Annotated in this window: 53 protein-coding genes and 1 pseudogene; 30 read left to right on the forward strand and 24 right to left on the reverse strand. The window is 65.0% G+C overall.

Features of this window, described 5'->3' with window-relative positions; genetic code table 11:
- Positions 1-63: 63 nt before the first annotated feature.
- Entirely contained in the window at positions 64-954 is an 891-nt protein-coding gene (locus ACIBJI_RS03655) for a DMT family transporter (protein WP_364344532.1), read from the reverse strand.
- Between the two features lie 62 nt (positions 955-1,016).
- Here ACIBJI_RS03655 and ACIBJI_RS03660 point away from each other — a divergent pair, with 62 nt between their 5' ends.
- On the forward strand, positions 1,017-1,928 hold the full coding sequence (locus ACIBJI_RS03660; RefSeq protein WP_364344529.1) for an AraC family transcriptional regulator: 912 nt from the start codon (positions 1,017-1,019) through the stop codon (positions 1,926-1,928).
- On the opposite strand, the gene ACIBJI_RS03665 is transcribed toward ACIBJI_RS03660, so the two are convergent.
- A complete protein-coding gene (locus tag ACIBJI_RS03665) occupies positions 1,838-2,458 on the reverse strand; it encodes a hypothetical protein (RefSeq protein WP_364344526.1) in 621 nt (206 codons plus the stop codon). The genes ACIBJI_RS03660 and ACIBJI_RS03665 overlap by 91 nt on opposite strands.
- 43 nt (positions 2,459-2,501) lie before the next feature.
- The gene (locus ACIBJI_RS03670) at positions 2,502-2,984 is read right to left on the reverse strand and encodes a MarR family winged helix-turn-helix transcriptional regulator (RefSeq protein WP_396957216.1); all 483 of its coding nucleotides are present in this window, start codon (positions 2,982-2,984) and stop codon (positions 2,502-2,504) included.
- A gap of 75 nt (positions 2,985-3,059) precedes the next feature.
- Here ACIBJI_RS03670 and ACIBJI_RS03675 point away from each other — a divergent pair, with 75 nt between their 5' ends.
- A complete protein-coding gene (locus tag ACIBJI_RS03675; protein ID WP_364344520.1) occupies positions 3,060-4,517 on the forward strand; it encodes an MFS transporter in 1,458 nt (485 codons plus the stop codon).
- Positions 4,518-4,658: 141 nt separating this feature from the next.
- Here the strand turns inward: ACIBJI_RS03675 and ACIBJI_RS03680 are convergent, their stop codons facing one another.
- Both ACIBJI_RS03680 and ACIBJI_RS03685 read right to left on the reverse strand, forming a co-directional pair.
- Complete coding sequence (locus ACIBJI_RS03680) at positions 4,659-5,387, reverse strand: helix-turn-helix domain-containing protein (RefSeq protein WP_397082906.1); 729 nt, start codon at positions 5,385-5,387, stop codon at positions 4,659-4,661.
- Between the two features lie 106 nt (positions 5,388-5,493).
- On the reverse strand, positions 5,494-6,465 hold the full coding sequence (locus tag ACIBJI_RS03685) for a helix-turn-helix transcriptional regulator (protein WP_397082908.1): 972 nt from the start codon (positions 6,463-6,465) through the stop codon (positions 5,494-5,496).
- A 110-nt stretch (positions 6,466-6,575) separates the two neighbouring features.
- Between ACIBJI_RS03685 and ACIBJI_RS03690 the strand changes: the two genes are divergently transcribed.
- Positions 6,576-7,229 (forward strand): TIGR03086 family metal-binding protein, encoded by a 654-nt coding sequence (locus ACIBJI_RS03690; RefSeq protein ID WP_397082910.1) that lies wholly within the window; start codon positions 6,576-6,578, stop codon positions 7,227-7,229.
- A gap of 43 nt (positions 7,230-7,272) precedes the next feature.
- Here ACIBJI_RS03690 and ACIBJI_RS03695 read toward each other — a convergent pair whose 3' ends face one another.
- Genes ACIBJI_RS03695 through ACIBJI_RS03710 form a run of 4 tightly spaced genes read right to left on the reverse strand, consistent with a single transcriptional unit; the run spans position 7,273 to position 10,847 of the window.
- A complete protein-coding gene (locus tag ACIBJI_RS03695) occupies positions 7,273-8,238 on the reverse strand; it encodes a glycine betaine ABC transporter substrate-binding protein (RefSeq protein ID WP_397082912.1) in 966 nt (321 codons plus the stop codon).
- Positions 8,235-9,014: an ABC transporter permease gene (locus tag ACIBJI_RS03700; protein WP_397082914.1), complete on the reverse strand. Its 780-nt coding sequence runs from the start codon at positions 9,012-9,014 to the stop codon at positions 8,235-8,237. Before ACIBJI_RS03700 ends, ACIBJI_RS03695 begins: the two co-directional genes overlap by 4 nt.
- Positions 9,011-10,204, reverse strand: a complete 1,194-nt coding sequence (locus tag ACIBJI_RS03705) for an ATP-binding cassette domain-containing protein (RefSeq protein ID WP_364344502.1) — start codon at positions 10,202-10,204, stop codon at positions 9,011-9,013. The genes ACIBJI_RS03700 and ACIBJI_RS03705 overlap by 4 nt, the downstream gene beginning before the upstream one ends.
- On the reverse strand, positions 10,197-10,847 hold the full coding sequence (locus ACIBJI_RS03710) for an ABC transporter permease (protein ID WP_364344632.1): 651 nt from the start codon (positions 10,845-10,847) through the stop codon (positions 10,197-10,199). Before ACIBJI_RS03710 ends, ACIBJI_RS03705 begins: the two co-directional genes overlap by 8 nt.
- Before the next feature lie 372 nt (positions 10,848-11,219).
- Between ACIBJI_RS03710 and ACIBJI_RS03715 the strand changes: the two genes are divergently transcribed.
- The 3 genes from ACIBJI_RS03715 to ACIBJI_RS03725 all read left to right on the forward strand — a co-directional run bounded on the left by ACIBJI_RS03715 (position 11,220) and on the right by ACIBJI_RS03725 (position 14,078).
- Positions 11,220-11,825: a CHAP domain-containing protein gene (locus ACIBJI_RS03715; protein ID WP_364344499.1), complete on the forward strand. Its 606-nt coding sequence runs from the start codon at positions 11,220-11,222 to the stop codon at positions 11,823-11,825.
- A 237-nt stretch (positions 11,826-12,062) separates the two neighbouring features.
- A complete protein-coding gene (locus ACIBJI_RS03720; protein WP_397082917.1) occupies positions 12,063-13,190 on the forward strand; it encodes a hypothetical protein in 1,128 nt (375 codons plus the stop codon).
- A 180-nt stretch (positions 13,191-13,370) separates the two neighbouring features.
- Positions 13,371-14,078 carry a DUF1906 domain-containing protein gene (locus ACIBJI_RS03725; protein ID WP_364344493.1) on the forward strand — a complete coding sequence of 236 codons (708 nt, stop codon included), beginning with the start codon at positions 13,371-13,373 and terminating at the stop codon, positions 14,076-14,078.
- A gap of 81 nt (positions 14,079-14,159) precedes the next feature.
- Here ACIBJI_RS03725 and ACIBJI_RS03730 read toward each other — a convergent pair whose 3' ends face one another.
- Positions 14,160-14,537 (reverse strand): hypothetical protein, encoded by a 378-nt coding sequence (locus ACIBJI_RS03730; protein WP_364344490.1) that lies wholly within the window; start codon positions 14,535-14,537, stop codon positions 14,160-14,162.
- 194 nt (positions 14,538-14,731) lie between these two features.
- The gene (locus ACIBJI_RS03735; protein ID WP_397082919.1) at positions 14,732-15,526 is read right to left on the reverse strand and encodes a hypothetical protein; all 795 of its coding nucleotides are present in this window, start codon (positions 15,524-15,526) and stop codon (positions 14,732-14,734) included.
- A gap of 336 nt (positions 15,527-15,862) precedes the next feature.
- Between ACIBJI_RS03735 and ACIBJI_RS03740 the strand changes: the two genes are divergently transcribed.
- Positions 15,863-17,089: a mannosyltransferase gene (locus tag ACIBJI_RS03740; protein ID WP_364344484.1), complete on the forward strand. Its 1,227-nt coding sequence runs from the start codon at positions 15,863-15,865 to the stop codon at positions 17,087-17,089.
- On the opposite strand, the gene ACIBJI_RS03745 is transcribed toward ACIBJI_RS03740, so the two are convergent.
- Entirely contained in the window at positions 17,028-17,324 is a 297-nt protein-coding gene (locus tag ACIBJI_RS03745; RefSeq protein ID WP_364344481.1) for a 4a-hydroxytetrahydrobiopterin dehydratase, read from the reverse strand. The two genes, ACIBJI_RS03740 and ACIBJI_RS03745, sit on opposite strands and share 62 nt — an antisense overlap.
- A gap of 134 nt (positions 17,325-17,458) precedes the next feature.
- Positions 17,459-17,635, reverse strand: coding sequence for a hypothetical protein (locus ACIBJI_RS03750; protein ID WP_085998628.1), 177 nt, complete (start codon positions 17,633-17,635; stop codon positions 17,459-17,461).
- A 154-nt stretch (positions 17,636-17,789) separates the two neighbouring features.
- Between ACIBJI_RS03750 and typA the strand changes: the two genes are divergently transcribed.
- The 6 genes from typA (at position 17,790) to ACIBJI_RS03780 (ending at position 24,495) form a co-directional block, all read left to right on the forward strand.
- Positions 17,790-19,688 (forward strand): translational GTPase TypA, encoded by a 1,899-nt coding sequence (gene typA / locus ACIBJI_RS03755; RefSeq protein WP_364344477.1) that lies wholly within the window; start codon positions 17,790-17,792, stop codon positions 19,686-19,688.
- 46 nt (positions 19,689-19,734) lie between these two features.
- On the forward strand, positions 19,735-21,468 hold the full coding sequence (locus ACIBJI_RS03760; RefSeq protein WP_397083060.1) for an ABC transporter family substrate-binding protein: 1,734 nt from the start codon (positions 19,735-19,737) through the stop codon (positions 21,466-21,468).
- Complete coding sequence (mshB, locus tag ACIBJI_RS03765) at positions 21,465-22,337, forward strand: N-acetyl-1-D-myo-inositol-2-amino-2-deoxy-alpha-D-glucopyranoside deacetylase (protein ID WP_397082921.1); 873 nt, start codon at positions 21,465-21,467, stop codon at positions 22,335-22,337. Before ACIBJI_RS03760 ends, mshB begins: the two co-directional genes overlap by 4 nt.
- Positions 22,338-22,433: 96 nt before the next feature.
- A complete protein-coding gene (locus tag ACIBJI_RS03770; protein WP_364344471.1) occupies positions 22,434-23,900 on the forward strand; it encodes an amino acid permease in 1,467 nt (488 codons plus the stop codon).
- Between the two features lie 20 nt (positions 23,901-23,920).
- Positions 23,921-24,079, forward strand: a complete 159-nt coding sequence (locus ACIBJI_RS03775; protein WP_169338103.1) for a hypothetical protein — start codon at positions 23,921-23,923, stop codon at positions 24,077-24,079.
- Entirely contained in the window at positions 24,076-24,495 is a 420-nt protein-coding gene (locus ACIBJI_RS03780; protein WP_396957208.1) for a hypothetical protein, read from the forward strand. Before ACIBJI_RS03775 ends, ACIBJI_RS03780 begins: the two co-directional genes overlap by 4 nt.
- Before the next feature lie 33 nt (positions 24,496-24,528).
- On the opposite strand, the gene ACIBJI_RS03785 is transcribed toward ACIBJI_RS03780, so the two are convergent.
- The 3 genes from ACIBJI_RS03785 to ACIBJI_RS03795 all read right to left on the reverse strand — a co-directional run bounded on the left by ACIBJI_RS03785 (position 24,529) and on the right by ACIBJI_RS03795 (position 28,636).
- Positions 24,529-26,367: an APC family permease gene (locus tag ACIBJI_RS03785; RefSeq protein WP_397082924.1), complete on the reverse strand. Its 1,839-nt coding sequence runs from the start codon at positions 26,365-26,367 to the stop codon at positions 24,529-24,531.
- A gap of 149 nt (positions 26,368-26,516) precedes the next feature.
- On the reverse strand, positions 26,517-28,070 hold the full coding sequence (locus ACIBJI_RS03790; RefSeq protein WP_397083062.1) for a PH domain-containing protein: 1,554 nt from the start codon (positions 28,068-28,070) through the stop codon (positions 26,517-26,519).
- Between the two features lie 68 nt (positions 28,071-28,138).
- Positions 28,139-28,636 (reverse strand): PH domain-containing protein, encoded by a 498-nt coding sequence (locus tag ACIBJI_RS03795; protein ID WP_364344459.1) that lies wholly within the window; start codon positions 28,634-28,636, stop codon positions 28,139-28,141.
- A 243-nt stretch (positions 28,637-28,879) separates the two neighbouring features.
- On the opposite strand from ACIBJI_RS03795, the gene cofH reads away from it, so the two are divergent.
- From cofH to ACIBJI_RS03820, 5 genes are all read left to right on the forward strand, one after another.
- Positions 28,880-31,558 carry a 5-amino-6-(D-ribitylamino)uracil--L-tyrosine 4-hydroxyphenyl transferase CofH gene (gene cofH, locus ACIBJI_RS03800; protein WP_364344456.1) on the forward strand — a complete coding sequence of 893 codons (2,679 nt, stop codon included), beginning with the start codon at positions 28,880-28,882 and terminating at the stop codon, positions 31,556-31,558.
- A gap of 190 nt (positions 31,559-31,748) precedes the next feature.
- On the forward strand, positions 31,749-32,072 hold the full coding sequence (fdxA, locus tag ACIBJI_RS03805; protein ID WP_040695137.1) for a ferredoxin: 324 nt from the start codon (positions 31,749-31,751) through the stop codon (positions 32,070-32,072).
- A 23-nt stretch (positions 32,073-32,095) separates the two neighbouring features.
- Entirely contained in the window at positions 32,096-33,199 is a 1,104-nt protein-coding gene (gene dapC / locus ACIBJI_RS03810; RefSeq protein ID WP_364344623.1) for a succinyldiaminopimelate transaminase, read from the forward strand.
- A gap of 51 nt (positions 33,200-33,250) precedes the next feature.
- Positions 33,251-34,888 carry an L-glutamate gamma-semialdehyde dehydrogenase gene (gene pruA / locus ACIBJI_RS03815; protein ID WP_364344452.1) on the forward strand — a complete coding sequence of 546 codons (1,638 nt, stop codon included), beginning with the start codon at positions 33,251-33,253 and terminating at the stop codon, positions 34,886-34,888.
- Positions 34,885-35,832, forward strand: a complete 948-nt coding sequence (locus ACIBJI_RS03820; RefSeq protein ID WP_364344449.1) for a proline dehydrogenase family protein — start codon at positions 34,885-34,887, stop codon at positions 35,830-35,832. Before pruA ends, ACIBJI_RS03820 begins: the two co-directional genes overlap by 4 nt.
- Here the strand turns inward: ACIBJI_RS03820 and ACIBJI_RS03825 are convergent.
- Together ACIBJI_RS03825 and ACIBJI_RS03830 are read right to left on the reverse strand one after the other, a co-directional pair.
- Positions 35,829-36,698 carry an oxygenase MpaB family protein gene (locus ACIBJI_RS03825; RefSeq protein ID WP_364344446.1) on the reverse strand — a complete coding sequence of 290 codons (870 nt, stop codon included), beginning with the start codon at positions 36,696-36,698 and terminating at the stop codon, positions 35,829-35,831. The genes ACIBJI_RS03820 and ACIBJI_RS03825 overlap by 4 nt on opposite strands.
- 103 nt (positions 36,699-36,801) lie before the next feature.
- Positions 36,802-37,671, reverse strand: a complete 870-nt coding sequence (locus ACIBJI_RS03830; protein WP_364344443.1) for an oxygenase MpaB family protein — start codon at positions 37,669-37,671, stop codon at positions 36,802-36,804.
- A 186-nt stretch (positions 37,672-37,857) separates the two neighbouring features.
- On the opposite strand from ACIBJI_RS03830, the gene ACIBJI_RS03835 reads away from it, so the two are divergent.
- Positions 37,858-38,487 carry a TetR/AcrR family transcriptional regulator gene (locus ACIBJI_RS03835; protein ID WP_364344440.1) on the forward strand — a complete coding sequence of 210 codons (630 nt, stop codon included), beginning with the start codon at positions 37,858-37,860 and terminating at the stop codon, positions 38,485-38,487.
- A 33-nt stretch (positions 38,488-38,520) separates the two neighbouring features.
- Here ACIBJI_RS03835 and ACIBJI_RS03840 read toward each other — a convergent pair whose 3' ends face one another.
- Positions 38,521-39,372, reverse strand: a complete 852-nt coding sequence (locus tag ACIBJI_RS03840; protein WP_397082926.1) for an oxygenase MpaB family protein — start codon at positions 39,370-39,372, stop codon at positions 38,521-38,523.
- A gap of 131 nt (positions 39,373-39,503) precedes the next feature.
- On the opposite strand from ACIBJI_RS03840, the gene ACIBJI_RS03845 reads away from it, so the two are divergent.
- A complete protein-coding gene (locus tag ACIBJI_RS03845; protein ID WP_397082928.1) occupies positions 39,504-40,934 on the forward strand; it encodes an acyl-CoA synthetase in 1,431 nt (476 codons plus the stop codon).
- Between the two features lie 39 nt (positions 40,935-40,973).
- Entirely contained in the window at positions 40,974-41,363 is a 390-nt protein-coding gene (locus tag ACIBJI_RS03850; RefSeq protein ID WP_364344431.1) for a PPOX class F420-dependent oxidoreductase, read from the forward strand.
- A gap of 202 nt (positions 41,364-41,565) precedes the next feature.
- On the opposite strand, the gene dapD is transcribed toward ACIBJI_RS03850, so the two are convergent.
- Both dapD and ACIBJI_RS03860 read right to left on the reverse strand, forming a co-directional pair.
- Positions 41,566-42,513 carry a 2,3,4,5-tetrahydropyridine-2,6-dicarboxylate N-succinyltransferase gene (dapD, locus tag ACIBJI_RS03855; protein ID WP_364344428.1) on the reverse strand — a complete coding sequence of 316 codons (948 nt, stop codon included), beginning with the start codon at positions 42,511-42,513 and terminating at the stop codon, positions 41,566-41,568.
- A 71-nt stretch (positions 42,514-42,584) separates the two neighbouring features.
- A complete protein-coding gene (locus tag ACIBJI_RS03860; RefSeq protein WP_364344425.1) occupies positions 42,585-43,001 on the reverse strand; it encodes a hypothetical protein in 417 nt (138 codons plus the stop codon).
- A 64-nt stretch (positions 43,002-43,065) separates the two neighbouring features.
- On the opposite strand from ACIBJI_RS03860, the gene dapE reads away from it, so the two are divergent.
- Both dapE and ACIBJI_RS03870 read left to right on the forward strand, forming a co-directional pair.
- Entirely contained in the window at positions 43,066-44,178 is a 1,113-nt protein-coding gene (gene dapE, locus ACIBJI_RS03865) for a succinyl-diaminopimelate desuccinylase (RefSeq protein ID WP_364344422.1), read from the forward strand.
- A 1,197-nt stretch (positions 44,179-45,375) separates the two neighbouring features.
- Positions 45,376-45,945 (forward strand): class F sortase, encoded by a 570-nt coding sequence (locus ACIBJI_RS03870; protein WP_397082931.1) that lies wholly within the window; start codon positions 45,376-45,378, stop codon positions 45,943-45,945.
- A gap of 168 nt (positions 45,946-46,113) precedes the next feature.
- On the opposite strand, the gene ACIBJI_RS03875 is transcribed toward ACIBJI_RS03870, so the two are convergent.
- Both ACIBJI_RS03875 and ACIBJI_RS03880 read right to left on the reverse strand, forming a co-directional pair.
- Positions 46,114-47,169: a hypothetical protein gene (locus ACIBJI_RS03875; protein WP_397083074.1), complete on the reverse strand. Its 1,056-nt coding sequence runs from the start codon at positions 47,167-47,169 to the stop codon at positions 46,114-46,116.
- A gap of 33 nt (positions 47,170-47,202) precedes the next feature.
- Positions 47,203-47,748, reverse strand: a pseudogene (locus ACIBJI_RS03880) (cutinase family protein); the annotation flags it as partial.
- Between the two features lie 971 nt (positions 47,749-48,719).
- On the opposite strand from ACIBJI_RS03880, the gene ACIBJI_RS03885 reads away from it, so the two are divergent.
- The 6 genes from ACIBJI_RS03885 to ACIBJI_RS03910 all read left to right on the forward strand — a co-directional run bounded on the left by ACIBJI_RS03885 (position 48,720) and on the right by ACIBJI_RS03910 (position 55,722).
- On the forward strand, positions 48,720-49,889 hold the full coding sequence (locus ACIBJI_RS03885; protein ID WP_397082933.1) for an ice-binding family protein: 1,170 nt from the start codon (positions 48,720-48,722) through the stop codon (positions 49,887-49,889).
- Positions 49,890-50,422: 533 nt separating this feature from the next.
- A complete protein-coding gene (locus ACIBJI_RS03890) occupies positions 50,423-51,229 on the forward strand; it encodes a TIGR00730 family Rossman fold protein (RefSeq protein ID WP_396957203.1) in 807 nt (268 codons plus the stop codon).
- The gene (locus tag ACIBJI_RS03895; protein WP_364344410.1) at positions 51,223-51,825 is read left to right on the forward strand and encodes a TIGR00730 family Rossman fold protein; all 603 of its coding nucleotides are present in this window, start codon (positions 51,223-51,225) and stop codon (positions 51,823-51,825) included. Before ACIBJI_RS03890 ends, ACIBJI_RS03895 begins: the two co-directional genes overlap by 7 nt.
- A gap of 4 nt (positions 51,826-51,829) precedes the next feature.
- Positions 51,830-53,599, forward strand: coding sequence for a long-chain-acyl-CoA synthetase (locus ACIBJI_RS03900; protein WP_397082935.1), 1,770 nt, complete (start codon positions 51,830-51,832; stop codon positions 53,597-53,599).
- A 300-nt stretch (positions 53,600-53,899) separates the two neighbouring features.
- Positions 53,900-54,784 (forward strand): dihydropteroate synthase, encoded by an 885-nt coding sequence (folP, locus tag ACIBJI_RS03905; protein ID WP_364344404.1) that lies wholly within the window; start codon positions 53,900-53,902, stop codon positions 54,782-54,784.
- Positions 54,781-55,722, forward strand: a complete 942-nt coding sequence (locus tag ACIBJI_RS03910; RefSeq protein WP_364344402.1) for a glucosyl-3-phosphoglycerate synthase — start codon at positions 54,781-54,783, stop codon at positions 55,720-55,722. The genes folP and ACIBJI_RS03910 overlap by 4 nt, the downstream gene beginning before the upstream one ends.
- A gap of 51 nt (positions 55,723-55,773) precedes the next feature.
- Here the strand turns inward: ACIBJI_RS03910 and ACIBJI_RS03915 are convergent, their stop codons facing one another.
- Complete coding sequence (locus ACIBJI_RS03915) at positions 55,774-56,433, reverse strand: SRPBCC family protein (RefSeq protein WP_397082937.1); 660 nt, start codon at positions 56,431-56,433, stop codon at positions 55,774-55,776.
- 124 nt (positions 56,434-56,557) lie between these two features.
- Between ACIBJI_RS03915 and ACIBJI_RS03920 the strand changes: the two genes are divergently transcribed.
- Entirely contained in the window at positions 56,558-57,199 is a 642-nt protein-coding gene (locus ACIBJI_RS03920; RefSeq protein ID WP_364344398.1) for a TetR/AcrR family transcriptional regulator, read from the forward strand.
- Positions 57,200-57,671 lie beyond the last annotated feature (472 nt).

Genomic DNA, 57,671 nt, shown 5'->3' on the forward strand with positions numbered 1-57,671 from the left:
CGATCCTCCTAGCCCAGACGGTCGTGTCGTCCACGTAATGCCTCGCCAGCGGCCATCCAAACCTCAGGAACGCACGTCAACTGGCTCTGGCGCGGGCAGCGGTGCTTCGCTGCGAGTGTTCAGCCAGGCACCGATGAACATGAGCGCGGCGCCGAGCGCCTGCGTCGGCGAGATGGACTCCCCGAGCAACATCCATGCACAGCTGAGGCCGAAGGCGGGCACCAAAAACATGGCCGCGGAGGCGGTCGCCGGACCGATCTGACTCACCGCGCGGTAGTAGAGGACATATGCGAGGGCGGTGGGCAGCGCACCCAGATAGGCCTGATTGAGCCAGAATCCGAGGTCCAGCTCGGACCACCGAACGTCGGAGAGTTCGGGAGCGGCGATGAGTCCGAGCGCGAGTGTGCCCGCGGCGGTGGCGTACACGGTGACGGTCGGGGCGGACAACCGAGACAACAGTGGCGCTCCGAGCATCGTGTAACCAGCCCAGCAGGCCGCCGCCGCGAGGAAGACGAGATCGCCGAGCACTCGATGGGAGCCGGTCTCGGGGATGCCGAGAATGAACACGCCCGCGCCGGCAACGGCCACGGTCAGCCCGACCATTCGGATGCGCGACAACCGAGTGCGGCCGAGCAATGCCGTCACGGCGACCGTGAAAATAGGTGCCGCCATCGGAACAATCACGCTGCCGTCCGCGGCGGGAGCCAGGGCAAGCCCGAGAAAGAACAGAAAGTTGTAGCCGAATACGCCGACCAGCCCGATCCCTGCCGCGCGAGCGGCATCCGGGGCGGGTAGCCGCGGCGCCCGCAGCACGATGAGCAGCACAACCGTGCCGATCAGGAACCGCAGAAATCCGGCGACCGCGTGCGGCACCTCGTTCACCGCAAGTTTCGAGGAGGCGAACGCACTGCCCCACAACGCCATGACCAGTATCAATAGCAATCGGATACGCACAGCTCGATCATCGGCGGGGTTCGCGCCCGAGTATTGAACGCTGGTGCGGCGACAATGGACAGGTGACCGAGCGTGAATGGGTCGACTACCGGCGAATGGCGGACCGCTCGGTTGAGGTCATGCACGCGCATTTCGAACGGCACGTCTACGACCTGCACAGTCACGAGACGTATTCGTTCGGACTGACCGAATTCGGCGCACAGACCTTCGACTGCCGCGGCGCCACGCGCACCAGTGCCGCGGGCATGGTGATGGCATTCAATCCGGACGAGCCACACGACGGCCACAGCACGACCGAACTCGGATTCACCTACTGGATCGCGCATATCGGATCGGAGTTGATCACCGATCTGCTTTCCGACCGTGCGGGCCGCCCGATCGGTCTGCCATTGTTCGCCGACCCGGTGCTCCGCGATCCGGTGCTTTTATCGGCGCTGCGCAAGCTTTGTGCGAGTCTGATCGGCCCCGCGACCGAACTCGCCGCCGACGAGGCATTGGCCGCCTCGGTCGCGGCACTGGTGCAGCGCGGCACCCGAACGCCGACGAGAACCGCTGTGGTGCAGGCCGGTTCGGTAGCCGATATCGCGCGACGGGTCCGCGCCGTGCTGCACGATCGCCATCTCGATCCCATCTCCATGGACGATCTGGCCGAGGCCGCCGAATGCAGCAGATTCGCGCTGTATCGCGCCTTCCGCGCCAATTACGGTCTGGCGCCGAGCGATTACCAACGGCTGCTGCGCCTACGCACGGCTCGCAGATTGATCGTCGCGGGGCGACCGATCAGTCAGGCGGCGATCGAAGCCGGATTCGCCGATCAAGCTCATCTGACCCGCTGGTTCCGGCGCTGCTACGGCATTACCCCCGGCGTGTATTTCGAAGCGGGTCAGGGCTCGACGGGTTCGAGCGTCGCACCGGTGAATGTCACGAAATCCGGTCCCTCGGTGAAACTTTCGGAATCTTCCTCACCGATGTAGAGGTCCAGATGCCGTGGGCCGCCGAGTCCCGGCGTGAATTCGTCGCCGATCGTCCAAGTCGCGGCAGTGAATTTGCCGCATACGCTCTCGGGACCCGCTGCTCCACAACCGGTGAGCCGCAACCGAGTTCCCGGTTCGATGCCATCTGCCGCGGCACTCTCGAAGGGATGCAGCGCCTCGCCTCGGGTGTCCCTCGGTTCGGTGTCGAGCCAGAAACCGACATCGTAGGACCAGTTCAGGTATTGACCCGCGTGCTCGCCGCTGGTGATCCGGCCGGTGCCCTCATCGCGCACCACATCGACGAAATCCTCTGGTAGCGAGCCGATTTCAACACTGGCATCGGTACATTCGAGATCGCTACAGCCGCGCACGGTTTCGAGTGGGCCGGAGTGATAGGACTCGACGGCGGTGTAGTACACCGTCACCGTCCAGCCGTTCCATTCATCGGCCTCGGTATCGAGTCCGCAGCCGACGGCGAGCGGCGACGTCACGAACAGCGACGCCGCGACCACCCCGTACCCGAACCTCACCGCAGCGATATTGCCCGACGTCGCGGGCGCCGCGCCACTCGCCCTAGTGGGCGGCGGGCGGGCGCGGCCACGGGTTCTCTTCGAGATGCTCTATCGACATATTGAACCGGGAGATGAGCCCGCTCATTTGCGTGATGTCGGCGGCGGTCCAGTCGGCGACGACCGCGCCGATGCCCTCCTGACTCTGCTCGCGATCGGCGGCCACCAATTCCAGGCCCTTGGCGCTGGCGCGGATCTTGCGGGCAATACCGCCGTCCGGATCGGGAACGCGCTCGACCAGTCCCTGCTTCAGCATCGCGGCGACCTGCCGGTTGATGGTGGAGATATCGAGCTGGAAGGCCTCCGACAGCTCGCGCAGGCTCAGGGGAGCGTCCATTTCCAGTCTGGTGAGGATCAAATACGCCGATCGGTCGAGCTGGAATCCGGGCCGGCGCAGCAGCGAGGCCGGGAAGTGTCGGGAGAGTAGGGTCAGCTCGAAGACGAGGCGGGTGAGCGCATCGTCATCCTCGGGACCTGATTCGGACATGGCCCACACTATGTCGGCTGAATCACGCCGATTGCAAATTGTGCACGATACATAAGATATGTACCGTACATATTCATGTCTGTTGCCGCCGACGTGTCTTCGACCGTCACCGAGGACGACGCTGCGCGCCGCCCCACATCCGGTCTGCTCATCGCGACCCTCGGCATGGTCGGTGTCGTCGTCTCGCTGATGCAGACGCTGGTCATTCCGATCATTCCCACCCTGCCGACGCTGCTGGACACCTCGGCGTCCAATGCGTCCTGGGTGATCACCGCGACCCTGCTGGCCGGTGCCGTGGCAACCCCGATCAGTGGCCGACTCGGCGATATGTTCGGCAAACGCCGGGTGCTGTTCGCCAATCTGGTGTCGCTGGTCGCCGGCTCGGTGGTGTGCGCGCTGTTCTCCTCGCTGGTTCCCGAAATCATCGGGCGCTCGCTGCAGGGCGCGGCGGTCGGCGCGATCCCGCTCGGCATCAGCATCATGCGTGACGAATTGCCCGCCGAGAAGGTGGGTTCCGCGATGGCGATCATGAGTGCCACGCTCGGTGTCGGTGGTGCGCTCGGTCTGCCGCTGGCGGCGGCGATCGCGCAGAATGCGGACTGGCACATGCTGTTCTGGACCGCGGGCGGGCTCGGTGTCGTCTGTGCCGCACTGGTTTTCGTCTTTGTACCGGAGTCTCCGGTGCGCACGCCCGCTCGTTTCGATTTCGGTGGTGCGGTCGGTCTGTCGATTGCATTGTTGGCCTTGCTGATTCCGATTACCAAGGGCGCGGACTGGGGCTGGGGCAGTGCGAGCACGCTCGGCCTGTTCGCACTGTCGGTAGTGGTATTCCTCATCTGGGGCTTCTTCGAACTGAAGCAGCGCTCGCCGCTGGTCGACCTGCGGGTTTCGGCGCGGCCGCGGGTGCTGTTCACCAACTTCGCTTCCATCGCGGTCGGATTCGCGCTCTACGGCATGTCGCTGACCTTCCCGCAGCTGATGATGGCGCCGGAACAGACCGGATACGGGTTCGGGCTGTCCATGGTCAATGCCGGATTGGCGCTGGCCCCAACGGGATTCGTCATGATTCTGCTGTCGCCGGTCTCGGCGCGGCTGTCGGCGGCCCGCGGCCCGAAGGTCACGCTGGCGCTCGGTTCGGCGGTGATCGCGGTCGGTTATCTGTGTGCCGTGGTGTTGATGAACAGCGTCTGGGAGCTCATGATCGCGGCGATGATCGTCGCGGGTGGTGTCGGTCTGGCCTATGCCGCGATGCCCGCGCTGATCATGGGCGCGGTGCCGCTCACCGAGACCGCCGCGGCCAACGGCCTCAATTCGCTGATGCGCTCGATCGGCACCTCGACCTCGGCGGCGGTGATGAGCGTCGTGCTCGCCCATATGACGATGCAACTCGGCCCGCACGTGCTGCCCTCGCGCGACGGCTTCCACACCACATTCCTGATCGCCACGGCCGCGGCCCTGGTCGCCATCGTGCTCACGCTGGTGATTCCGATGCGCAAGGCAGCCGATGCCGCCGACAAGGCCGGGCACGCCTGATCATTCGAACGACGACGGGGCCGATCCGCAATGGCGAGGATCGGCCCCGTCGTCGTTCGATGGCCGGATCGAGCACCTGACCGGCCACGCATTCGGGCCGTTGAATGGCCACCTGGGTGACGAGCCGGCCGCCGAGGCGGATCAGTCGATCGGCACCAGCGTGTACATCCACCACGGCCGCCGCGGGAATTCGGACATGAAGACGTTCAAGATCATTCGGCGCGGTTCGCGGCGTGCCGGATCGCGCACGTGGATCCATGTCCGGGCGATATCAGCCGGTGCCACATCGGTGAGCCACAGTTGCTCCCACTCCGGCGCCGACCGGCAGGCAGAGATGATCTTGTCCAACCGCTCCTGCGGCACCAGGCCCGGTGCCATCATCCGCAGCGCGTACACCATCAGATGCGCTTCCTTGTGCCACTCGTGCACGGCTTGTCTGGCGTCCGGATTCAGCATCGTCCACTCGAGGATATTGTCGCCGGGCTCGAGCCCGGGAAATAGCCGCAGATAAGCGGAGTTCGCCGCGACCAGATCGAAGGTAGGCACGATCTGGAACCAGGCGGGCTGGGCGATGCTGCGCAAAGTGCGCAGATCGGTGGGCAGCGGCACACTCGGCACGGGACCGTAGGTATCCGGAAACTGGCTCGCCTGCGTGAGGCTCACGATGTGGTCGCGGAAGAACACCGGTACACCCAGCGCATCGAACAACCGGCCCAGCGTTGCCGAGGTGGGCGCGACCACGCCCTGTTCGAAATCCTCGATCACCGACTGCGGGAATCCGGTGGCCACGGCCATCGCGGCGTGCGTGAGCCCGGCTGCTGCACGGCGCTCGCGCAGATAGCGGGCGATCGAAGGGCGGGTGTCCGCCATGGTGATATGCCTCCTGATTCCCTCGGGATCAAGAGCTGATCCACCGTTCACGTACCCGCTACAACCTAACTTCGACCGAAAAGCCTTGCCGCGACGTTGGATAACGCTAAGGTGCCAGTTCGACCGACTCGGTATAACGCCGTGCGAGGGTGCGCAGGTGCGCAACCAGTTCCGGCGGGCCCTCGACCCGGAAGTCCATCATGAGCATGCTCAGGTAGATGGCAATGGTCTCGAGGGCATCCGCGCCGGTCAGCAGGGTGCAGGTATCGGCGTCGACGGCCTCGACCACGCCGACAGCCGGGTTTACCCGGGCGATTACTGTCTCGGCGGGTGCCAGGACCGTCACCCGGGCGTGCACTTTCCAACCCGTGCTGGCGATATCGCGCATGACGAAGGCCACCAGGTCGTCATCGGGCAGCGACCGTGCGGCGAATCGGCGTGCCCCCGCGACGGCGCGCAGTATCTGGGCGACAGGAATCGCACGCCAGGAATGGGTTTCGAGGTCATAGGCGACCAGATACCAGCGGCGCTGCCAGTTGACCAGCCGGTAGGGCTCGATTTCGTTGTCCGCGTCGGCATCCAGGCCGATCTGCACGGTGGCGCCATCGCGGATGGCGCTCGCGAGCGTGGTCAGTATCGCGGCGGGGACCGGGGCATCCGGTTCGCGGGAGCCGGTGGTCGCCGGTCCGATGGCGGTCGCGTTGCGCAGCGCTGTCACCTTGCGCTGCAGGCGTTTCGGCAGGATCTGTTCGAGTTTGGCCAGTGCGCGGGCGGCATTCCCGGTGATATCGGCAATACCGGTTGAGCCGTCCTCGGTCAGGCCGATGGCCACGGCCACCGCGACGGCCTCATCGTCGTCGAGCAGTAGCGGCGGCATGGTGCTGCCGCGGCCGAGCCGGTAGCCGCCGATCGCACCCCGCTCGGCGTGCACCGGATAGCCGAGTTCGCGCAGCCGTTGGATGTCCTTGCGTAGCGTTCGGTCCGTGATGTCGAGCCGTTCGGCCAGCTCACGGCCGGTATGCGCGCGGTCCTGCAGCAGCGAGAGCAGGCGCAGAACTCGCGTTGTGGTGGCCGCCACCGTCGCCTCCGAAAATCTTTTTGGATTAAGCCGATGTATTAGGAACGAAACTAGCCTAATAGCTGCATAGGCTTGGTGACATCAGCAAGAAGGAAAAAGAAAGGCCAGTCATGAACATCACCACTGCCGCCGACGCCACCGCGACCCTGCGCCCCGTCTGGCGTGATGTCCTCGCCACCTGTTACCGCGCGCTGACCGATGTGGTCGCCGGTATCGGCGACGACCAGTGGCAGTTGCCGACCCCGTGCTCGGAATGGGATGTCACGCAGGTGATTCAGCACGCCGCAGGCGATCAGCTCGCCTTTGCCGAAGCGCTCGGTATCGGAATCGGCCCGGCCTACAACCCCTTCGACCCGTCCGGCGCCATCGAGGGCACCGCCGCCGAGTTGGTGCGCGATGCGGTCGAGCAGACCGAGACCGCTTGGGCTACCGTCACCGACGAGACCGAGACGGTGCCCACCCCGCTGCCGCACGGCGCGCTGCCGACCCCGGTCGCCGCCGTCATGTGCGCACTGGACGCGGCGGTGCACGCCTGGGATATCGCGATCGCTACCGGACAGTCGTCACCGTTGAACGACGAACTCGCCGAATACCTGCTCACTGCCGCGCGGACCACGAACCCAGCGCCCGGCGGCGGTCCGGAGGCGGAAATCGTTGAGCCGCTGCGTCAGTGGGGTGCGTACGCCGCAATCGTCGACGGTGCGCAGGACGACACGGCGGTCGCCGAGTTGCTGCGCTACCTGGGCCGCGATCCCCAGGCCTGATTCAAATGGGTCCGAGTGTGCAAAGTGCGCGCTCGGACCCATTTCAGCGAGGCGTGACGAACCCTTCCGCCACCATCCAATCCCGCGCTACTTCAGCGGGTTCGCGGCCATCCACGTCTACCTGGCGATTCAATTCGGTGATCGCCTCATTGGTCAGCTTCTTCGATATCGGTGCCATGATGTCGGCGACCTGTGGATGCGCATCGGCGAAAGACTTCCGCATCACCAGTGCCGCATTGTATTTCGGGAAGAAGCCCAGATCGTCCTTCAGCAAGACGAGCCCGAGCGCCGGAATCCGGCCGTCGGTGGCGGCGACCGAACCGAACCGGCACTGCTTGGCATCTGCGGTCGCCTGATAGACCACCGCATCCTGCACGATCTGCTTGTGCACCTTGCCGGTATCGATCCCGTACTTGCGCGCCATCCCGGGATAACCATCTTGGCGCACATTGAATTCGGTGCCGACGCAGGTCGCGGCGGCGGCCGGATCAGTGGCGATCAGCCGGGCGTAGTCGGACAATGTGACAACACCGGTCTCCTTCGCGGTGTTGGCGCTCATCACCAGCGCGTAGGTGTTGTTCATCGGGGCCATATCCGTCCACACGATGCCGTGCGCGGCCAGATCCGCGTCGCGAACCGCCTCGAACTGCCCGACCTCATCCGGAACCGGTGTCTCGTTGCCGAGATAGTTGATCCACCCGGTACCGGTGTATTCGTAGGAGATGTCGATCTGCCCGTGCAGTTGGGCATCGCGAACACTGTTGGAGCCCTGGATATTCGTCAGATCGCGGACCTGCGCGCCCGCCGCCGAGAGCGCGAATTCGATGAGATATCCGAGGATGTTCTGCTCGGTGAAATCCTTGGAGCCCACCGTAATCGACACCCCGTCGAGCTCCGGTACCGGACGAATACTGCCGGGACCCACCCGCAGCGGCACCGCGCTTCCGGACTGTAATCCGCAGGCGCTCAACACGAATACGGCCGCAACACCCAGTACCCACGCCCTCACTTCAACCCCCTCGGCCCCAAGTACTGTTCGGCCAACGCGCCCAGCCAATCGACGAGCAGCGCTAGCGCGACCGCGAGTACGGCACCGACCACCAGCGTGACATTATCGCGCAGCTTGTACCCGGTATCGATCAGAATGCCGAGGCCACCCGCGCTCACCAGGAACGACAGCGTCGCGGTGCCCACGGCGAGCACCAGCGAGGTGCGCAGCCCGGCCAGGATATAGGGGATGGCGAGCGGAAATTCGATGCGGCGCAATACCGTCAGCGCCGACATGCCCTGGCCACGTCCGGCATCGATTACCGCCGGATCCACCTGCTGGTAGCCCAGGATCGTATTGCGCAGCACCGGAAGTAGCGAATAGAACGCGATCGGCGCGACGCCGATCCAGAAGCCGGTGGTGCGGGTGGCGAGGTAGAACAGCACGATCAGACCGATCGCAGGAGCTGCGGCGCCGATATTGGCGATCCCGACGAAAAGCGGTGCCAGGCGGCGGTATCCGGGCCGCGTGAGCAGTGTTCCCAGCGGCACCGCCACCGCGACGACGATCACCACCACTGTCGCTGTGATCAACACATGCTGCCAGGTGACGGTCGCGATATTGGATACGCTGATGCTGGCCTGCTGGGTGGCGGTGAGATCGCGCCGGAAGGCCCACCCCAGCACACCCGCCGTCAGTACGAGCACGAGCGCCGGTTGGACCAGCAGCCGAATGCGTTCGGCCCGCCGCAGTGTCGTCGGCGATGCCGTGGCCGGTGCGGTGGTCGCCGTGGTCATGTCGTCGCATCCGTCTCCGCGCCCGCATGCGTGGCGCGCATGGCCGACAGATGGCTGACGAGCGTATCGATCGTGATCAATCCGGCGTATTCACCGCGTCGGCCGGTGACGACCGCGGTCGCGGTCTGCTCGGCCAGCAAGGCCTCCAACGCATCCTGCAGTGTCGACTGCAGCGATAACTGCTCACCGACCGGAGATCCGATATCACGCAACGAATTCGCGTGTGCGAGTTGTTCACTCGAAATCCAGCGCAGCGGCCGCTGCTGGGCGTCGAGAATCAGCGCCCACGGCCAATCTCGTCCGGCCAGCGCGGCACGCAGGCTGTCGACCGAATCGGACTCCGGGGCCGTCGGGCAGCCGCCGAGTTCGACATCGCGGACCCGGGTGAGGGTGAGTTGCTTGAGCGAGGCATCCGCGCCGACGAAACCGGCCACGGTCTCATCCGCGGGATCGGCCAGGATCGCCGCCGGGGTGTCGTACTGCAGAATACGAGATTGGCTGCCCAGCACCGCGATTCGATCGCCGAGCTTCACCGCCTCATTGAAATCGTGGGTGACGAACACAATGGTCTTGCCCAGTTCGGATTGCAGACGTAGCAGCTCGTCCTGCAACAGGCCGCGGGTGATCGGATCGACCGCGCCGAACGGCTCGTCCATCAACAGCACCGGCGGATCGGCCGCCAACGCGCGGGCCACCCCGACGCGCTGCTGCTGACCGCCAGAAAGCTGCCTTGGATAACGATGGCGATAGGTGTCGGGATCCAGGCCGACCAGCCCGAGCATTTCGTCGGTCCGCGCGGCGACCTTCTTGCGGTCCCAGCCGATCAGGCCGGGCACTGTCGCAACGTTTTTCGCGACCGTCAGATGCGGAAACAACCCGGCCTGCTGGATGGAATAGCCGATGCCCCTGCGTAATTGGTCCGGATTCACGCCGGTGACATCGTGTCCGCCGATCGTGATGGTGCCCGAGGTCGGTTCGATGAGGCGGTTGATCATCCGCATGGTGGTCGTCTTACCGCAGCCGGACGGCCCGACGAGGACGACGATTTCGCCCGCTGGAATGGTCAGCGAAACTCGGTCGACAGCCGGATCACGTTGGCCCGGATAATGTTTGGTGACCTCGTCGAGCACGATCTCGACGCCGGATACCGTCGATGCCGTACTGTCGCCGCGGATTTCGGTATCAGTCACGTATTCCCCTCGAGGTGGTGAGTCGCCCGACGATGACGAAGATCCCATCGAGGATCAGCGCGAGTACGACGATCAGGATCGTGCCGACAAGCGCCTGCGGCACCGCATTCGGACTACCGAGCCGGGCCAGGCCGGAGAAGATCAGATTGCCGAGTCCAGGTCCCTTGGCATAGGCGGCAATGGCCAGAATGCCCATGATCATCTGGGTGCTGACCCGCATCCCGGTCAGTATCGATGGCCAGGCCAGCGGCAATTCGATGCGCGCGAGCACGCGCAGTCGATTCATGCCGACTCCGCGCGCGGCATCCACAATCGCCGGGTCTACCGAGGCCAACCCGATTATGGTGTTGCGCAGAATCGGCAGCAGGGCATAGAGCACCAGCGCGGTAATCGTCGGCCCGACACCGAGTCCGAGGAACGGAATCAGCAGTCCGAGCAGCGCGAACGACGGGACGGTGAGTATGGCACTGGCCAGCGCCGTCGCCACCGAGGAACCGAACGGGCTGCGGTAGACCAGCACTCCGATCAGCACGGCCACGATCGTCGCGAGCAGTATCGACTGCACCACCGCCGAGACATGCAAATACGAATCGGTGACCAGCTGTGCGCGCCGATGCACTACGAACGTCCACAATGTGTCCAGGGCCGTACCTCCGTTCGTGAAACGTGTCAAAAGGTGCGGCACGCTTGCACGACCTGACGAATTACTCCACCAGGGTTGGCCTGCAACCGAAGTCGCAGGTCTGCTCGTGGCAATACCGCCGCCCGGCAACGCCAGGTCTTACATGGTCTCCATCGAGCTTCAACGTCCGACGCAACTCGCCTAGACAACCTACAAAACGATTGCCCGACATGCGGTTTGGTTTTCACCGCATCCCAAGTCCACCGCAGATTATCACTGAATGTCATGCGCTGACAGGAATTCGGAACAGTCGCCGACCTCGACCACATCCGCGGGAACCGCGGAGCGATCTCGTTCGTCCTAATGATCAAGATTTGAATCCTGGAGGGGAGCATGTCGGTGCATGAGGTGGCCGAGCGGCGACGGTATGTGTGGCCGGTGCTCGGCCTGCTTGTGGTTGCGCTGGTCGCGGCGGGTGTGGTCGGGGTGCGCTGGTGGCAGGACCGCGCGCAACCCGCGATCGCCGGTGATCGCTTGACCGCATTTCCCGCGATCGACAGGTCCGGGCTGGACCCCGTCCAGGGGCGGATCGTCGCGGTCCTCGAACGGGAATTCAAGGCACCGGGTGAGGGCTCGAAGTACGCCGAGGGGTCCGACGAACCGTGGTGCGCCGACTTCGTGAGCTGGGTGCTGCGGGAGGCGGGTGCGCCGCTGGCCAATCCGAATTCCGGATCGTGGCGGATTCCGGGCGTGTACACGCTGCAGGAGTACTACCAGGGCGCGAATCGCTTCGCGCCGCTCGGTTCGGGATATCAGCCGCGCACCGGTGACGTGCTGCTATACGCCGAGGGCAGCCCCTTCAGCCAGCACACGAATTTCGTGCTCACGGCCGCGAACGGGACCGTGACGACCATGGGCGGCAATGAATTGGGCGAGGTCGCGATCCATCGTTTCGCGCTGACGGAGGTTCCGGGGGTGGTGGGATTCGGCCGTTTGTGAATAGTGTTGGTACTTAGCCGGTCTTCCTAGTGGCTACGCATTGTCGGCGGTCCTCCGCTAGCACTTACCATTGACTAGGCGGCGCCCGGCAGCGCCGTCTTTCGGTCCCTGTCCTGCTACCCCCTCATCAGCAGGACAGGGACCCCTGGGTGGGGACATGTCGGCCCGACCTCGCCGAAATCTGCGTCGCGTACCGTGTCGGTTGTCCGTTGAGAGGTGAGGGTTTCGGAAACTCTGATGCTGCCAATCGAGGAAAAGATCGATGATCCGGTGTGGATCGACTACGCCGCCTTCGGGGAACGGTTCGTCACCCACGCGGTGACAGCCGAACGAATCGAAGCCGCGGTCTCCGCGATGACCGATCACGGCGTCGCCATCGGCCCGTTCTCCCTCGGACCAGTGGGTTTGGCCGGATTCATGGCCGAGGGCAAGGTGGGCAAGCCGGTTATTCTGCGCAACGGACCGCATGTCACCTTCGAGCTGACCGTGCCACTGACGATGTCGGTGAAGGTGCTGCTCGGCGGCCGGAAAATGCGGCTGGAGGCGGTCGCCGAAATCGATCTGACGCTGCATGCGCGCACCGCGGACCCGCTGCTCATCGTCATCGATATCCCGCCGATCACCGCGCGTGACGTCAGCTTCGTGCTGCGTGCACAGGCCATCGACTCGGCCTGGGAATGGTTGCTCGATCCGATCGCCGGGGTGGTGCAGCGCGAGGTCGCTAATCGAGTGAATGCGATGCTCGCCGAACCACAGGCCCGGCGCGGCCGGGTCTTCGACGTCGAGGCCATCATCAATGGCGTCCGTTCCGAGCACGTCGACCAGACCGGATTCGACTGGATCGGCTATGACGAATTCGGACATCAGTTCTTCTCCCGCATTGTCACCCGCGATCGGGTCTTCGAATTCGTGGAGCGGATGGCGGGCCGCCCGATCGAGGTCGGGCCGCTACGCACCGGACCGCGCGACTCCGCCACCGTCACGGTGCAGGGCAATATTCGAACGCCGCAGTTGACGGATCGCTCGGACGAGCCGGTGTCGTTCGATCTGACACTGCCGGTGAGCCTGGATATCACCGTCGATGTGCTCAAGGCCAACCAATACCGCGCCGATGTCGAGATTCCACTGGTGCTCACAGCGCGGGCGGCCGATCCGCTGCTCATCGTCGTCGATGTGCCACCGCCCGCACCCGATGACCTGCGGCTCGAGTTCAAGGCACGTGGAATGCGGGCGGCGACGCTTGGTGCGCTGGCCGGTATCAAAAAGCAGGTCATCGCGCAGGTCGCCGGGGTGGTGCGCGACGAGCTCAGCGACAGTGCGGGTCGCACGATCGATGTCGCGGCGCGGCTCGACAGCATCGCCTAGAACCAGCCCTTTACCAGTGTGGCAAGTGTGAAGTCCTGTTTCCAGTGGGTCTAGCGGTTCCAATGTGAATATGGTGAAATGAGTGCACGTTCGAGGCTCCCGGCGCGTGAGTGAACCTTGGGGAAGGTGCGCCGGGCACGCTACCTGTCCATGGTCGAGGTTGCGCGAAGGAGTCCTGCGATGCGTTCCATTTCTGTGTCTCGCCGCCAGCTGTTCGCCTACACCGCCGCGGCCGCCGCCGTCGGAATCGCCGCGCCCCGCGCTTCGGCCGCCGGTGTGCTCGGCACTCTGATCGACTACGCGGGTGGCGTTCCGTCCGCGGACGCGATCCTCGATGACGGTCACCTCGGCGTCATCCGTTACGTCTCCGATCGTCGTCCCGGCGCCGAATGGATGGAGGGGAAGCCATTGCGCGCCAAGGAGGTCGATCAACTGCACGCCGCCGGGCTGACGATCGTGTCGAACTACCAGTTCGGCAAGGGCTCGACAGCCGACTGGCGCGGTGGCCTGGAGGCGGGCAAGAAGCATGCCGATCGCGGCCTGGAACTGCATCTGGCCGCGGGCGGTCCGGAGGACCGGCCGATCTACGCTTCCATCGACGACAACCCGACCCCGACTGATTTCGCGACCATGATCGCGCCGTACATCCTCGGCTGGGAGTCGGTGCTCGGCAAACAGAACGTCGGCATCTACGCCAATGCGCCGACCATCGAACTGGCACGGTCCGCGGGCCTGGGTTCCTGGTACTGGCAGCACAATTGGGGCACACCCAAGGGTTTCGTACACCCCGCCGCGCACCTGCACCAGATCGAGATCGACAAACGCGCCATCGACGGCATCGGCGTAGACGTCAACAACATCCTCGCCGCCGAATACGGCCAGTGGTGAACTAGTTGATCAAGATCAAGTGGAACTTTGGCGGAGGCTTCTCGGCCGATGCCACCTCGGATTCCACCTGGTCTTGATCCGTCAAGTCTGGCAGTGGCAGGTGGGGGCGAGGCGAAGTTCGGGTTCGTCATCGGGGACGACGCGGAGGGTGGGGCGGTTGTCGGGGGCTTCGTGGTCGCCGCGCCAGGAGAAGAGGGACCAGCGGGAGATGCCGGAGAAGGCGGAGCCGAGGCTGCCGATGGAGAAGGACGAGATCGCCGAGCCGAAGGATCCGACGGCCCCGATGGACAGCACCGAGCCGACGCTGCCGATCGAGAGGATCGAGTAGGCCGAGCCGATGGACAGGATCGAGCCTTCGGAGCGGAAGGACAGAATCGATCGGCGCGATCGTCTGCTCCGGATCGAATGAGCCGAGCGGATCGTGGGACGGGACCGAAGCGAATTATCGACAGTCGCCATGTGTTCGGTCTACCACAGTTCAGGGCGCTACGCAGTTACCGAACGATTCGACGGTGTGTATCGAAACGTTTCGCTACAACAGATTTCGTAAGGACACGGGTAACTTGCCGGGCACGGGCTGACCGCATACGTCTTGCCGCCGGCCGGTTACCTTCACGCACCTGAATTCGGCGCCTGAAGGTAACCGGAGGAGCCTAGGCGACGGTGAAGAAGCCGAGCGTCGGCAGGAACGAGCAGGTCCGCGGGTCGGCGTCATCGGCCTTGGTGGTCAGCGAACCGCCGACGACCGCGACGACCCGGCCCGAGCCGGTGTTGACGATCGCCGAAAGCGTAGCCGGACCATCCGGGTTGATATGCGCCTCGTCGGTCAGCTGCTGGACGCCGGACTGACGGGTGTCGAGATTCAGCCACTGGACCGTCATCGGCGGATTCTGCTCCGGCGTCGGCAACTTGGTGCCGAGTGCGGTGAATACGAATCCGGTCTGACCGGCCTGCGGTCCCGGCGGCGGCAGCTCGGCCGGGCCGGGCACAGCCAGTGCGGTGCCGATCGAATCGGCGCCGGGGCCGATGCAGCCCTTGCCGATGGTCGGGTAGAGGAACTGGGCGATGGCCGGGCCGCCCTGCGGGACCTCCGGGCCGCCGCCACCGCTGCCGTCCAGGAAGGTGATGATCCGTTCCAGCGTGGACTTGATCTGCGGCGGCAGGTTCAGCGCATTGAGCAGCGCCCGGACCTGGTCGAGGATGGCGTTCTTCGGGGCATCCGCGATGGGCTTGGCATCGGCAGGCCCGGCGATGGCGCCGACGATGGCCGGGGCCAACGAGGCGAGCGTATCGATCGGGACGCCCTCGGGAACCATCGGAATGGTGTTCCTCGGTGCAACGGGCGCGGGGGCCGGTGCCGCGACTGCCGTCGACGGCGCAACGAGCGACGCGCTCGCTGCGATGGCGAGCGCGGACAAGACAATCCGCGATCCTCGGGTGCGAAGCACTGGTCTAGCCGTCCTTAACCTCGGGTACATCAGGAGCGATGCAAAAAGCCATCGTTTCGGGGTCACTCTAGGGACATGACCGCCGTGTTGTACAGCGGCCGTGCCCCTATTTCTGTTGTGGACGATCAGTGTTATCAGACGCTAGCGCTTTCCCGCTGTTGCCAGAGTGAAAGTTGATGCAAATGTTATCAGTGATAATCGGCGGTCGCGGTACGCAAGTTACCCCCTCCGGACTCGGAGGCGCACATCGGGTCGGTCCAGGGGATTGATGGGATCTCTCGCGGCGGCGGTTAGGCTAGTCGCAGCCTTCCCGGAACCGACTCGAAAGCCTGCGAATTGAACCGAAGTCTCCGATTGGCTGTGCCGGTGCTCGGTCTGTCTGTGTTGGCCAGGCTGCTGTGGATGCTGCTGACGAAGAACGGGATGAATCTCGTCGATCTGCACGTCTATGTCGACGGTTCGGCGGCCCTGCTCACCGACCGCCTCTACGACTTCACCTACGCCGAGAAGACCCCGGACTTCCCGCTGCCGTTCACCTATCCGCCGTTCGCGGCGCTGGTCTTCTTCCCGCTGCACTACTTTCCGTTCACCATGATCGCGGTGCTCTGGCTGCTGGCCATTGTCGTCGCGCTGTATGTAGTGGTGCGGATCGCCTTCGAATTGATCCTCGGTGCGGAGCGGATGAGCGAGCCGCGGTGGCGCACCGCCACGGTCTGGTGGACCGCGATCGGCATCTGGATGGAGCCGGTGCGGACCACCATCGACTACGGCCAGGTCAACGTTTTCCTGGTGCTCGGGGCCATGCTCGCGGTGCGCAGTTCACGATGGTGGCTGTCCGGCGGCCTGATCGGGGTGATCGCGGGAATCAAACTGACACCGGCGATTTCGGGGCTGTACTTCGTGGCGCGGCGGCGGTGGGGGACCGCCGTGTGGTCGGCGCTGGTGTTCGGTGCGACGGTCGGGGTCAGCTTCCTGATCAACCACAAGGAGGCCAAGCGGTACTTCGGCACGCTGCTCGGTGACGCGGATCGGATCGGTCCGGTTGGGTCGGTCTGGAATCAGTCGCTACGCGGTGCGTTGAGTCGTCTGCTCGGCCATGACGTCCAATCCGGACCATGGTGGCTGGCAGCCGTCGTGGTCGTGGCCGTACTGGCCTTCTTCGCTTGGCGCGCACTGGGTCCCGACGATCGGTTGGGGACCCTGATCATCGTGCAGCTGTTCGGGCTGATGGTTTCGCCCATCTCGTGGTCGCATCACTTCGTGTGGCTGCTGCCCACGGTGATGTGGTTGGTGTACGGGCCGCTGCGGCAGGCGTCCGGCGCTCGGATACTCGCCGGGTATTGGTTGGTCACCACCCTCATCGGCGTGCCGTGGGTGCTCTCGTTCGCCCAGCCGTCGATCTGGACTATCTCGCGGCCGGGGGTGCTGTCCTGGCTCGGCGCCGTCGACGTGCTCGGTGTGCTTGTGCTCTACGGCTGGATGATCTGGTCCGGGCGCATGGTCAATCGGTTTGCGCCGCAAACCGATCTATCTCGCGAGCCAGCGACACGTCCAGCGCGGTGAGTCCGCCCGAGTCGTGGGTCGAGAGAGTAAAGGTCACCCGACGCCAGCGGATATCGATATCCGGATGGTGGTTCGCGTTCTCGGCGACTTCGGCGACCTGACGCACCAGTTCGATGCCCGCCGGAAAGGTCTTCGCCTCGATCGTGCGGGTGATGGCATCGCCGGACCGGGTCCAGTCCGACAGTTCGGTCAAAGCTTCGGTGAGTTCTGCCTCGGTTAGTTTCGGTTCGCTCATGCCTGCACCTCGCTGGCGCTCGGCTCCGGCATGACCGCTCGGGCGGCTGTGTTGTCTGTTCGCTCACTGCGTTCGCTCATATGCGAGTTGTACCCCCAGCGCGGCGGACCCATCAGGAAATCCGAATTCGTCGATCAGGCGGCGCGGGCCTTCTTGAGGCCCTTCTTGAGTTCTTTACCGCAGCAACCAGCCGCTTCCAGGCGTTTCATCCGCATGATGACGACGGGGCACTTCAAGCAGCGCGTCTTCTTGCGACAGCACTTCTTCTTCGGTTTGAGGCTAGAAACCTTCTTCGCCTTGACCTTGCCCATGGTTGGTTAGCATACCCTTAGCGGAGTGCCTGGTCTGCGAGCCATTCGAATGCCGGTACTGTGTAACTGGCCGCAATGCCCTGGTGAGTATCGATTCTCCACCTGTTTGCAAAGGGTCGGCCGGCATCTATACCAACAGCAGGAGGATTGAGGCGTGTCGTCTGCACGCGATTTTCGCAACGTCGCCATCGTGGCCCACGTCGACCACGGTAAGACGACGCTGGTCGACGCCATGCTGCGCCAGTCCGGCGCTTTCGCCGAACGCGCCGAGCTCGTCGATCGTGTGATGGACTCCGGTGACCTGGAGCGCGAGAAGGGCATCACCATTCTCGCCAAGAACACCGCAGTGCATCGGCACCACCCGGACGGTTCGGTCACCGTGATCAACGTGATCGACACCCCCGGCCACGCCGACTTCGGCGGTGAGGTCGAGCGCGGTCTGTCCATGGTCGACGGTGTCGTATTGCTGGTCGACGCGTCCGAGGGGCCGCTGCCGCAGACCCGCTTCGTGCTGCGCAAGGCGTTGGCCGCGAAGTTGCCGGTCATCCTGGTGGTGAACAAGACCGACCGCCCCGACGCCCGTATCGAAGAGGTCGTCGAGGAGAGCCACGATCTGCTGCTCGACCTCGCCTCCGATCTGGACGACGAGGCCGCCGAGGCCGCCGAACTCGCGCTGGACCTGCCGGTCCTCTACGCCTCCGGCCGTGAGGGCAAGGCCTCCAAGGAACGTCCCGAGAACGGCAGCGCGCCGGCCGCGGACAACCTGGACGCCCTGTTCGACGTGCTGCTGGAGAACATCCCGGCGCCCAAGGGCGATCCGACCGCACCGCTGCAGGCGCACGTCACCAACCTCGATGCCTCGGCCTTCCTGGGTCGCCTCGCGTTGGTCCGCATCTACAGCGGTGAGTTGCGCAAGGGCCAGAACGTCGCGTGGATGCACGGCGACGGCATCAAGCAGGTCAAGATCACCGAACTGCTGCAGACCATCGGCGTCGAGCGTCAGCCAGGCGAGGTCGCCGAGGCCGGTGACATCGTGGCCATCGCGGGCATCCCGGAGATCATGATCGGCGACACCCTTGCCGATGTCGACAATCCCGTCGCGCTGCCGCGTATCACCGTTGATGAGCCGGCCATCTCGGTCACCATCGGCACCAACACCTCACCGATGGTCGGCCGGGTGCAGGGCCACAAGCTGACCGCGCGCATGGTGAAGTCGCGGCTGGACTCCGAACTGGTCGGCAATGTCTCGCTGCGCGTTCTCGATATCGGCCGCCCGGATGCCTGGGAGGTGCAGGGCCGCGGTGAGCTGGCGCTGGCCATTCTGGTCGAGCAGATGCGTCGCGAGGGCTTCGAGTTGACCGTCGGCAAGCCGCAGGTGGTCACCAAGCAGGTCGACGGCAAGGTGCACGAGCCCTACGAAGAGCTGACCATCGACTGCCCCGACGAGTACCTCGGCGCGATCACGCAGCTGCTCGCCGCCCGCAAGGGCAAGATGGTCCAGATGAACAACCACGCCGCGGGCTGGGTGCGGATGGAGTTCATCGTTCCATCGCGCGGCCTGATCGGCTTCCGCACCGACTTCCTCACCGAAACCCGCGGCACCGGCATCGCCAACGCGGTCTCGCACGGCTATGCGCCGTGGGCCGGTGAGATCCGCGCCCGCCACACCGGTTCGCTGGTTTCCGACCGCGCGGGCTCGGTGACCCCGTTCGCCATGATCCAGCTGGCCGATCGCGGTCAGTTCTTCGTGGAGCCGGGCGCGGACACCTACGAGGGGCATGTCGTCGGCATCAACCCGCGCGCCGAGGATCTCGATATCAATGTCACCCGCGAGAAGAAGCTGACCAATATGCGCAGCTCGACCGCCGATGTGATGGAGACGCTCGCCAAGCCGCTGCAGCTCGACCTGGAGGCGGCCATGGAGTTCTGTGCCGCCGACGAATGCGTCGAGGTCACACCGGAGATCGTGCGGGTGCGCAAGGTCATCCTCGGTGCCACCGAACGCGGTCGCGAACTGTCGCGCCGGAAGGCTCGGGACCGGGCTGCGCTGTAAGGCAAGTAGAGTGCGCCACGTGAGCTCGGGGGCTATACGACGCGCGATGCTGATCATGATGGCGGCCTCCTCTGTGGTGCTCGCCGGCTGCACCGCGAATCCGCCACCGCCGATCGAGAGCACCGACAGCCCGAAGACGACACCGGCGAAGCCCGGTAAGAACACCGTCGTGGTGGCCATCGATGACATCGGCATCGGGTTCAATCCGCACCTGCGTTCCGATCAGTCGCCGGCCACCGCCGCGGTGAGTTCGATGGTGTTGCCGAGCCCGTTCCGGCCGGTGCCGAATCCGGCGGTGCCCGGCGCCACCGAGTGGGTGCCGGATACCGCGCTGGTGGTCTCGGCCGAGGTGACCGCGCAGGAACCGTTCACCATCACCTATACGCTGCGCAACCAGGCGAACTGGTCCGATGGTGCGCCGATCGCGGCGGAGGACTTCCGGTTCCTGTGGCAGCAGATGATCACCCAGCCGGGTGTCGTCGATCCGGCGGGTTATCGGCACATTGCCGATATCAGCTCCTCCGGCGGCGGTAAGACGGTCACCGTCACGATGACCGAGGCGTATCCGGCTTGGCGTGAGCTGTTCACGAATCTGTTGCCCTCGCATCTGATCAAGGATCAGCCCGGTGGTTTCGCCACCGGGCTGGTCGAGGGAGTTCAGGTCTCGGGCGGCAACTTCCGCATCAAATCGACCGACCGGGGACGCGACGAGATCCTGCTCGAACGCAACGATCGGTACTGGGGCACCCCGGCCGCGCCGGATCAGATTCTGTTGCGCCGCGGCGGAACTCCCGCGCAGCTGGCCGATTCGCTGCGCACAGGCGATGCGCAGATGGCGTTGGTGCACGGTGGTGTCGCGACCCAGGCGCAGCTGGCGGCGATCCCGTCGGTGCGCACCGTTATCATGCCGCAGTCGCGTGAGCTGCAATTCGCAATCAATGGGCGTAGTGGCGATCTCAGCGATCCGCGGGTGCGGCGCGGGGTGACCGCGCTGATCGATCCGACGCTGCTGGCCACCGTCGCCGGGCAGACCGGTGGCTGGGTCGAGCCGGTGCGCGCGCAGATTCTGACACCGTCGGATCCCGGGTACACACCGACCGCGCCGCCGCGGCCGTCCGCGGAGGAGGCGTTCGCGCTGCTCGCCGAGGCCGGTTATGGTCGAGCTCCCGAGACGCCGCCGGTGCAGTCGCCGACCTCGCCCGCACCGCAGCCCCGTTCGGTGGCGAAAAACGGTAAGGCACTGGCGATTCGGATCGGCGCGGTAACCGGTGACGCCACCGCGCTCGCCGTCGCCAATACCGCTGCGGACCAATTGCGCAGTGCCGGAATAGATGCCAGCGTGCGCAGTCTCGCGGCCGATACCCTCTACGGCAAGGAACTCACCGACAGCGGCGTGGACGCCATCGTCGGCTGGGAGGTCGCCGGTTCGGATCCGGCCACCGTGCTCGCCTCGCGCTACGGCTGCCCGCCGGTGGATACCGGTGCCGGCAACGGAGATTCGCAGACCGCCATCGAGGCGGCCAAGAAGGCGCCGAGCAATCTGTCCGGCATCTGCGATCCCGGCCTGCAGCCCTCGATCGACGAATCGTTGCGCGGTGTCGAGGTCGGCCGGGCGCTGGCCGAGGCCGAGCCGCGGCTGTGGGCTCTGGCGACAGTGCTACCGATCGTGCAGGACAATGTGGTCGCCGCATCCGGACCGCGGGTCGACGGTGCGTCGTTGAGCGGTGCCATTCAGGTCGGCATCTTCGGTGATGCGGCGATGTGGCGCAGGATCCCATGACCGGTGGACTGCTGCTGGTGCACGCCCACCCGGACGACGAGTCCATCACCACCGGGGGCACCATCGCGCACTACCGCCGCCGCGGCGTACCGGTGACGGTGGTGACCTGCACCCTCGGTGAAGAGGGGGAGGTCATCGGCGAGGAGTGGGCGTTGCTGACCGCCGATCACGCCGATCAATTGGGCGGCTACCGGATCGCGGAGCTGACCAACGCGCTGGCCGCGCTGAAGGCTGGACCGCCGCGCTTCCTCGGCGGTGCGGGCCGCTGGCGCGACTCCGGTATGGCGGGTACCCCTGCCGCGGAGCATCCGCGGGCCTTCGTGCATTCGGGTGCCGCGGCGGTGGAGGCGCTGACCACGATCGTGCTCGAACTACGGCCCCAGGTGGTCATCGGCTACGACCCGCGCGGCGGCTACGGGCATCCGGACCATATTCGGGCGCACTGGGTCACTTCGGCGGCGGTGACCGCGGCGGCCGAACAAGGGTGGGACACCCCGAAGTTCTATTGGACCGTCACCGATGCGGACATGTTGCGACTGCACACCGAGGCGCTGGCCCGGCGGACCGTCGAGGGGTTGCCCGGCGCATTGCCGCGCGGTTGGCGGTTGCCCGCCGCGGGGGAACTCGCGAGCGTGCCGAGTCATACCGTGACGGCCACCATCGATGTGTCCGATTCGCTGGCCGCGAAGCGAGCGGCGCTGCAGGCACATGCCACACAGGTGACGGTCGCGCCGTCGGGGCGCGAGTTCGCACTGTCCAATAATGTTGCGCAGCCGGTACTTCCGGAGGAGCACTTCATTTTGGTCCGTGGTACGCGCGGTCCGGTGGGGGCGGATGGGCGTGAACACGATTTGTTCGCGGGGCTTTAGTTTAAAAGTATTGCTCGAGGGTTGCTGTCGCGGCCGTGTTAGACGGCGAGTACGGTCTTTGTGATTTCGGACATCGATGTGGAGGCATAGCGGTTCATGACAGCGGTCGGTGACAAAGCTCACCTCAGCATCGAGGATCACGGGTACCACAAGAGTCTGAAACCACGTCAGCTGCAGATGATCGCCATCGGCGGCGCGATCGGCACCGGTCTGTTCCTCGGTGCCGGCGGTCGGCTCGCGAGTGCGGGACCAGGGCTGTTCCTGGTCTACGCGGTCTGCGGTGTCTTCGTATTCTTCATTCTGCGCGCGCTCGGTGAGCTGGTGCTGCACCGTCCGTCGTCCGGTTCGTTCGTTTCCTATGCCCGCGAATTCTTCGGTGAGAAGGCCGCATTCATTGCCGGTTGGATGTACTTCCTGAACTGGTCGATGACCGGTATCGCCGATACCACCGCGATTGCCCAATATTTTCACTACTGGGCCGGATTCACTCATGTTCCACAGTGGGTGCTCGCGCTCATCGCGCTGGTGCTGGTGCTGGCGGTCAATCTGGTCTCGGTCAAGTGGTTCGGTGAGATGGAATTCTGGGCCGCGCTGGTCAAGGTGGCCGCGCTGAGTGCGTTCCTGATCGTCGGCACGGTATTCCTGATCGGCCGATTCACCGTCAAGGGCGCGGCGACCGGTCCGAGTGTCGTCACCGCTCATGGTGGACTGTTCCCGACCGGGATCCTGCCGCTGGTCGTGGTCACCTCCGGTGTCGTATTCGCTTATGCCGCTGTGGAATTGGTCGGCACGGCGGCGGGGGAGACGGAGAATCCGGCGAAGATCATGCCGCGCGCGATCAATTCGGTGATCCTGCGGATCGCGGTCTTCTACGTCGGCTCGCTCGTGCTGCTGGGACTGCTGCTGCCCTACACCAGCTACAAGTCCGGTGAGAGCCCGTTCGTCACCTTCTTCACCATGCTCGGGGTGCCCGGCATCGGCAGCATCATGAACGTCGTCGTGCTCACCGCCGCCTTCTCCAGCCTGAATGCGGGCCTGTACTCCACCGGACGCATTCTGCGGTCGATGTCGATGAACGGCAGCGCGCCCGAGTTCACCGGGGTGATGGGCAGCAACGGTGTGCCCTACGGCGGCATCCTGTTGACCAGCCTGATCGCGCTCTGCGGTATCGCGCTCAATGGACTCGTGCCCGAGCGCGCCTTCGAGATCGTGCTGAATATGGCCTCGCTCGGGATCATCGCATCCTGGGCCACCATCGTCCTGTGCCAACTGCAGCTGTGGCGCTGGTGGAAACAGGGCAAACTCCAGCGGCCGCAGTTCCGCATGTGGGGTGCGCCGTGGACCGGCCTGATCACGCTGGTATTCCTGTTCTTCGTGGTGGTGCTCACCGGCGTCGACTATCCGGTCGGCACGTGGACCGTCGCCTCGCTCGTTGTACTCATCCCGGCGTTGATCATCGGCTGGTTCGCCGCCCGCAAGCGGGTGCTCGCGATCGCCCAGATGCGTAAGGGCTACACCGGAGAGTTCCCGGTCGTCGCCAACATCCCCATTGAAGGCGACTGATTTCGGCTTAGACTCCGATCATGTACAACTGGGATCTGCAGAACGCCATCGCTGCCTTCGTGGACAGCCTGCGCCCTGGGGCGCAGCAACAGCACGACCTCTACATGTCGGTGCTGTACGCGTTCGTCGATATGCAGAGCCACCTGCTCACCCTCCTCGGTTTCCCGCCGGTCGCGTGAGGGTCACTTTCGCCAAGGCACCGAACCACACCTCCGGCGCCCATGAGAACCTGCCCCTGGGCCCGGTGATCATCGCCGTCCTGGTACTGGACGGCCTGATCACCCTCGCCCTGGAGGTCCTCTACCTCCCCACCTACATCAACACTGTGGCCTTCCCCCTGTCCGCAGTGCTGGCCGGCGTAATCAACGTGCTACTGGTGATGGGAGTTCGCTCCATAACCCACCGCGTAAGCGCAATGATGCTCCCCCTCGCCGCCTGGACCCTCGGCTTCCTGACCTGCTCCGTCACCGGCCCCGGCGGCGACATCATGCTGGGCAGCGACTGGCGCACCCTGCTGCTGCTGTTCTGTGGACTGGTCCCGCCGCTGCTCTACATCTACATCCGAAGCAACGCCGGTCTATTCAGCAGTCACTGACGTCGCGGCAACGCATACGGACGCAACGAACCTTCAGTCGAGGCGAATGGCCAGGCTCGCGATTACGGCATCGGTGCGGGCGCGCAGGGCCGCGGCCAGCACGGGGCCGCGCGGGTTGTGCAGGGGACGGTGATACCAGTGGGCGGCTTCTACCTGGGCCAGCAGAACGGTCACTTGGCGTCCGGTTCGGGTTCGGCCGCGGACGTAGCCGACGAGGGTGGTAATGAGATTGCGGTGTGGACTCGGGAGGACCGTGAGGGGGACGCCCGGATCCCACTGCTTCCACTGGGCGCTTAGTCGACGGGTGGCAGCGGGGTCGATTTCGGCTGCGACGGCGACGATTTCGCCGTCCAAGGCTTGCGCGATGCGCAAGGCACGCGCGGTGACTTCGCTGACCGCGACCACTGGAACCACGATGAGCATCGGCTCCTGATCCGGGGATTGCGGTGGCAGAACGGGGATTCGGCCGAGGCTGAGTTGATCGGCCACACTGCGGTAGTAGTTCTCGGTGCGCGCAAACAGAGTTATCAACGCGGGCACAATGATCAGCAGCAGCCACGCACCCTCGTCGAACTTCTCGATGAGCAGAACCACGGCGGCCACGGCAGTTAGCAGCGCGCCGAAACCGTTGAGAATGGCGCGCCGAATCCAGCCGGACCCACGCTGCTCGCGCCAGTGTCGCACCAGCCCGGTCTGGCTGATGGTGAACCCGATGAAAACGCCGACCGCATAAACCGGTAGCACACGGTGGGTTTCGGCATGTACGACCAACAGTACGGTGGCGGCAAGAAAGGCAAGGGCCGCAACGCCATAGCGGAATACCGGGCGCTCGGAGCGCAACGCGAACAGATGCGCGACCCGATGGTCTTTCGCCAGCAGCGACAGTAATACCGGCAGTCCGCCGAAACTGGTATTCGCGGCCAGACACAGCGCCAGCGTGACGGCCAGACTGGTCGCGTAGAACGGCCACCCGGTTCCGAAGGCCGCCGCGGACAATTGCGCGAGCAGGGTGACATCGCCGCGCGGCACCGCGTGATGGCGACGGATCAGCAGCGCCAAACCGAGCAGCATCGTGCACAGCAGCACGCCGAGCGCGACCTCGGTGTGCTGAGCCCGCCGCACTGCGGGTGCGCGGAACGACGGCACGGCATTGGCAATCGCCTCGACACCGGTCAGCGCCGAACATCCTGCCGAAAATGCCTTGAGCAGCAACAGTATTCCGACGGTGTCGTATGGCACGAACGGCCCCAGATCGGTACCGATCACCGCGACCGGTGTCGAGCGGAGTAGTCCGACCACGATCACCGCGAGAATCGCGAGGATGAACAGAAGTGTCGGTCCCATCAGCACTTTCGCCGATTCGGCCACCCCGATGAGATTGATCACGGTGAGTCCCGCGAGCCCGCTCAGCGTGATCAGCAGCAGATGATCGGCCAGCACCGGAAATGCGCTCGCCAAACTGGCAGCACCGGCCGCGAGACTCACCGCGACGGTCAGCACATAGTCCACCACCAGACTCGCCGCCGCGAGCAGACTGGCACCGCGACCGAGATCCTTCTTCGCCACCGCATAGGACCCGCCGCCATCCGGATGTACGGCGATAACCTGCCGATACGACAGCACCAATACCAGCAACAGCACAGCGATCGTCAGTGAAACCGGCAGAGTCCACGACACCGCCGCCGCACCCGCCGCGACAAGTACCAGCACGATCGCCTCGGGCCCGTATGCCACGCTGGACAGCGCATCCAGCGATAACGCCGCCAAACCGCCGATCGCTGTCAGTCGATATTTGTCACCGCGCTGCATCCGCCGCACGCGACGATCGGCAATGGGTAACTCCCGCGTCCGTGATATCGGGGTCTCGACCACGCTGACCATTGAACTCGGCGCGGTACTGGCAACTGGTCAGCGACACCGCGCGAGTTGGATCGGCCACATTCTCGGAGCGAACGGTCTCAGACACCTGGATCAGGAGCGATGATGGAACGGCGCATGGTCGGGGAATTCGTCTCGGTGGGTCAGCGTCGACCGAGGCGGCCGGGGGTTGCCGATTCGATGAGCTCCCAGGCCTGATCGAGCGGAATGTCGACGACAAGGTAACGCTTCTTACCGGCCGCGGTGGCGGCGACCACGGTGGCGATGCCGGAGCGGCGCTGCCAAAAGGATTGGCGGACAGTCCAACCGATGATGCCGGGGGCCTCCAGACAGTCGCGGTCGCGGTCCAGCGAGCCGGATCGGGTGATGAGCCAGGCCGGACTGTCGTCGGTGGCGGGCAGAACGGCGTGGCCGAGGCCTCGGTAACGGTCGGCGGCCAGCGCGGTCGCGATCAGAGCCGTGAAAGTGGGGAGCAGCCACCACCAAGGTGAAAAGTCTTCTCCGGCAAGGGAATTGATCAGCATTACGACCGCGAGTATCGCGATCGGGCTGAGCGCGCGGAGATACCGACGGCGGCGCGCGACCGGGCCGTGCGCGATCAACGCCGCGGTGCTCACCGTGGCGCGCGGCGCGCGGCCTGCGGTCGGCTCTTGTTGCGGCGCTCGGTCCACCGAATCCGCGGCCCTCGAGAGTTCGTTCGTGGCACCCGGGCGTCGGACCGCTCGAGGCGCGAGCAGTTCCGCCAGGGTGCGTTCGATCGCGGAGCGCGGTGCCTGGGGCAGGATCTTCTGACGCGGGCTCTGGCCGGTCATGATGGCTTCGAGCTCGGCGGCACCGGCCATGCGCAGCAGCAGCGGCTCGTTGACGGTCGCGCCACGGAAACGGGCCAGATCCAGGGTGATCTGTCTGGTCGTGAACAGTCCGTGACGAAGATGCAGCGTGCGGTCGTTATCGAGCACTCGCAGCTTGAAATACGTTGTCAGATAACGCGCACAGGCCGCGAGACTGACAATCACCACGATCGCGACAACCAGCACCGCGATGGCGACGCCGATGAGAACCCCGCTACCGTCCTCGATACTGTGCACCGCGTCGGAACTGAACACGATCTGGTCGAACCCGTACTGAAATGCCAAACCGACAATGGGTGCGATGATCGCGAAACCGGTCAGCGACAGCGGCGCGTAACGCACCCAGCTCGCACGCCAATGTCCGATCTCCCGGGCGTTCCCGGACACCGGCAGGTCTTTCCGGAGGCTTGGAACCTGTTGTTCAACAGTAGATTCCGGCGAACCGGCGGTATGGGCGAGCAACACCGCCCGCAACCGCGGCACCACACCCGCATCCAACGCATCGAGTTTGAACTTCTCACCCGAATCCGCGTGCTGCCCAGTCCCTATGGCCAACACCGCGAGCCCGAGAATCCGGTGCAACAGATCGGCCTCGATGTCCACCGACCTGATCCGTGACCGCGGCACCGACAGTTTCTTGCGCTGAATCAACCCGGTCCGCAACTCGACATGTGTCGTCCCGACCCGATAGGCGGTGGTGAACCAGCGCGTCAGCGCGAACCCGACGATCGCCACCAACGCGATGAGTCCCCACAGCGGGTTACCGGTATTGGTGCCGAGGAGCACCGACCCGATCAGCACCGGAATGAACCGCACGACCTCGTTGACGGGGTGGACCAACAACATTCGTTTATCCAGCCGCAACCACGGCTGCTGGATCTCCGGCGCGAGATCGGTTTCCGGTAGGTACGAACTCACGTCGCATCCCCACGGTGCAATGCGGCGATCTCGGTCAGCCGCGTGACGGTCTGTTCGGCCACCGGCAGATCGAGTTCGGAGATCCGCACCGCACCGGCCGAGGACGCCGTCGTCACGGTCACCGTCGCCAGCCCGAGCAATCGCTCCAGCGGCCCGCGCTCGGTGTCGACGGTCTGCACCCGGGAGATGGGCGCCACCCGGCTCTCCACCGTCAACCAGCCGACCCGGGTGTACACCGCGTCATCGGTCACCTCCCACCGATGCACGGCATACCGCCACAGCGGCATCACCCCGATGCTCACCGCCGCGAGCACGAGCGCCACCGCGAACACCGCCAGCTGCGCACCACGATGCTCGGAGTCGACGACAACCCACAAGATCAGTGCCACGAAGGGAATCATCCACCCGATCGCGGCCTGAATGGTCCACAAGAGCTTGGCCTTGGTGCTCGGACGCCAGGCCGGACCGGCCAGGATCGTGCGCGGCTGCGACATGCTTGCCATGGTTGCACGTCAAGGCGCGACCGTCTCCGTCCTCTGCTACAACCCACCTACCTGCAGGGGAATAATTCGACCCGACATACCGGAATACTGCGTGAGACCGCATAGTTATCACCGCTCACAACGGTGCCTCGCTTGCGCTCGGCCCCGTTGCGAGCGTGGCGCTGCTGTGTTATTGGTTCGCTCGCTTCGCTCACTCAAAAGCACTGGAGGGAGACAGCCCAGGATGTGTAGCGCATGATCGAGGGCGTGACCGAGCTAGCGACCCCGAGCGTCCCGCCCGCACCGCCAACGCCGTCGGCCGTGCGCCGTGCGCTGCGGCGGGCCCGCGACGGTGTGACATTGAATGTGGACGAGGCGGCCGTACTGCTGCACGCACGCGGCGACGACCTCGTCGACCTGTGTCGCAGCGCCGCCCGGGTGCGCGATGCCGGACTGGAATCGGCGGGTCGGCCGAAGACCATCAGCTATTCGCGCAATGTCTTCATCCCGTTGACCAAGCTCTGCCGGGACAAATGCCACTACTGCACCTTCGTCACGGTGCCGGGCAAGTTGCGCGCCGAAGGCAAGGGCATGTTCCTGGAGCCCGACGAGGTGCTGGAGATCGCGCGTCGCGGTGCCGAGCTCGGCTGTAAGGAAGCCCTGTTCACTCTCGGTGACCGTCCCGAGGACCGCTGGCCGGAGGCCGCGCAGTGGCTCGACGAACGTGGCTACGACTCCACGCTGGACTACCTGCGCGCCGTCTCGATCATGGTGCTCGAGGAGACCGGTCTGCTGCCGCATCTGAATCCGGGCGTGCTGAGCTGGGAGGAGATCTCGCGGCTCAAGCCGGTGGCGCAGTCCATGGGCATGATGCTCGAGACCACCGCCACCCGCCTGTTCACCGAAAAGGGCAACTGCCACTACGGAAGTCCGGATAAGGATCCGGCGGTGCGCCTGCGCGCGATTACCGACGCCGGTCGGCTTTCGGTGCCCTACACCACCGGCATTCTGGTCGGCATCGGCGAAACGCTGACCGAGCGCGCCGAGTCGATCATGGCGATTCGCAAGCAGCACAAGGCATTCGGGCATATCCAGGAAGTGATCATCCAGAACTTCCGGGCCAAGGACGACACCGCCATGCGCGATGTTCCCGACGCCGGTTTGGAGGAGTTCCGGGCCACCATCGCCGTCACCCGGCTGCTGCTCGGCCCCGACGTTCCGGTGCAGGCGCCGCCGAATCTGGTGTCGCACGAGGAATGCCAGGCCCTGATCGATGCGGGCATCGATGACTGGGGCGGCGTCTCGCCGGTCACCCCCGATCACGTGAATCCGGAACGGCCCTGGCCGAACCTCGATACGTTGCGCGAAATCACCGAGGCCGCGGGCTACCAACTCGTCGAGCGCACTTCGGCGCACCCGAAATACGTGCGCGCGGGCAACCCATGGGTCGATCCGCGCATCGGCGCACACGTCGCCGCGCTCACCGATCCGGAAACCGGTCTGGCGAATCCGGATGCGATTCCGGCCGGCCTGCCCTGGCAGGAACCAGACGAGTCGTGGGAATCCGCGGGCCGCATCGATCTCAATACCTCGATCGATACCGAGGGCCGAAATACCGAGAGCCGAAGCGATTCCGCACTCGGCGGAGCAGGGAGCGACGGGCACGGAGGCGGCAGCTTGCGTGACCACGAAGGGACCCGCGAGGGCCGCCAATCAGATACCGATGTCGTCGGGGCCTTCGGCGACTGGGACACCATCCGCGAACAGGCTCGTGACCTCGCCGTCGCGGCCCCCGAGCGGCTGGATTCCGATGTGCTCGCCGCGCTACGTGCCGCCGAAAACGATCCGGCCGGGCTCACCGACGCCGAATACCTCGCGTTGGCAACGGCCGACGGACCGGCACTGGATGCGGTTGCCGCACTCGCCGACCAGCTGCGCCGCGACGTCAACGGCGACGATGTCACCTACGTGGTGAATCGGAATATCAACTTCACCAATATCTGCTACACCGGCTGCCGCTTCTGCGCGTTCGCCCAGCGCAAGGGCGATGCCGACGCCTTCACCCTGAGCATGGACGAGGTCGCCGACCGCGCCTGGGAGGCGCATGTCGACGGCGCGACCGAAATCTGCATGCAGGGCGGCATCGATCCGGATCTCCCGGTCACCGGGTATGCCGATCTGGTGCGCGCGATCAAACAGCGGGTGCCATCGATGCATGTGCACGCGTTCAGCCCGATGGAGATCGTGAACGGTGCCTCTCGCGGCGGCCAGAGCATCCGTGATTGGCTGGTCGCGCTGCAGGAAGCCGGGTTGGACACCATTCCCGGCACCGCCGCGGAAATCCTCGACGACGAGGTGCGCTGGGTGCTCACCAAAGGCAAACTGCCGACCTCCGCATGGGTCGAGGTGATCACCACCGCCCATCGGGTCGGCGTGCGTTCGAGTTCCACGATGATGTACGGCCACGTCGACAATCCGAAGCATTGGGTCGGACATCTGCGGGTGCTGCGCGGAATCCAGGACGAGACGGGTGGTTTCACCGAATTCGTGCTGTTGCCGTTCGTGCACCAGAGTGCACCGCTTTACCTGGCCGGTGCCGCGCGACCGGGACCGACCATCCGGGACAACCGCGCGGCGCATGCCCTCGCGCGGATCATGTTGCACGGCCGCATCGATAACATCCAGACCAGCTGGGTGAAACTCGGCACAGCGGGCACCCGGATGATGCTCAACGGCGGTGCCAACGATCTGGGCGGTACCTTGATGGAGGAGACCATCTCCCGCATGGCCGGATCGCAACACGGTTCCGCCAAGACCGTCGCGGAACTCGCCGAGATCGCCGAGGGTATCGGCCGTCCGGTGCGCGAACGCACCACGACTTATGGGGTACCACCACGGAAGATCTCCGCGGCGCTGCCACTGACAGTGGGCTAGGCGATACCGGATTCCCGGTCGTCGCACTCGGATGATTCGCAAAGGCGCGGATGTCGGTGGTGTTTCATATCCAGCGAGTGGCATTCGGGACGAAGTTAGTTAGGGCAGGCTGACCCGGGGTAACCTGGGCTGCCGGGCTAGTGTGACGCTGGGCGGACTATCCCCGTGAGGACAGACTAGGAGAGCGGCAGTGCCGTACATCATCGCTGAACCGTGCGTTGACGTGAAGGACAAGGCATGCATCGAAGAATGCCCCGTGGACTGCATCTACGAGGGTGGTCGCATGCTGTACATCCATCCCGACGAGTGCGTGGACTGTGGTGCATGTGAGCCGGTGTGCCCGGTGGAGGCGATCTTCTACGAAGACGACACCCCGGACCAGTGGAGCGGATACGTGAACGCCAATGTCGACTTCTTCGACGAGCTGGGTTCGCCCGGCGGTGCGACGAAGGTCGGCAAGGTGGACTACGACCCGCCGTTCATCAAAGAGCTGCCGCCGATGGCGACCGAATGAGTAATAGGTACTGAGTGAGTTCTGTGTCACCGCGTCGCCGGGTCAGCGCTCTGCTGCCCGATTTTCCCTGGGACACCATTGCGGCGGTGAAGGCGAAGGCCGCCGCGCATCCGGACGGGCTCGTCGATCTATCGGTCGGCACCCCGGTCGATCCGGTGGACCCGCTGATCCGTGCGGCATTGAGTTCGGTCGCCGACGTGCCGGGTTATCCGACCACGCACGGCACGCCCGAACTGCGGATCGCGGCAGTCGATGCGCTGAAGCGGCGCTACGGGATCACCGGACTCGACCCGGCCGCGGTGCTGCCGGTGATCGGCACCAAGGAGTTGATCGCCGGACTGCCGCGGCTGCTCGGCCTCGGCGCGGACGATCTGGTCGTCATCCCGGAGGTCGCCTACCCGACCTACGAGGTGGGTGCGCTGCTCGCCGGTACCAAAGTGGCGCGCGCGGACGGGCTGACCCAGTTGGGTCCGCAATCGCCTGCCCTTATCTATGTGAACTCCCCATCGAACCCGACGGGGAAGGTGCTCGGTGTCGAGCATCTGCGCAAGGTGGTGCAGTTCGCGCGGGAGCGCGGCGCGGTCGTGGCCTCCGACGAGTGCTACCTGGGCTTGGCCTGGGAGGGGCGAGCCGTCTCCATCCTCGATCCGGAGGTATGCGACGGCGACCATACCGGTTTGATCGCGGTGCACTCGCTGTCGAAGACCTCCAACCTGGCAAGTTACCGCGCCGGATTCGTGGCGGGCGATGCGGAACTCGTCGCCGAACTACTCGAGGTGCGCAAGCACTCCGGCATGATGGTGCCGTTCCCGATCCAGGCGGCCATGGCCGCTGCGCTCGGTGACGACGCCCACGAGTCGGTGCAACGTGAGCGCTACCGTGCGCGTCGTGAGGTGTTGCGAAAGGCCTTGCAGCAAGCCGGTTTCCGGATCGATCACTCCGAAGCGGGCCTGTATCTGTGGTCCACCAGGGGCGAGCCGTGCCGCGCCACCCTGGACTGGCTGGCCGAGCGCGGCATCCTCGCCGCACCGGGCGACTTCTACGGACCAGGCGCGGGGCAGCACGTGCGCATCGCACTGACCGCCTCCGATGAACGTATCGAGACCGCGGCGCAACGCCTGGCCTGACACGTCCCGCAGTCGTGCCCGATGACCCCGCAACGGCGATAGCCTTGGGGTATGGACGCTGTCACGGTAGTCCCTGTTCCCAGCAACGAGCCGGTGCATTCCTATGCGCCGGGCAGCCCTGAGCGGGAACTGCTGATCACCAAGCTCACCGAAATCGCCGCCGAATCCATGGATATTCCGTTGGTCATCGGCGGCAAACACCGGCCGGGCATCGGAGCTCGGCACGATATCGTCGCCCCGCACCGACATCGGCATGTACTCGGCACCTACACCGACACCACGCATTCGGAAGCCCACGGCGCCATCGAGTCCGCGCTCGCGGCGGCCCCCGGCTGGCGCACCACGCCCTTCGATGAGCGGGCGGCAGTCTTCCTGCGCGCGGCGGATCTGTTGGCCGGGCCGTGGCGGGAGACGGTCGCCGCGGCGACCATGCTCGGTCAATCCAAGACGGTCCAGCAGGCCGAAATCGACGCGCCGTGCGAATTGGTCGACTTCTGGCGCTTCAATGTGGCCTTCGCGCGCCAGATTCTGCAGCAGCAGCCGCAGTCGAGCGCCGGTGTGTGGAATCAGATGGACTACCGCCCGCTGGAGGGGTTCGTCTACGCCATCACACCGTTCAACTTCACCGCCATCGCGGGCAATCTGCCCACTGCGCCCGCGTTGATGGGCAATACCGTGGTGTGGAAGCCCTCGCCGACGCAGACACTCGCGGCCTTCTGCACGATGCGGCTGCTGGAGACGGCCGGACTGCCGCCGGGTGTCATCAATATGGTGACCGGTGACGGTGTCGAACTGTCGGAGGTCGCGCTCGTCGATCCACGGCTGGCGGGCATCCATTTCACCGGCTCCACCAAGACATTTCAGTTCCTGTGGTCCCAGGTCGGCGCGAATATCGGTCGCTACCACGGCTATCCACGCTTGGTGGGCGAGACCGGCGGTAAAGACTTCATCGTCGCGCACCCGTCGGCAGATCCGGATGCGTTGCGTACCGCGCTGATTCGCGGTGCCTACGAATATCAGGGCCAGAAATGTTCGGCGGCTTCGCGCGCCTATATCGCACGTTCGGTGTGGCGGACGATCGGTGACGACTTCCTGCAACTGACCCGCGAGCTCAGCTACGGCGATGTCGCGGATCTGACGAATTTCGGTGGGGCACTGATCGATCGGCGTGCCTACGACAAGAATGTGGCCGCCATCGAACGCGCCAGGTCAGCTGGTATCGCCATTCCGGCGGGCGGCGAATACGACGACAGCGAGGGCTGGTTCGTCCGGCCCACGGTGCTGGTGGTGGATGATCCGCGCGACGACGCCTTCGCCACCGAATATTTCGGTCCCATCCTAGCGGTGCACGTCTACGACGATGCCGAACCCGGTTCCTACGCGGCGATATTGGCCGAGGTAGAGAGGGCGGCGCCCTACGCATTGACCGGTGCGGTCTTCGCCCAGGACCGCAAGGCCGTCGAACAAGCCTCGGCCGCACTGCGATTCGCCGCGGGCAACTTCTATATCAATGACAAGCCGACCGGCGCGGTCGTCGGTCAGCAGCCCTTCGGCGGTGCGCGCGCCTCGGGCACCGACGATAAGGCGGGTTCGCCGCTGAACCTGCTGCGCTGGGTCGCGCCTCGCACGATCAAGGAGACCTTCGTGCCGCCGGGTGACTACCGGTATCCGCACATGAGGTCGGAATGAATCCATTGCGGCCGGTCATACTCGCGGCCTCTGCCTCACCGCGGATGAAGCGCATCCTGACCCGGACGCCGGTCACAGCCGACATCGTCCGGCGCTTCGTGGCCGGTGAGGGCCGTGACGAGTTGATTCCGGTGGTGCGGGAGCTGCTGGCCAGCCGCCGGCTGATCAGCGTCGACTTCCTCGGAGAGAACACCACCGACCGGGCACAGGCCGATGCCACTGTGACCGAATACCTTTCGCTGATCAACGATTTGGCGGCATTGAACGGATTCCGAGATACCGCGGCGCGCACCGAGGTATCGGTGAAACTCTCCGCACTCGGGCAGGCACTTCCCGCCGACGGCCCAGCCATCGCCACCGAGAACCTGCGCATTCTGTGCACCAAGGCGGTCGAGGCCGGTGTGTGGGTCACCGTCGACGCGGAGGAACACAACACCATCGAGGCCACACTGGCGACGGTTCGTGAATTGCGCACCGAATTCCCTTGGCTCGGAGCGGTATTGCAGGCCTATCTGCATCGCACCGAGGCGGACTGTCGTGAGCTGTCCGGTCCCGGATCGCGAATTCGCCTCTGCAAGGGCGCATACCGGGAACCGCATACCGTCGCTTATCAGCGCGCCGCCGAGGTGACCGATTCCTACCTGCGCTGTCTGGAGATCCTGATGGGCGGCGACGGCTACCCGATGCTGGCCACCCACGATCCGGTGCTGATCCGCGCGGTTGAACAGTTGGCCGCCGAAACCGGCCGTGGCCCAGAACGGCTCGAGCACCAAATGCTCTACGGCATCCGCGGTCCCGAGCAGTTGCGGCTGGCCGCCGCGGGCAATGCCATGCGGGTCTATGTGCCATATGGCAGCCAGTGGTACGGCTATCTGACCCGCCGCCTCGCCGAACGTCCGGCCAACCTCGCGTTCTTTCTGCGCGCGCTGTTCGGCAAGTCTTAGACGAGCGGCTTGCCGAGGCGATGCCGCCTGCGCATATCCCACAGGCACAGGTTCATCGGAAAGAGCCTGGCGGGCTTGGGAAGTATGCGGTGCACGGCGCCGATCGCACGCAGCAATCGGTTCGCGAAGCGCTCCTGGCGTTCACTCCAATCCATGCGCATCTCGGCGCGCAGATGCGGCGGAAGCAGACTGGTCACCAGGAACCGCTGCAGCGGTGCGAATATACGCAACGGCCAGGCGACCATCTTCAGATCGATGAGATCGTTGAAGTACGCGCGGGTGCGGGCATCGACGGTCTTGGTCGCGAGAGTGGCATTCCAGTACTCCTGGAAGGCCGTTCGGTCGCGGGGCCACATTTCCGGTCGCATCTGCAGGGTGGTGCCGAGTCGAGCGGCGTACTGGTAGAGCACATCCGCGGTGTCCTCGTCCATCGGCCCGTGCAGCCGCTCCTCCAGATCGACCAGGCCCCAATACAAACAGGCTGCTACCCACAGTTGCAGTTTCGGGTCGAAGGCGTTGTATTTGACCGCGGCGCCCGGCTCGGAATGCACCGCGCGATGTGAACCGTTGACGGCTTCGCGGTAGTTCGCACGATCCTCTTCGGTGCCCATCAGCGCCACCGCGAGATAGGTCAGCGTTGTGCGGGTGCGCTTCCATGGGTGCACATCGATGCGGCCGGATTCGACCGTGCTCTCCATGACGCCGTAGGCGACCGGCCGCAGGCTGAGCTGCATGATGACATTGGCCGTCCCGCCGAGGAAGGCCGCGACACCGCTCCAGAATTCGTCCATCGCGAAGTTGTCGACGGTGCCGTAGCGGCAGGTCGGACCGGGATCGGGCGGCTCCACGGGTAGCGGCAAGGTCATCGTTGGCCTCGTCTTTCAGGGGGTGATCAGCGGCAATCGAAAGGTGATGAGAAGAATTGGTACTTACCTTCTCATTACCTCGATAGCGTGTCAAACGGTCCCCTTATACGAGCGGTTTACCCAGTCGGATGCGTCGGCGAACGTCGAACATATAGGTGTTCAACGGGAACATTCGCACCGGCTTCGGCAGCCGGGTTTGCACCGCCGAAATCCTTCGCAGCAGCCGATCGAAGCGGCGCTGATCGCGCTGGGACCAGGTCATCCGCATCTCATTGCGCAGATGCTGTGGCAGCAGGCCGGTTACGACGAAGCGCTGGAGCCGAGCGAAAACGAATTGCACGGGGCGCGGCATCATCTTCAGATCGATGAGGTCGTCGAAGTAGTCGCGCAGGGCGGGTTCGATACCGCGCTTTGGCAGGTTCTCATCCCAATACCGTTGGAACTCGGCACGATTGGCGGGCCACATCTCCGGTCGCATCTGCAAGGTGGTGCCGAGCCGAGCGCAATAGTGGTAAAAGTCCTCTGCCACATCGGGATTCATCGGTCCGTGCATGCGGGTGTAGAGGTCGTCGATGCCCCAGTAGAGGCAGGCGGCCACCCAGAGTTGCAGTGTGGGATCGAAGGCGTTGTATTTCACCGGGCTCGCCGAGGTCGAGCGGACCGGTCGATGCGATGCGTTGACTGCTTCCCGATATAGCGCGCGCTCGGCATCGGAGCCCATCAGTGCGACCGCGAGATAGCTCAGGGTGGTGCGCAGCCGTTTGATCGGGTGCAGTGTGACCTTGCCGCTGTCGACGGTGCTCTCCAGCACGCCGCGGCCGACGGGGCGCAGGCTCAGCTGCATGATCACATTCGCCGCGCCGCCCAGGAAAGCCGCGACTCCCTCGACGTACTCCTCGACGGTTTCTGGAGTGATGGGGCCGACGCGGTCGGGAATCGGCAGGTAATCGGCACTGCGGAGTGGTTCGGTCATCGTTGACCTCGCCTTTCTGTGGCCGTCCGCGACAGGAGCGGATGGTGAGAAGATAGTATATAAACCCTCTCATTGCCTCGCGGCGGTGTCAATCACGCTTTCGGGGCGTTCGTGGGCAGTGTGGGCTGATGGCATGCGATGCTAGCGGTGTCATCGTGTCATCGGAGCGGAAAAAGGGTGGGTGTTATGGCGACGCTGACCAGACTCCTGGCGCTGGTGCGCAGCACCGGACCAGAGGATCGCAACCAGACGCGGGTGCTGGATGCGGCTCTGCTGGCGTTCCTGGACTTCGGAATCAAACGAACCAGCATGGTGGAGGTCGCGCGACGGTGCGGGCTCTCGCTAGCCACGCTCTATCGGCGCTTCGCGAGCAAATCCGATCTGATCCAGGCCGTCGGTATGCGGCAGGCGCGGCAGTTCGTCGAGCAGGTGGATGTGGCGCAGCAGCGGCAGGTCGATCGCGACGCCGGTGCCGAGGAACAGATCGTGGAGCTGTTCGTTGCGTTCCTGAACGGACTGCGCGGCAATAAGCTGCTCGACCGATTGTTGAAGACCGAGCCGGAGATCGTGCTGCCGTATCTCACTGTCAAGGGCGCGCCGGTGCTCGAACTCGGCCGCGACTATCTGGCCGAATTCATTACCCGGTTGCAGGGGGAGGGCAAGTTGCCCGGATACGATCCGGAGCCGGTCGCCGAGATGATCGCACGGACGGCGCTGTCCTTGGCGCTGACGCCGCAGACGGTCCTGCCACTCGACGACGACGCCGCGATCCGCAAATTCGCGCGCGACCATGTGGTCGTTTCGTTCCGCCTGTAGCTGACCGACCCCTGTCGACTGCCGTCCCCTGAGTCACACCATCCGCAGGCCGAACCGCCTGCGGATGCGCATGTCCCACAGGTAGGCATTGATCGGAAACAGCCTGGCCTGCTTCGGCATTCGGGCGGTGATCGAGCCGGTGGTGTGCAGGATTCTGGCGAGTTTCCGATCGTCGTCCGTGGTCCAGGTCATGCCCATCTGGTCGCGCAGATGCTCGGGCAGCAGGCCGGTGACCACGAAGCGGTGGAAGCGGGCGAATGGTAAGCGGGCGGGGCGCGGGAGCATTTTCAGATCGATCAGATCGTTGAAGTAGTCGCGGATCGGGGGATCGATGGTGGTCTTCGCTAGGTGTTCGGTCCAGTACTCGTCGAAGGCGACGCGATTGGCGGGCCACATTTTCGGATGCATTTGTAGTGTGGTGCCGAGTCGAGCGCCGTAGCGGTAGAAGGCTTCCGCGTCGGGGTCGTTCATCGGGCCGTGCATGCGCTCGTAGAGATCGCGGGCACCCCAATAGAGACAGGCGGCGACCCAGAGTTGCAGTGCGGGATCGAAGGCGTTGTACTGCACCGGACTCGCCGCGGTCGATTTGACCGAGCGATGCGACAGATTCACGGCATCGCGGTAGGCGTCGCGTTCATCATCGGTGCCGAGCATTGCGACCGACAGATAGGTGAGGGTGGTGCGCAGCCGTTTGATCGGATGCAGCATGACCTTGCCGCTGTCGACGGTGCTCTCCAACACGCCGTAGCCGACCGGCAGCGTGCTGAGCTGCATGATCACGTTCGCCGTTCCACCCAAGAATGCGGCGACACCGTCGAGGTGCCGCTCGATATCGAAGCTGTCCTCGGCGGGTGTAGGCGCGGGTTTGCGAAACGGGCTGGTCATCAGGGACACCGGTCTCATGGTTGAGAAGGAATTGCTTAGACGTTTTCACCGTCTCATGGGTGTGTCAAGCGCCACGTTGTCCTCGAGGGGGAGCGTGGTGGTGCGGTGTGCTGCCGAAGTAGCGTGAGCGAATGTCATTCGGTCCGCCGCCGCTGCTGCTTCGTTCGCTCAACCCGCTCGCTGTCGCCGGGGGAGCGGATATTCCGGATGCCGTCACCATCGACGGGGTGACCCTGTCGCGCAGTGATTTGCTCGGTGCGGCAACCTCGGTGGCCGAGCGCATCGCGCGCGCCGATCGGGTCGCGGTGCTGGCGCGGCCGACCGTAACGACGGTGCTCGCGGTGGTCGGCTGCCTCATCGCCGGCGTGACGGTGGTGCCGGTGCCGCCGGATTCGGGGACCGCGGAGTTGGCGCATATCCTCAGCGACTCCGGTGCGCAGGCGTGGTTGGGTGAGGCGCCGGAGGGGACGGATCTCCCGGTGGTTCCGGTGCGTGTGCACGCGCGCTCGTGGCATAGCTACCCCGAACCCGACGCTGCCACACCGGCATTCGTGCTGTACACCTCGGGGACCACCGGTCTGCCCAAGGGGGTCGTGCTGAATCGCGGTGCCATTGCTACCGGGCTCGACGCGCTCGCGGACGCATGGTCATGGACACCGAATGACGTTCTGGTGCACGGTCTTCCGCTGTTTCACGTACACGGATTGATCCTCGGCGTACTCGGACCGCTGCGGGTGGGCAGTCCGCTGATCCACACCGGTAGACCGACGCCGCAGGCATATGCGGACGCGCGTGGCACGCTGTACTTCGGAGTGCCGACGGTGTGGTCGCGAGTTGTCGAAAATCCCGATGCGGCAAAGAAATTGGCCGATGCGCGGCTGCTGGTCTCGGGTAGTGCCCCGCTGCCGGTGCCGGTGTTCGAGCGGCTGCGCGAACTCACCGGGCACGCGCCCATCGAGCGGTACGGAATGAGCGAAACGATGATCACGCTGTCCACTCGCTTCGATGGGGAACGTCGTCCCGGATGGGTCGGCACGCCCGTCGCAGGTGTCGAGACTCGGCTGCGGGACGAGGCCGGTGCGGATGTCCCGCATGACGGTGAGAGCATCGGTGGCCTGCAGGTTCGCGGGCCGATGCTGTTCGACGGCTACCGCAACCGGGCCGAGGCGACCGCCGAATGCTGGACCGAGGACGGCTGGTTCAAGACCGGCGATGTCGCGGCCATCGATGCCGGTGGTTTCCATCGCATTGTCGGCCGGGAATCGGTCGATCTCATCAAGTCCGGTGGCTACCGGATCGGCGCGGGCGAAGTCGAGACCGTATTGCTCGGACATCCGGATGTGGCCGAGGTTGCGGTAGTGGGACTTCCCGACGCCGATCTGGGACAACGGATTGTCGCGTATGTCGTATTGCGCGGTGCCGCACCGGATTCCATCGAGAAGGCGCTCATCGAGCATGTGGCCGAACAGCTTTCGGTGCACAAGCGCCCGCGCGAGGTCCGCGTGGTGGACTCCTTGCCGCGCAATGCGATGGGGAAGGTGCAGAAGAAGCTGCTCGGCTGACTTGACCTCTACTTCGGTTCAGGTTCTACGGTCCCCGGTATGAGCGCAGCACTGACACCCGAACAGATCGACTACCTGGCCACCCAGCGCCTGGGCCGACTGGCGACCGTCCGCCCCGACGGCTCACCCCAGAACAGCCCGGTCGGCTTCCGCTACAACGCCGAACTCGGCACCATCGATATCGCGGGCTGGAATATGGGCAAGTCCTGGAAATTCCGCAATATCGCCACCAACAACCGCATCGCCTTCGTCGTCGACGACGTCGCCTCGATCCAGCCCTGGCGCGTCCGCTGCCTCGAAATCCGCGGCACCGCAGAACAATTGACGGATGTGGAGCCCTATATCTCGGGCGTCTCACGAGAGATGATCCGTATCCACCCGACCCGGGTGATCGCCTTCGGCCTCGCGGCTGGCGTCACCCACGGGTAGGGCCTGTCGCAGACCTGGAGCAACACGACAACTGATTTCGTGCGCATGTGGGTGAGTCGCCGGAAGAGCTAACTTACCGCCGCCAACGTCACAGTTGTCGCGATTTGGTCTGGCCGGTCGTGCGGCGTCATCGCTGATGTCGACTGCGCCGTCGGCGATGACGCCACCGTGACAGCCCCGGAAGATCCGGGGCCGCACGAGCCTAGTCGTTGGCGTGCAGGTCCGCGTTGAGTTCGATGCCGGTGCCCTTGCGGTGCACGACCTCGACGGCGCCGGTGGTGGAGTTGCGGCGGAACAACAGGTTGTTCTGACCGCTGAGCTCGGCGGCCTTGACCACGGTGCCGTCGGGGGTGGTGACCTTGGTGCCCGCGGTGAGGTAGAGACCGGCCTCGAGGACGCAGTCGTCGCCGAACGGGATGCCGAGGCCGGAGTTGGCGCCGAGTAGGGAGCGCTCGCCGATGGAGATGATGGTGGTACCGCCGCCGGACAGGGTGCCCATGGTGGAGGCGCCGCCGCCGATATCGGAGCCGTCGCCGACCACGACGCCCGCGGAGATGCGGCCCTCGACCATGGAGGCGCCGAGGGTGCCCGCGTTGAAGTTCACGAAGCCCTCGTGCATGACGGTGGTGCCGGAGGCCAGATGCGCGCCGAGGCGGACCCGGTCGGCGTCACCGATGCGCACCCCCGACGGCACGACGTAGTCGACCATCCGCGGGAACTTGTCGATGCTGTACACGGTGACCGGCCCGCGGACACGCAGCTTGGCGCGTGTCGCCTCGAAACCCTCCACCGCTGCCGGACCGTGGTTGGTCCACACCACATTGCTGAGCAGTCCGAATTGTCCGTCCAGGCTCACCTCGTGCGGCTTGACCAGCCGATGCGAGAGCAGATGCAGCCGCAGGTACACATCGTGCGCGTCCACGGGCGCCGCCGACAGATCGGCGATCGTCGTCCGCACCGCGATCACATCGACCCCGCGCGCCTCGTCGAATCCGAGCAGCGCCGCGTATTCCGCGGGCGCCTCGTCCAGGCGCTTCGTACCGGTGTCACCGAACGCGCCCAACTCCGGATGCGGGTACCACGTATCCAATACGGTCCCGTCCGCGGTCACATTGGCGATACCGACTGCTGCTGCTCCCTGAATGCTCACGTCAACAGAGGTTACCCACCCATCCGCACTCGTGGTGAGCCACGTCGACCGCTACCTGCCACCTCGACTTATCACAATTCCGCAAGGCTGATCGTGGACCGCCCGAAGGCTTTGGTCAGCACCGAACGTTGGTGCGGAGTGAGCTCGTTGATGACTACCACGGCGTCCGCGGCGAGTTCCGCACAGGCCGCGGCGATCTCGCCGACTTTTCCGGTGCTGAACAGCGTGCGGGGTGAAAGCGGCCGCGCCATCACGCCGACACCGCCGGCCGAGACGCCACGACGCTGGGTGAACATCGCGACGACCTGACCGCCGAGGGTGGCGACCACGTTCGCGGCGTCGTCCATGCGCGTCACGTAGTCCGGTTCCCTAGCGGAGAAGAAGCCGACTATGACGATGTCGGCCCCGGCGACGGAAACCGCCGGTGTATCGAGTCGCCGTCGCCGATTGCGGCGCGGTAACCGATTGCGTCGATGAGTCGGGTGCATAGTGGAGACCGTATCGGCGCCGCGATGGCGTCGGGTGCGACCGGAGAACCGTAGGCTGGGGCGCGTGACCATCGACTTGCGCGCCGACCCCATCGCACTGACCGCAGCTCTCGTCGACATCCCCAGCGTCTCGCGCGACGAGACGGTCATTGCCGACCTGGTCGAGCGGGCGCTGCGTGAGCAGACCAGCGGATTCGAGGTGCTGCGGCACGGGAATGTGGTGCTCGCGCGCACGGATCTGGGGCGGCCGACTCGGGTCATTCTCGCCGGTCATTTGGATACCGTGCCCATCGCCGACAATGTGCCGAGCACGTTCGTGGACGAGGCGGGGGAGCGCCAGCTCTACGGCTGCGGCACCGTTGATATGAAATCCGGTGACGCGGTCTTCCTGCATCTGGCCGCGACCGTCGCGGAACCGGTGCACGATCTGACGCTGATCTTCTACGACTGCGAGGAGATCTCCGCGAAGTACAACGGTCTCAACCACATCGAACGCGACCTCCCGGATTGGCTCGTCGGCGATCTGGCCATCCTCGGCGAACCGTCCGGCGGTGTCATCGAGGCGGGGTGCCAGGGCACCCTGCGCGCCCGGCTCGCGACCAAGGGCGTGCGGGCACATTCGGCGCGGTCGTGGAAGGGCGACAATGCGATTCACCACTTGGCCCCGGTGCTGCAGCGGCTCGCCGACTATAAGGCCCGCGAGGTCGATATCGACGGCTGCGTCTATCGCGAGGGCCTGTCCGCGGTCCGTATCGGCGGTGGCGTTGCGGGCAATGTGATTCCGGACGAGGCCGAGGTCGACGTGAACTTCCGCTTCGCGCCCGACCGTACCGTCGCCCAAGCCACCGAGCATGTGCGCGAGGTATTCGCCGGACTCGACCTCGATTTCGAGCTCACCGACGCCGCCGCGGGCGCACTGCCGGGCCTGTCCGCACCCGCCGCCAAGGATCTGATCAGCGTGGTCGGCGCCGACAGTGTGCGCGCCAAATACGGCTGGACCGATGTCGCGCGCTTCGCCGCCCGCGGCATCCCGGCGGTGAACTTCGGTCCCGGCGACCCCAATCTCGCCCACAAGCGCGACGAACACGTCCCGGTCGCCCAGATCACCTCGGTCGCCGCGACACTGCGCAACTACCTGACCGAACGAGTCACCAACGCTGCCGAACTGTCCCGCTGATTCCGGCCGGGGTGCGGGGCACGCACGGTCAGCTTTCTCACGTCTGGCTCCGGCATGAGGGGCGTGTCTCCTCTCAGGACGGTCGCGTTGTGACGCCGCGGCGGAACGGGACCCGCACCGGGGCATCGCAGGTCAGGAAGCGACCTTTGGGGTCGTGCCACAGTTCGATCTGTCGTGTGCTGTAAACATCGGCAGATTCCACATTCCGGTGAACAGCAACTCGGGGTGGATGCCTGCGGCGCTGTGTGGGTTGTCGGGGTCGTTGATCGAGGTGAATTCATCTGGATTCTGTGGGACGAGCCAGGCGTTGTTGCAGATCGGTAAACAAGAAGATTGCGTGCGACATCGCCGCCTTCATCGGGGTAGACGAAGGCGATATCGCAACGAGCACACCAGCGAGTCTGTCTCCGGTCGAACTCGAGGGACTACCCGATGATATCGACCGTACTCACCTCCTGGAACCAACCGGTCACCTGGACTAATGCGATTCTGGCAGAGAGGGCCCCGCCAATTTCTCCCGATTCCCACCCATGGCTACTACGGCAGTCTAATAGAGGCATCACATTTAGTCTCGGCACTACTACCCGAACCCAAAGTTTAATTAGACCCTGCGGCCTTGAAGCGTAATATCGCACTAACACGTGTCGAGTGCCATAAGCACTTCGCTGGTTGCCGAGGCGATAGAAGTGATCCGGTCGCATTCACAATTGCAAGTGAGGCTCAGGGATAAATTCTATCTGTCGAGGAGTTCGTATGAGCTCGTCATTTCGTGCTGTATCGGTCATTCCAGGGTTGCCCCGCGGTCCCAGCCCACCGATTCGGGAACTCCCACCGCAAGGCCTCAGCGGTCCAGGTGGATCCGGTGGTGAACGTGGTCAGGGCGACCGCGATACGCCCGAGACAGCACCGCCTGTGACGCCCGGCCCTGGAGTTCCACCAAAGGGTGCTCCAGGTACCGGCGAAGACGGCAGCGCCGATGACCCGGACCCGGTTGATGACCTTGGGTGGGCTGGCGGTACCTGGACTCGGCCTCCTGCTCGAGCAGACCACTCGCCGACGTCAGGGGCCCACCACACCCCGGCTGGAACCGGAATGACCGAAGCGCGAGCCCACACTCCGCGCAGTCCAGGACGCAGTTCGCCGACGTCGTCGAGGCACCTGCGAATAGCGGCCAGCATTCTGCTACTTCTTGCGGCAATGAGTCCGATCGCTCGATTGTGCCCAGGTGGGAATCTGGTCCCGGCCCCCCATGCCGCCGTGACCACATTCGGTACCGTGGCCCCGGCCGCGCTCCCAGAATCGCTCCCTGTGGAACTACACATCCCAGCTATTGCCGTGGATGGACCACTCTCCGAGCTCGGCCTCAATCCTGATCGCACGGTAGAACTTCCGACGGACTTTCAGATAGCGGGCTGGTACCGATACGGCCCCCCGCCGGGGGACATGGGCTCCGCGGTCATCCTGGGACACGTAGACTCCTACACCGGACCCGCGGTCTTCTACCGACTATCGTCACTGCGGCCCGGGGACGAGGTCCACGTGACAAGAGCGGACCGATCGGTTGCTCACTTCCTCGTCCAGAGGGTAGCCACTTATCTCAAGTCGGAGTTCCCAAGCCATGAGGTCTACGACTCGCAGGGATACAGCGCGCTGCAACTGGTGACGTGTGGCGGCGAATTCGACCACACCATAAGAAGCTATCAGTCCAATGTGGTGGTCTACACCGCGCTCGTTGGCATCACTCCGCCGCCCGCTGGCCCACCATGACAGACCCGCCCCCCAGCATCGACCTTGGTCGACGAGGGCGGCTTGACCGCGAATACTGCGCGCCAGGCTGTCGCGGGAGCGGGAGACGGTGTTGATCTTCTGATGGTGGGCCACTCTGCGCCGTGGCCGACCCGCAGCCACTGCAAAGTGGTGATTTGTCGGTATTCCCTACAGGAGCTCACGCACCGACACCGCGATAACCGACATGGCTCCGACTGCTGTGGCTATCGGCGGCGCGCTCCGATACCAGCTGGCGCTGTTCGAGGCTGAGTTCGTGGACCCGGCAAGAAAGTCGGATCGGACACCCGCGTCATCGCGAGCGGCGAGCCGATATCGAAGCAGGCGCCACGAAACCGGGAACATCAGGAGCATCCACAGGCAATACCACATTGCGATATCGGGGTCAGCGGTAACGGATGCTGACATGTCTTTCCGTGGTGCGCGATGTAGAAGCGTGGATTTGGCCGTAGCTGATTCGGCGGCCTGTATCGCCGGTGGAGCTGCATCGCCTGGTGCTACGGCCTGATGTGGATCCATAGGTTGACTGGGAACACTCGGTGCAGCGGAAGCCTTGGCATTGGTGACGGAGCCTGTCCGAGTGGAGAGACTGCGTGCCAGCGCTGAAAACCAGTCCGCGACGAATTGGGTGGGCGTCTGGCCGGTTTCGGTGACGGATTCCCATGCATAGGCGCCGTGGCGTGCGACAACATCCTGATATCTCGCCCACGTTGCGGGTTCGAGTAGCGCGGCGTTGTCTGCGACGGCAAAGGCGACCGCGTCGAACGCTTGTGTCACCAGGTTCCCGGTGGGTTCGATCGGCACCGAAGGGAATCGCGGGCCGGTAACTTTTTCCGTAAGGAGGGCAATGCCGTCCAAAGGTTGATTCTCGCCGACGCTGAGAATTTCGGCGACTTCGCTCGGTTCGAGTGTCACGCCTACTACGGCGAGCAAAATATTGAGCGCGACTGTACCCACTTTGAGCAACGCTGCCTGCGCGTCGGGACCATAAACCGGCACCCGCGGGTCCGAGGCTTCCGAAAGGCGCTGACTGAGCGTTCTTTCCGACGTCAGCGTCAGTGTTTCGACCGTGTTGCCGTCCAAGTCATTGCTTGCCACGGCGGCGGCGGTCTTCACGGTTGTCGCGACAACAGCTTGAAGGATCGAGGACAGTGCGGTGAATGGGTCGAGCGGGGATAGCAGTGCCTGGCCGATGATGTTCGTCAACGCGTGCAGTATCGGTGCGCCGGTGGGTGCGTCGCAGGCGAGGTCTTCTGCAATGCACACCGAGGCCACGCGTCCGGAGAGAGCGCCGAAGTCTGCGGCAATGTCTTGTTGCGGTCCGATGCCACCGCCAGCGGGCATCGTCTGTGCGACTGGCGGCAACCCCGCCAATGCTGTTCGGTCGGTGCCGGGCGCGGGGGCGGGTGTGCGCTGTCCCGGCGCGCCGGGGAACACCGGTGCCCCCGGGTCACGGGTCGGGTCGCCGAAGAGTGCGGCGCCGGCTATCTTGTCCGGTTCCACCACACCGTATCCGAGCCCTACCTCCCGCAGGAACAACGAAACAACGTGCGCCCCTTGTGAATATCCCAGCAAAGCCAGGCGAGTGTTCTCGCATCTATTGCTGATTCCGCGGGCCATGCTCCGCAGCTCGTCGAGCCCGGCGGAGACGGATTGCGCGTACGACGACGAGGTAGCGCCGGGCACGATCCCGCCGAATGCCGCGGGATAGGGAACGTATGCGCGATCGACCGCTCCGGGCTTCGAGATGCTGGCCAGCATTGGTGTGAAAACGCCCGACAGCATGCCGGTGTCGACGGTGGGCGATGCGCTGAGAGAGGACTGCCCTGTGCCCTGAACACCGAGGGTGTACAGGGCCGGGCAGTCGGTCGGATCGAATTCCGGAGCAGCGGTAGCGGGTTCGGCGACGACGGCGCCGGTCGCTGCGGCGACTGCACACACGCCGGTTACGGCGAGTGCTCGAGCTATCTTCCTCGACACTACGATCCGACCTCTCACAGACTCGGGCTTCTACTTGGACGTGCCGTACTTCACGTTCATTCCGCTGGATTGTCATTGCCCCTAGAGCAGGCCGCCGGTCAGAAAATGGAGTGTGTCTCCAGCGACGGCGAGAAGTCCTGTGACGAGGTTGATTACGGGCTGGAGGATCATTCGAACAGCCTCTCGGTTGATCATCTCTGTATCGGTTCGGCGTAGCGAATTGTTTGCGGCCCGACCCCCGACCGACTCTTTTGAGATGTCGGGGGTCGGGCCGCAAACCGGGCATTCGTGTCAGAGCAGCGAGTGGACCAGAACGCTGACGACACCGGTGAGAAGGTTGCCCACGATCGGCAGCAGACCGCTGAGGAGACCCATGTTTGTTTAACCTCTTCCTGTTTGGTGATTGGTGTTCCCCCGAAGACGGGCCTCGAGGGTGCTTGCGTGGTCGCCCGCCAGAAGAGGGATCGCGCATTGTTTTGCGAACCGCTGATACTCCCGTGGCGAGACTCGACCGTGACACCGATTCAGTAGCAAGCACACTGACGCGAGCATCGCCCACGCCCCGCTACATCGGCATCGAAAGGTACTTCGTAAGTCGCGCGACCCTGGATGGGTTAATTTCTGGCTTCGACTTATTGGCGTGGTCGGGCCGGTTTGGAAGCTTCTAGAACAGCGGTGAGCAAATCGCGGCGGGTCGACCCATCCACGCTGTCCAGTTGCATCGAAGACAGACAGTGACATTCACACGTGTGCCGTGCAACGGCGAAGGGAAACCAGTGACATTGCCGTCCAACTCGCCCCGGGCGCGTCCGGTCGGACGATTGATCATCGCTGCGGTGACGGTTGTGGCCGCCACAGTCCTGCTGATATTCAATGGGATAGCGTCAGCGGCCCAGCCCCCTGTCGGGTTGGGGACGGCCACATCCTTTGCGGTATTGGCGGGTCAGACGGTCACCAACACGGGACCCACGATCATCTCCGGTGATGTGGGGGTCAGTCCAGGGAGTGCGGTTACCGGGTTTCCGCCGGGACTTATTACCCCCGGAACGGGAACCATCCACGCTGCCGACGCGGTGGCGTTGCAAGCACAAACAGATCTGACTACGGCATATAACGATGCTGCGGGTCGCGGTCCTGCCACCGCCGCTCCCCCTGATCTCGGCGGCCAAACACTGGTCGCGGGGGTGTATAACACGGCGGGCCCCATGGGCCTAACCGGGACAGTCACCCTCGATGGGCAAAATGATCCCAACTCGGTCTGGATCTTCCAAGCGGGATCTACGTTGATCACGGCATCGAACAGCACGGTCGCCCTCATCAACGGGGCCTCACCGTGCAACGTCTTCTGGCAGGTGGGTAGTTCCGCGACATTGGGCACCAACACTACCTTCGTCGGAACCATCATGGCGTTGACCTCGATCTCGGCGCAGACCGGAACCATCGTGGAGGGACGGCTGTTGGCACGAAACGGCCAGGTCAGCCTGGACAACAACAGGATCACCCGACCCAACTGCACTATCCCACCGACGTCCACGACTACAGCGCCGCCGACAACGACAACGACAACGACAGTGCCGCCGACGACGACGACAGCGCCGCCGACAACGCCGGCGACAACGCCGGCGACAACCATCCCCTTCCCGCCCGGTGGCGGTGGCGGAGTTATTCCCGTCATCCCCGGTGGCGGCGGCGGTGTCGGTGGCGGTGGCGGTGTCGGAGTTCTCCCCATCCCCATCCCGATCCCTATTCCCATCCCCATTCCGATTCCCGGTGGCGGTATTCCGGGTGGACCGGGTGGACCGGGTGGACCAGGTGAACAAGGACCGGGCGAGCAAGGACCCGGCGAGGAAGGACCCGGTGAGGAAGGACCGGGCGAGCAAGGACCCGGCGGTGGCGGGGACGTCCCCGAAGGCTCTCCAGAAACGGGTGGGGGTGGTACTGCCTAGCCTGGGCAATTCACCGCACTGATCGGTGGCAAGCTCGGCCCCGCACTGAACGAGGTCACACGCCGCCGCTCCGGCTAGGCAGCCGTACCGAATTGCATTGAGGGGTGGCACCGACAAGCGGTGCCACCCCTCAACTATGTCCCGCCGACGAATGGAACCCCGCACACCTCACCGACGACCGACCGCGACAGACCGCACCGCACGCCGGACCCAACCCCGTCTTCCCCCTGCAACCCCGCCCTCCTCGCTGGCCCGGCCCGACCGGGCGAACCAAACACACCGCGTCATTCAGCACCGCCCTACACACACGTCGGCCGAATTCTTGATGACTAGATAGCAATTGGCCTCAGAACACCCGGTACTGTCTGCACCATGACCAGCGGCGGTGCGTTTAGAGAGCACACCGGTAACTCGTCGGGGACGGGCTGACTTGCCCGCAGCTTCTACCGCCGCGCGCCAACGTCATAGTTGCCGCGACTGAGTCCGGCGCCTGAAGGTTCGGGGAGGCGGGGGAGCCCGGTAGCGTGGGCGCTATGTCCACCGGAGCCGCCGATAACGAGATCGCAAGCACGCCGAAGTCGACACCCAAATTCCGCGGGCCGATCATGTTCCGCCGCGATCGCAAACCGGGCGGCACCGCCGACCAGAACCTCTTGGACCGGCATGGACCCAGCGATTGGGTGCATACCGATCCGTGGCGGGTATTGCGCATCCAGGCCGAATTCGTCGAGGGCTTCGGCGCGCTCGCCGAATTGCCGCGCGCGGTCACCGTCTTCGGTTCGGCCCGCACGCCACCGGGGCATCCGGAATATCACGCCGCCATGGCCATCGGCGGTGCGCTGGCACAGGCCGGATTCGCGGTGATCACCGGCGGCGGCCCCGGCGTGATGGAGGCCGCGAACCGGGGCACGTCGGAGGCGGGCGGGTATTCGATCGGACTCGGCATCGAGTTGCCGTTCGAGCAGAGCCTCAACGAATGGGTCGACCTCGGCATCAACTTCCGCTACTTCTTCGCGCGCAAGACCATGTTCGTGAAGTACTCCCAGGCATTCATCTGTCTGCCGGGCGGATTCGGCACCCTGGACGAGCTGTTCGAGGCGCTCACCCTGGTGCAGACCCACAAGATCACCCGCTTCCCGATCATCCTGTTCGGCAGCAAATACTGGGCCGGACTCGTCGACTGGCTACGCGATTCGCTCGGCGGCTCCGGCAAGATCTCACCCGGCGACCTCGGCCTGCTGCATGTGACCGATAGCGTCGAGGAGGTCGTGCAGATCATTCTGGCCACCGCGGACGGTGCCACCGACACCGATGCGCTCGGGACGGAGGATCAGTGGTGAGCCAAGGCGGATACGCGGTCTGCGTCTACTGCTCGGCCAGCACCGCCGATCCGGCGATGCTCGCCCTCGCCGCCCGGGTCGGCACCGAGATCGCAAGGCGCGGTTGGCGATTGGTGTCCGGCGGTGGTCACGTCTCGATGATGGGCGCGGTCGCCACCGGTGCCCGTGCGGGCGGTGCGCACACCATCGGGGTGATCCCGAAACACTTGGTGCACAAGGAAGTAGCCGATGTCGACGCCGACGAGCTGATCGTCACCGACACCATGCGCCAACGCAAACAGGTCATGGAGGACCGCGCCGACGCCTTCCTCACCTTGCCCGGTGGCATCGGCACGCTGGAGGAGTTCTTCGAAACCTGGACCGGCGGTTACCTGGGCCAACACGATAAGCCCGTGGTTGTCCTCGATCCCGATGGTTTCTATCGAGGTCTGTTCGACTGGCTGGACAAACTCTACGATCGGAAGTTCGTGTCCCAGTCGGCCATGGCCCGGATCACCGTGGTCAACGATCTGTCTGCGGCCTTCGCCGCACTGAAACCGGTGCAGGTATCCGAGGTGACGCAGGAGCCGGGCACCACCCTCGACGAGGAGGTTTGACGCAGTGAGCACTGGCGCCCGCCCGAAGGTCAGCCTATTCGATATCGCGAAGCGGTTGCCGCTCATGGCATTGGACGCACCGTCCATGCTGCGCGGCGCGCTCGGCATGCTGGTGGGGCCGGATGACAAATCCTCGGTCGGTCTGTACTTCCAGCGCAACGCGCACCGGCATCCGGACCGGCCGTTCCTGAAGTACGAGGGCGAAACCTTCAGCTACCGCGCGGCCAACGCCCAGGTGAACCGGTACGCGCGGGTGCTGGCCGACCGTGGCGTGCAGCGCGGTGACGTGGTCGGCGTGCTGATGACCAATCGTCCGGAAACCCTGTTCGTGGCGCTGGCCACCGTGAAACTCGGTGCGACGGTCGGCCTGCTGAACCACCACCAGCGCGACCAGGTGCTCGCCCATAGCTTCGGGCTACTCGATAGCGTGCTCAATGTGGTCGGGGAGGAATGCCAGGCAGCATTGGACTCCCTCGCCGAACCCCTTGCCAATGTGGTCTTTTCGCAGGAGCTGCACGAGGCGGCCGAGGACGCAGACCCGGCCGATCCGGCGAGTTGCGCGCAGATAACCGCCAAGGAACGCGCCTTCCTGATTTTCACCTCCGGCACCACCGGCTTGCCCAAGGCCAGCGTGATGACCCATCTACGTTGGACCAAGAGCATGTCCGGTCTCGGCGGACTCGGAATTCGCCTGAACGGCAACGACACGCTGTACTGCTGCCTGCCGCTCTATCACAACAACGCACTGACCGTCGCGCTGTCGTCGGTGCTCGCCGCGGGCGGCACCTTCGCGCTCGGTAGGCAGTTCTCCGCCTCCCGGTTCTGGGACGAGATCATCCGGGAGCAGGCCACCGCGTTCATCTACATCGGTGAACTCTGCCGCTATCTGGTCAATCAGCCGGGCAAGGCGACCGATCGGCAGCACCGGGTCCGGCTCGCCGTCGGCAATGGTCTGCGGCCGGAGCTGTGGGACGAGTTCAAGAGCCGCTTCGGCATCGGTCGGATCGTCGAGTTCTATGGCGCCAGCGAGGTGAATATCGCCTTCGTCAACGCCTTCGGGGTGGATCGCACCGCGGGCTTCGGGCCGCTGCCCTATGCCATCGTCGAATACGACGACGCGACCGGAAAGGCCAAGCGCGACAAGGACGGTCGGCTGCGCCGGGTGCCGGGCGGCGGGGTCGGTCTGCTGCTGGCCAAGGTCACCGATCGCTCGCCCGCCGACGGCTACACCGATAAGGCCGCCTCCGAGGCGAAGCTGGTCCGCGATGGCTTCACCGACGGCGACGTCTGGTTCGATACCGGCGATCTGGTCCGTGATCAGGGCTGGCATCACATCGCATTCGTCGATCGGCTCGGCGATACCTTCCGCTGGAAGGGTGAGAATGTCGCAACCACCGAGGTCGAGGGTGTGCTCGCCGAATCCGACGCGATCTCGCAGGCAGTCGTCTTCGGCGTGGATATCCCGGGCACCGATGGCAAGGCGGGCATGGCGGCGGTGACGCTGTACCCGGATGCCGAATTCGACGGTCGCGCGCTCGCCGAACTGGCCTACTCCCGGTTGCCCGGCTATGCGGTCCCACTGTTCATCCGGGTCGTCGCCGAGCTCGAGCAGACCTCCACCTTCAAGAGCCGCAAGGTCGAACTCCGCAAGCAGGGCTACGAATCCGATGCCGACAGCCAGCTATATGTGCTCGCCGGTCGAGCCGACGGCTACATCCCGGCCTACGACGAATACGCCGCCGACGTCGCCGCAGCCCGCGCCCCCAAGAACTAGCGCTGCGTCCAGATAGCTCCTGCTGTATCGAGCCTTGGTTCGAGGGTTACCTCGAACGCAGTCGAATGGTGCGCGCCCACGCCGCATCGACGGCCATGTCACTGCGCTCGTCGAGCAGCCGGAGCGGGTGGCGCGGCAAGCTATCTGCACGATGCGCTAGGCCGATCGTTCGGCGGCGGATTGGGTGCATGCGACGAGTTACCCAGGTGCTCGCCGATCCCGTTGTTGCGCGTCCCAAGAATGTGCCGTCCACAACCCGTTCCGTGGGGGCGTGTTACAGGACTAGGTACAGTCGGGTGCATGTTCAGCCCCACCGCAGCGCCGCTTCCCACCTTGTGCGGCAAGCCGGTGGCGACGGATCGGGCGCTGGTCATGGCCATCGTCAACCGCACCCCCGACTCCTTCTACGACCAGGGCGCCACCTTCACCGACGCGGCCGCCATGGACGCGGTCGCGCGCGCCGTCGACGAGGGCGCCGATCTAGTCGATATCGGCGGGGTGAAGGCCGGTCCGGGCACGCTGGTCGACGCGGCGGAAGAGGCCCGCCGCGTGGTCCCGTTCGTCGCGGCGATCCGGGAAAAGTATCCGGAGCTACTGATCAGCATCGATACCTGGCGCGCCGAGGTGGCCGAGGCCGCCGTCACCGCCGGCGCGGATCTGATCAATGACACCTGGGCGGGCGCCGATCCGGATCTGGTGCGCGTGGCCGCCGATCGCGGCGTCGGCATCGTTTGCAGCCATACCGGTGGGGCCGTCCCGCGCACCCGGCCGCATCGGGTGCGCTACGCCGATGTGGTGGCAGAAGTAACGCAAACCGTGCGCCGCGCCGCAGAAGATGCGGTTGCGGCCGGGGTTCGTAAGGATTCGATTCTGATCGATCCGACCCATGATTTCGGCAAAAACACTTACCACGGGATCGAGTTGTTGCGGGGAATAGACATTCTTGTAAATACCGGATGGCCAGTCTTGATGGCGCTGAGCAACAAGGATTTTATCGGGGAGACTTTAGGTGTCGGTCTATCCGAACGGTTGGAGGGCACATTGGCAGCAACAGCATGGTCGGCGGCCGCCGGCGCCCGAGTCTTCCGAGTGCACGAGGTCGCCGAAACCCGGCGCGTCGTGGACATGATCGCCGCGATACAGGGCATCCGGCCCCCCGCACGAACCCTGCGAGGTCTGGTATGAATTTCCACCACCACGACAGCCCGCTCTGGGCGACGACGAATACCTGGGACACCCCGGACTGGACGGTCGAGGAACTGATCGCCGCCAAGCGCGGACGCACCGTCTCGGTGGTGCTGCCCGCGCTGAACGAAGAGAACACCGTCGCCGATGTGGTGGCCAGCATTCGGCCGCTGCTGGGCACGCTGGTCGATGAGCTGATCGTGCTCGATTCCGGATCGACGGACGCCACCGCCGAACGCGCGCTCGCCGCGGGCGCCGAGGTGATCAGTCGGGAACAGGCCGTCCCCGAACTCGATCCGATGCCGGGTAAGGGCGAGGTGCTGTGGCGGTCGCTGGCGGTGACCAGCGGCGATGTCATCGCCTTCGTCGACTCCGATCTCATCGACCCGGATCCGGCCTTCGTGCCGAAGCTGCTCGGCCCGCTGCTGCTGGTCGACGATATGCATCTGGTGAAGGCCTACTACCGCAGGCCGCTGCGGCAGGCCGGTGCCGTTGACGCGCACGGTGGCGGTCGCGTCACCGAACTCGTGGCCCGTCCGCTGCTCGCTGCATTACGTCCGGAACTGTCGCAGGTGCTGCAGCCGCTCGGCGGCGAATACGCCGGCACCCGCGAATTGCTGACCTCGGTACCGTTCGCCCCCGGCTACGGCGTGGAGATCGGCCTGCTCCTCGACACCTACGATCGCCTCGGCCTATCCGCGATCGGTCAGGTGAATCTGGGTGTGCGCACCCACCGCAACCGCCCACTCGCCGATCTCGGCATAATGAGCCGCCAAATCCTCGGCACCGTCCTCGGCCGCAGCGGTGTGCAGGATTCCGGTGCGGCGCTGACCCAATTCCCGCTGATCGGCGATGCCTTCACCGCGCACAGCACGGAGGTCTCCCTCGCCGACCGCCCGGCGATGAATACGCTGCGCCCGGCCTGCGCCGCGGCCTGAGACAACCACGACGAACCCCAGGTGCTCCGAGCGCCCGGGGTTCGTCGTCTTCTATCCTTCGGCGGCGGTCCGCAGGTCGGCCAGCCAGGCTTCCAGACCGGCGCCGAGAAAGTGGGTGGAGGTCGGTACGTCCGCTTCGACCTGGGCTCCGTTCCAGTTCTCCTCGGTGCGCACCAGGACGCCGCCCTCCATCGGTGTGAAGGTCCAGACATGGATGCCGCCGTCGATGCGCATCCCGTCACCGATCGCCGGGCCGCTCCAGCGGATGCACCGTTCGGGTTGTAACTGCCGGACGGTGGAGGTGATGGTCAGGGTGGTCGCGGGGGTGGTGGCGGTGGCGGGGGCGGGAGTGGTCCACCGGAACTGCGAACCAGCCTGCAGTGGTCCCGAGTCGAGGCGCTTCATGCTGGTGACCGGCTTCTGCCAGGACGGCCAGCGTTCCACGTCGGTCTGCAGGTTCCAGATGGTGTCCAGTGGCGCGTTGATCAGGATCTCGGTCCGATAGTGGATCGGTGCGGCGGGATCGATGCCCGCCCCGTCGCAGGTCAGTGGTGTCGCGTCCGCAGTGGGGCCGTCGGCGAGGGCCGGTCTGGCGGTGGTTCCCAGAATCGCGGCGGTCAGCGCGATCCCGATCAGGGCGGCTCGCCCGCGGCGGCGGGTGGCGGCCTCGGCTTGCGCCTTCGGTGTGCTGGACGGGCGAGTATCGGTCATGGCGCTACTCCTTGTTAGTGGCTCTTGCTTTAGTTAGACCTTATAACTGCATTTTGTGAGAAGCAAGAGCAAAAGTGATAGCCTCTAACTGGATGGCGGCGGGTACTGCCGGAAGGAGTTGCCGATGACCGAAACCGGTGCGAAGAGCCCGCGAGAGCGCTATCGAGTGCAGATGCGGGCGGAGATCAAGCAGTGCGCCCGGGAGCAGATCGCTACGGCAGGCGCGTCGGCATTGTCGCTCAACGCGATCGCCAAACAGGTGGGGGTGAGCGGTCCCGCGCTGTACCGGTACTTCGCCAGCCGCGACGAGTTGATCACCGAACTCATTCGCGACGCCTACCGCAGCCTCGCCGACACCCTGCGCGCGGCTCGAGACTCCGGCGCCGACGTGGCCGTGCTTGCCAACGCGCTACGGGAATGGGCCTTGGCCGATCCTCAGCGCTACTTCCTCATCTACGGCACACCCATCCCCGGATACCACGCCCCCGACGACACCACCGAGATCTCGAACGAAATCATGACGATGTTGATCGAGGCATTCTCCGCGCTGTCCCCGGACAAGCCGACGACACCGTTCGACGCCCACCTCGAACACCATCGCCGGTGGGCCGCCGACCACTCGGTACCGGTCACGACCCTGCGCCACGCGATATCCTTCTGGACCCGACTCCACGGCGTCCTCTCCCTCGAACTCGCCGGACACTTCACCGGAATGGAGTTCGACCCCGCCCTGCTGTTCGCCGACGAGCTGAACACTCTTCGGTAGCCGCACCCAGCGAACCTCGTCCGCAGGCTGCCCAGTTGTGGCCGATCCGAACACTTCACTGCCGTCAGGTTCGGGGTAGCCGTACTGCAGGCATGCGCGCGTATCACCGGGACGCGACGACGGCGCCTCGGCGGGTCGTGCGAGTGCTTCATCGGCGCCGCGTGCGACGAGCTGCGCGTGCTGATGTTGGAGCGCGGTTCGACTGGCCGGTGCCGTATCGAGGGTTGTTCGGCAGGGTGCTGGTTTCTGGTAACGGCTCGGTGCCCGCCCGGGCGGGGATTGCGCTGGCCGGATGTTGGGAGGTCGGCGCTGTTGCGAATCGACTGCGGACGCGCTGAACGCGGGATGGTCGGCACACGCGCCTCCGATGCCCTGCACGACCTCCGCCTCGTGTACCTACGACGACCCGCGGCCGCCGATTCCTTTCTGAGTTGGCCGATGTCTACATGTCGACGGTGCGGCACCGACCGCG

This window comes from Nocardia sp. NPDC050408 (genome assembly GCF_044458905.1).
GTDB lineage: Bacteria > Actinomycetota > Actinomycetes > Mycobacteriales > Mycobacteriaceae > Nocardia.

Bases quoted from the DNA above. Each gene is read 5' to 3' on its own strand.
- ACIBJI_RS03730 (WP_364344490.1), bottom strand. From the start codon at position 14,537: ATGGCGACTGTCGATAATTCGCTTCGGTCCCGTCCCACGATCCGCTCG.
- ACIBJI_RS03670 (WP_396957216.1), bottom strand. From the start codon at position 2,984: ATGTCCGAATCAGGTCCCGAGGATGACGATGCGCTCACCCGCCTCGTC.
- ACIBJI_RS03745 (WP_364344481.1), bottom strand. From the start codon at position 17,324: ATGAGCGAACCGAAACTAACCGAGGCAGAACTCACCGAAGCTTTGACC.
- folP (WP_364344404.1), top strand. From the start codon at position 53,900: ATGTTCAGCCCCACCGCAGCGCCGCTTCCCACCTTGTGCGGCAAGCCG.
- ACIBJI_RS03715 (WP_364344499.1), top strand. From the start codon at position 11,220: ATGTCGGTGCATGAGGTGGCCGAGCGGCGACGGTATGTGTGGCCGGTG.
- ACIBJI_RS03840 (WP_397082926.1), bottom strand. From the start codon at position 39,372: ATGACCAGCCCGTTTCGCAAACCCGCGCCTACACCCGCCGAGGACAGC.
- ACIBJI_RS03870 (WP_397082931.1), top strand. From the start codon at position 45,376: ATGAGTCCGATCGCTCGATTGTGCCCAGGTGGGAATCTGGTCCCGGCC.
- ACIBJI_RS03775 (WP_169338103.1), top strand. From the start codon at position 23,921: ATGTACAACTGGGATCTGCAGAACGCCATCGCTGCCTTCGTGGACAGC.
- ACIBJI_RS03835 (WP_364344440.1), top strand. From the start codon at position 37,858: ATGGCGACGCTGACCAGACTCCTGGCGCTGGTGCGCAGCACCGGACCA.
- ACIBJI_RS03720 (WP_397082917.1), top strand. From the start codon at position 12,063: ATGCTGCCAATCGAGGAAAAGATCGATGATCCGGTGTGGATCGACTAC.
- ACIBJI_RS03850 (WP_364344431.1), top strand. From the start codon at position 40,974: ATGAGCGCAGCACTGACACCCGAACAGATCGACTACCTGGCCACCCAG.
- ACIBJI_RS03920 (WP_364344398.1), top strand. From the start codon at position 56,558: ATGACCGAAACCGGTGCGAAGAGCCCGCGAGAGCGCTATCGAGTGCAG.
- ACIBJI_RS03845 (WP_397082928.1), top strand. From the start codon at position 39,504: ATGTCATTCGGTCCGCCGCCGCTGCTGCTTCGTTCGCTCAACCCGCTC.
- ACIBJI_RS03700 (WP_397082914.1), bottom strand. From the start codon at position 9,014: ATGACCACGGCGACCACCGCACCGGCCACGGCATCGCCGACGACACTG.
- mshB (WP_397082921.1), top strand. From the start codon at position 21,465: ATGACCGGTGGACTGCTGCTGGTGCACGCCCACCCGGACGACGAGTCC.
- ACIBJI_RS03890 (WP_396957203.1), top strand. From the start codon at position 50,423: ATGTCCACCGGAGCCGCCGATAACGAGATCGCAAGCACGCCGAAGTCG.
- ACIBJI_RS03790 (WP_397083062.1), bottom strand. From the start codon at position 28,070: ATGTTGTTGGTCCACCCCGTCAACGAGGTCGTGCGGTTCATTCCGGTG.
- ACIBJI_RS03680 (WP_397082906.1), bottom strand. From the start codon at position 5,387: ATGGCGGACACCCGCCCTTCGATCGCCCGCTATCTGCGCGAGCGCCGT.
- ACIBJI_RS03750 (WP_085998628.1), bottom strand. From the start codon at position 17,635: ATGGGCAAGGTCAAGGCGAAGAAGGTTTCTAGCCTCAAACCGAAGAAG.
- ACIBJI_RS03825 (WP_364344446.1), bottom strand. From the start codon at position 36,698: ATGACCTTGCCGCTACCCGTGGAGCCGCCCGATCCCGGTCCGACCTGC.
- ACIBJI_RS03860 (WP_364344425.1), bottom strand. From the start codon at position 43,001: ATGCACCCGACTCATCGACGCAATCGGTTACCGCGCCGCAATCGGCGA.
- ACIBJI_RS03910 (WP_364344402.1), top strand. From the start codon at position 54,781: ATGAATTTCCACCACCACGACAGCCCGCTCTGGGCGACGACGAATACC.
- ACIBJI_RS03770 (WP_364344471.1), top strand. From the start codon at position 22,434: ATGACAGCGGTCGGTGACAAAGCTCACCTCAGCATCGAGGATCACGGG.
- pruA (WP_364344452.1), top strand. From the start codon at position 33,251: ATGGACGCTGTCACGGTAGTCCCTGTTCCCAGCAACGAGCCGGTGCAT.
- ACIBJI_RS03915 (WP_397082937.1), bottom strand. From the start codon at position 56,433: ATGACCGATACTCGCCCGTCCAGCACACCGAAGGCGCAAGCCGAGGCC.
- ACIBJI_RS03830 (WP_364344443.1), bottom strand. From the start codon at position 37,671: ATGACCGAACCACTCCGCAGTGCCGATTACCTGCCGATTCCCGACCGC.
- ACIBJI_RS03725 (WP_364344493.1), top strand. From the start codon at position 13,371: ATGCGTTCCATTTCTGTGTCTCGCCGCCAGCTGTTCGCCTACACCGCC.
- ACIBJI_RS03795 (WP_364344459.1), bottom strand. From the start codon at position 28,636: ATGTCGCAGCCGCGCACGATCCTGGCCGGTCCGGCCTGGCGTCCGAGC.
- ACIBJI_RS03820 (WP_364344449.1), top strand. From the start codon at position 34,885: ATGAATCCATTGCGGCCGGTCATACTCGCGGCCTCTGCCTCACCGCGG.
- ACIBJI_RS03675 (WP_364344520.1), top strand. From the start codon at position 3,060: ATGTCTGTTGCCGCCGACGTGTCTTCGACCGTCACCGAGGACGACGCT.
- cofH (WP_364344456.1), top strand. From the start codon at position 28,880: ATGATCGAGGGCGTGACCGAGCTAGCGACCCCGAGCGTCCCGCCCGCA.
- ACIBJI_RS03690 (WP_397082910.1), top strand. From the start codon at position 6,576: ATGAACATCACCACTGCCGCCGACGCCACCGCGACCCTGCGCCCCGTC.
- ACIBJI_RS03760 (WP_397083060.1), top strand. From the start codon at position 19,735: ATGCTGATCATGATGGCGGCCTCCTCTGTGGTGCTCGCCGGCTGCACC.